51 protein-coding genes, 9 tRNA genes and 1 other RNA gene (1 of these 61 running past the window's edge) are annotated in these 57,671 nt (G+C 42.1%); 12 read left to right on the forward strand and 49 right to left on the reverse strand.

All coding sequences use genetic code 11. The features are described from left to right. Window positions 1-20: 20 nt before the first annotated feature. The 14 genes from F0226_RS17440 to pncC all read right to left on the reverse strand — a co-directional run bounded on the left by F0226_RS17440 (window position 21) and on the right by pncC (window position 7,929). Window positions 21-97 (reverse strand) — tRNA-Arg (locus F0226_RS17440). A gap of 77 nt (window positions 98-174) precedes the next feature. After that, window positions 175-251: transfer RNA gene (locus tag F0226_RS17445), tRNA-Arg, on the reverse strand. Window positions 252-348: 97 nt separating this feature from the next. After that, window positions 349-425, reverse strand: a tRNA-Arg gene (locus tag F0226_RS17450). 79 nt (window positions 426-504) lie between these two features. Then, a tRNA-Arg gene (locus F0226_RS17455) sits at window positions 505-581 on the reverse strand. 22 nt (window positions 582-603) lie between these two features. Further along, window positions 604-680, reverse strand: a tRNA-Arg gene (locus F0226_RS17460). Between the two features lie 96 nt (window positions 681-776). Beyond that, a tRNA-Arg gene (locus F0226_RS17465) sits at window positions 777-853 on the reverse strand. A gap of 89 nt (window positions 854-942) precedes the next feature. Beyond that, window positions 943-1,035 (reverse strand) — tRNA-Ser (locus tag F0226_RS17470). 39 nt (window positions 1,036-1,074) lie between these two features. After that, a tRNA-Arg gene (locus tag F0226_RS17475) sits at window positions 1,075-1,151 on the reverse strand. Between the two features lie 46 nt (window positions 1,152-1,197). Then, window positions 1,198-1,290 (reverse strand) — tRNA-Ser (locus tag F0226_RS17480). Window positions 1,291-1,597: 307 nt separating this feature from the next. Then, complete coding sequence (gene csrA, locus F0226_RS17485) at window positions 1,598-1,795, reverse strand: carbon storage regulator CsrA (RefSeq protein WP_009847619.1); 198 nt, start codon at window positions 1,793-1,795, stop codon at window positions 1,598-1,600. A gap of 93 nt (window positions 1,796-1,888) precedes the next feature. Next, window positions 1,889-3,070 (reverse strand): aspartate kinase, encoded by a 1,182-nt coding sequence (locus tag F0226_RS17490; protein ID WP_171736839.1) that lies wholly within the window; start codon window positions 3,068-3,070, stop codon window positions 1,889-1,891. A gap of 222 nt (window positions 3,071-3,292) precedes the next feature. After that, the gene (gene alaS / locus F0226_RS17495; protein ID WP_171736840.1) at window positions 3,293-5,875 is read right to left on the reverse strand and encodes an alanine--tRNA ligase; all 2,583 of its coding nucleotides are present in this window, start codon (window positions 5,873-5,875) and stop codon (window positions 3,293-3,295) included. A 345-nt stretch (window positions 5,876-6,220) separates the two neighbouring features. Then, a complete protein-coding gene (recA, locus tag F0226_RS17500; protein WP_171736841.1) occupies window positions 6,221-7,258 on the reverse strand; it encodes a recombinase RecA in 1,038 nt (345 codons plus the stop codon). 179 nt (window positions 7,259-7,437) lie between these two features. Beyond that, entirely contained in the window at window positions 7,438-7,929 is a 492-nt protein-coding gene (pncC, locus tag F0226_RS17505; RefSeq protein ID WP_171736842.1) for a nicotinamide-nucleotide amidase, read from the reverse strand. 134 nt (window positions 7,930-8,063) lie between these two features. Between pncC and mutS the strand changes: the two genes are divergently transcribed. Then, a complete protein-coding gene (gene mutS / locus F0226_RS17510; protein ID WP_171736843.1) occupies window positions 8,064-10,625 on the forward strand; it encodes a DNA mismatch repair protein MutS in 2,562 nt (853 codons plus the stop codon). A 94-nt stretch (window positions 10,626-10,719) separates the two neighbouring features. Here the strand turns inward: mutS and rpoS are convergent, their stop codons facing one another. The 13 genes from rpoS to rlmD all read right to left on the reverse strand — a co-directional run bounded on the left by rpoS (window position 10,720) and on the right by rlmD (window position 24,784). Next, window positions 10,720-11,703 (reverse strand): RNA polymerase sigma factor RpoS, encoded by a 984-nt coding sequence (gene rpoS / locus F0226_RS17515; protein WP_137373356.1) that lies wholly within the window; start codon window positions 11,701-11,703, stop codon window positions 10,720-10,722. A gap of 95 nt (window positions 11,704-11,798) precedes the next feature. Further along, window positions 11,799-12,737 carry a peptidoglycan DD-metalloendopeptidase family protein gene (locus tag F0226_RS17520; protein WP_171736844.1) on the reverse strand — a complete coding sequence of 313 codons (939 nt, stop codon included), beginning with the start codon at window positions 12,735-12,737 and terminating at the stop codon, window positions 11,799-11,801. 34 nt (window positions 12,738-12,771) lie between these two features. Then, complete coding sequence (locus F0226_RS17525) at window positions 12,772-13,398, reverse strand: protein-L-isoaspartate(D-aspartate) O-methyltransferase (RefSeq protein WP_171736845.1); 627 nt, start codon at window positions 13,396-13,398, stop codon at window positions 12,772-12,774. After that, a complete protein-coding gene (surE, locus tag F0226_RS17530) occupies window positions 13,399-14,142 on the reverse strand; it encodes a 5'/3'-nucleotidase SurE (protein ID WP_171736846.1) in 744 nt (247 codons plus the stop codon). A 40-nt stretch (window positions 14,143-14,182) separates the two neighbouring features. Continuing rightward, a complete protein-coding gene (gene truD, locus F0226_RS17535; protein ID WP_171736847.1) occupies window positions 14,183-15,229 on the reverse strand; it encodes a tRNA pseudouridine(13) synthase TruD in 1,047 nt (348 codons plus the stop codon). Between the two features lie 22 nt (window positions 15,230-15,251). After that, the gene (gene ispF, locus F0226_RS17540; protein WP_171736883.1) at window positions 15,252-15,731 is read right to left on the reverse strand and encodes a 2-C-methyl-D-erythritol 2,4-cyclodiphosphate synthase; all 480 of its coding nucleotides are present in this window, start codon (window positions 15,729-15,731) and stop codon (window positions 15,252-15,254) included. After that, window positions 15,731-16,435, reverse strand: coding sequence for a 2-C-methyl-D-erythritol 4-phosphate cytidylyltransferase (gene ispD / locus F0226_RS17545; RefSeq protein WP_171736848.1), 705 nt, complete (start codon window positions 16,433-16,435; stop codon window positions 15,731-15,733). Before ispD ends, ispF begins: the two co-directional genes overlap by 1 nt. Continuing rightward, a complete protein-coding gene (ftsB, locus tag F0226_RS17550; RefSeq protein ID WP_171736849.1) occupies window positions 16,435-16,716 on the reverse strand; it encodes a cell division protein FtsB in 282 nt (93 codons plus the stop codon). Before ftsB ends, ispD begins: the two co-directional genes overlap by 1 nt. Window positions 16,717-16,907: 191 nt before the next feature. Continuing rightward, window positions 16,908-18,206 carry a phosphopyruvate hydratase gene (gene eno, locus F0226_RS17555; RefSeq protein ID WP_171736850.1) on the reverse strand — a complete coding sequence of 433 codons (1,299 nt, stop codon included), beginning with the start codon at window positions 18,204-18,206 and terminating at the stop codon, window positions 16,908-16,910. Between the two features lie 86 nt (window positions 18,207-18,292). Beyond that, window positions 18,293-19,930, reverse strand: coding sequence for a CTP synthase (locus F0226_RS17560; RefSeq protein ID WP_137373348.1), 1,638 nt, complete (start codon window positions 19,928-19,930; stop codon window positions 18,293-18,295). A 147-nt stretch (window positions 19,931-20,077) separates the two neighbouring features. Further along, entirely contained in the window at window positions 20,078-20,878 is an 801-nt protein-coding gene (gene mazG / locus F0226_RS17565) for a nucleoside triphosphate pyrophosphohydrolase (RefSeq protein WP_171736851.1), read from the reverse strand. Between the two features lie 244 nt (window positions 20,879-21,122). Next, window positions 21,123-23,345 (reverse strand): GTP diphosphokinase, encoded by a 2,223-nt coding sequence (gene relA / locus F0226_RS17570; protein WP_171736884.1) that lies wholly within the window; start codon window positions 23,343-23,345, stop codon window positions 21,123-21,125. Window positions 23,346-23,464: 119 nt separating this feature from the next. Continuing rightward, a complete protein-coding gene (gene rlmD, locus F0226_RS17575; RefSeq protein WP_171736852.1) occupies window positions 23,465-24,784 on the reverse strand; it encodes a 23S rRNA (uracil(1939)-C(5))-methyltransferase RlmD in 1,320 nt (439 codons plus the stop codon). A 165-nt stretch (window positions 24,785-24,949) separates the two neighbouring features. Here rlmD and barA point away from each other — a divergent pair, with 165 nt between their 5' ends. Next, window positions 24,950-27,769, forward strand: coding sequence for a two-component sensor histidine kinase BarA (gene barA, locus F0226_RS17580; RefSeq protein WP_171736853.1), 2,820 nt, complete (start codon window positions 24,950-24,952; stop codon window positions 27,767-27,769). A 131-nt stretch (window positions 27,770-27,900) separates the two neighbouring features. Here barA and acpS read toward each other — a convergent pair whose 3' ends face one another. The 11 genes from acpS to rpoE form a co-directional block, all read right to left on the reverse strand. Next, entirely contained in the window at window positions 27,901-28,281 is a 381-nt protein-coding gene (gene acpS, locus F0226_RS17585) for a holo-ACP synthase (RefSeq protein WP_171736854.1), read from the reverse strand. 61 nt (window positions 28,282-28,342) lie between these two features. Then, window positions 28,343-29,080: a pyridoxine 5'-phosphate synthase gene (gene pdxJ / locus F0226_RS17590; RefSeq protein ID WP_171736855.1), complete on the reverse strand. Its 738-nt coding sequence runs from the start codon at window positions 29,078-29,080 to the stop codon at window positions 28,343-28,345. After that, entirely contained in the window at window positions 29,077-29,805 is a 729-nt protein-coding gene (gene recO, locus F0226_RS17595; RefSeq protein WP_171736856.1) for a DNA repair protein RecO, read from the reverse strand. The genes pdxJ and recO overlap by 4 nt, the downstream gene beginning before the upstream one ends. Window positions 29,806-29,904: 99 nt before the next feature. After that, a complete protein-coding gene (gene era, locus F0226_RS17600; protein ID WP_137373341.1) occupies window positions 29,905-30,876 on the reverse strand; it encodes a GTPase Era in 972 nt (323 codons plus the stop codon). Further along, window positions 30,869-31,546 carry a ribonuclease III gene (gene rnc / locus F0226_RS17605; RefSeq protein WP_171736857.1) on the reverse strand — a complete coding sequence of 226 codons (678 nt, stop codon included), beginning with the start codon at window positions 31,544-31,546 and terminating at the stop codon, window positions 30,869-30,871. Before rnc ends, era begins: the two co-directional genes overlap by 8 nt. Before the next feature lie 26 nt (window positions 31,547-31,572). Further along, complete coding sequence (gene lepB, locus F0226_RS17610; protein ID WP_171736858.1) at window positions 31,573-32,469, reverse strand: signal peptidase I; 897 nt, start codon at window positions 32,467-32,469, stop codon at window positions 31,573-31,575. A gap of 96 nt (window positions 32,470-32,565) precedes the next feature. After that, a complete protein-coding gene (gene lepA, locus F0226_RS17615; protein ID WP_171736859.1) occupies window positions 32,566-34,359 on the reverse strand; it encodes a translation elongation factor 4 in 1,794 nt (597 codons plus the stop codon). A 138-nt stretch (window positions 34,360-34,497) separates the two neighbouring features. Continuing rightward, window positions 34,498-34,968 (reverse strand): SoxR reducing system RseC family protein, encoded by a 471-nt coding sequence (locus F0226_RS17620; RefSeq protein ID WP_171736860.1) that lies wholly within the window; start codon window positions 34,966-34,968, stop codon window positions 34,498-34,500. Further along, window positions 34,965-35,927 (reverse strand): sigma-E factor regulatory protein RseB, encoded by a 963-nt coding sequence (rseB, locus tag F0226_RS17625; protein WP_171736861.1) that lies wholly within the window; start codon window positions 35,925-35,927, stop codon window positions 34,965-34,967. Before rseB ends, F0226_RS17620 begins: the two co-directional genes overlap by 4 nt. Then, the gene (locus F0226_RS17630) at window positions 35,924-36,553 is read right to left on the reverse strand and encodes a sigma-E factor negative regulatory protein (RefSeq protein ID WP_171736862.1); all 630 of its coding nucleotides are present in this window, start codon (window positions 36,551-36,553) and stop codon (window positions 35,924-35,926) included. The genes rseB and F0226_RS17630 overlap by 4 nt, the downstream gene beginning before the upstream one ends. Before the next feature lie 26 nt (window positions 36,554-36,579). After that, the gene (gene rpoE / locus F0226_RS17635; protein ID WP_137373334.1) at window positions 36,580-37,158 is read right to left on the reverse strand and encodes an RNA polymerase sigma factor RpoE; all 579 of its coding nucleotides are present in this window, start codon (window positions 37,156-37,158) and stop codon (window positions 36,580-36,582) included. 407 nt (window positions 37,159-37,565) lie between these two features. On the opposite strand from rpoE, the gene nadB reads away from it, so the two are divergent. Beyond that, window positions 37,566-39,182, forward strand: coding sequence for an L-aspartate oxidase (gene nadB, locus F0226_RS17640; RefSeq protein ID WP_171736863.1), 1,617 nt, complete (start codon window positions 37,566-37,568; stop codon window positions 39,180-39,182). A 479-nt stretch (window positions 39,183-39,661) separates the two neighbouring features. Here the strand turns inward: nadB and F0226_RS17645 are convergent, their stop codons facing one another. Further along, window positions 39,662-39,922, reverse strand: coding sequence for a succinate dehydrogenase assembly factor 2 (locus tag F0226_RS17645; protein ID WP_171736864.1), 261 nt, complete (start codon window positions 39,920-39,922; stop codon window positions 39,662-39,664). Between the two features lie 210 nt (window positions 39,923-40,132). On the opposite strand from F0226_RS17645, the gene ygfZ reads away from it, so the two are divergent. The 3 genes from ygfZ (at window position 40,133) to F0226_RS17660 (ending at window position 42,353) form a co-directional block, all read left to right on the forward strand. Next, complete coding sequence (gene ygfZ, locus F0226_RS17650; RefSeq protein ID WP_171736865.1) at window positions 40,133-41,110, forward strand: tRNA-modifying protein YgfZ; 978 nt, start codon at window positions 40,133-40,135, stop codon at window positions 41,108-41,110. Next, window positions 41,111-41,587 (forward strand): YbaK/EbsC family protein, encoded by a 477-nt coding sequence (locus tag F0226_RS17655; protein WP_171736866.1) that lies wholly within the window; start codon window positions 41,111-41,113, stop codon window positions 41,585-41,587. It abuts the gene before it with no gap. Between the two features lie 559 nt (window positions 41,588-42,146). After that, window positions 42,147-42,353: a DUF1107 domain-containing protein gene (locus tag F0226_RS17660; protein ID WP_171736867.1), complete on the forward strand. Its 207-nt coding sequence runs from the start codon at window positions 42,147-42,149 to the stop codon at window positions 42,351-42,353. A gap of 138 nt (window positions 42,354-42,491) precedes the next feature. On the opposite strand, the gene F0226_RS17665 is transcribed toward F0226_RS17660, so the two are convergent. Genes F0226_RS17665 through F0226_RS17675 form a run of 3 tightly spaced genes read right to left on the reverse strand, consistent with a single transcriptional unit; the run spans window position 42,492 to window position 45,505 of the window. Further along, complete coding sequence (locus F0226_RS17665; protein ID WP_171736868.1) at window positions 42,492-43,715, reverse strand: FAD-dependent 2-octaprenylphenol hydroxylase; 1,224 nt, start codon at window positions 43,713-43,715, stop codon at window positions 42,492-42,494. Window positions 43,716-43,724: 9 nt separating this feature from the next. Continuing rightward, window positions 43,725-44,903, reverse strand: coding sequence for a 2-octaprenyl-6-methoxyphenyl hydroxylase (gene ubiH, locus F0226_RS17670; protein WP_171736869.1), 1,179 nt, complete (start codon window positions 44,901-44,903; stop codon window positions 43,725-43,727). Window positions 44,904-44,929: 26 nt separating this feature from the next. Then, window positions 44,930-45,505, reverse strand: coding sequence for a YecA family protein (locus tag F0226_RS17675; RefSeq protein WP_171736870.1), 576 nt, complete (start codon window positions 45,503-45,505; stop codon window positions 44,930-44,932). Window positions 45,506-45,894: 389 nt separating this feature from the next. Here F0226_RS17675 and zapA point away from each other — a divergent pair, with 389 nt between their 5' ends. The 5 genes from zapA (at window position 45,895) to serA (ending at window position 49,234) form a co-directional block, all read left to right on the forward strand. Then, entirely contained in the window at window positions 45,895-46,203 is a 309-nt protein-coding gene (gene zapA, locus F0226_RS17680; RefSeq protein WP_171736871.1) for a cell division protein ZapA, read from the forward strand. Window positions 46,204-46,213: 10 nt separating this feature from the next. Continuing rightward, window positions 46,214-46,398: non-coding RNA, 6S RNA (gene ssrS, locus F0226_RS17685), on the forward strand. Between the two features lie 5 nt (window positions 46,399-46,403). Then, window positions 46,404-47,003, forward strand: a complete 600-nt coding sequence (locus F0226_RS17690; RefSeq protein WP_171736872.1) for a 5-formyltetrahydrofolate cyclo-ligase — start codon at window positions 46,404-46,406, stop codon at window positions 47,001-47,003. 81 nt (window positions 47,004-47,084) lie between these two features. Beyond that, on the forward strand, window positions 47,085-47,741 hold the full coding sequence (gene rpiA, locus F0226_RS17695; protein ID WP_171736873.1) for a ribose-5-phosphate isomerase RpiA: 657 nt from the start codon (window positions 47,085-47,087) through the stop codon (window positions 47,739-47,741). Window positions 47,742-48,004: 263 nt separating this feature from the next. Continuing rightward, entirely contained in the window at window positions 48,005-49,234 is a 1,230-nt protein-coding gene (serA, locus tag F0226_RS17700) for a phosphoglycerate dehydrogenase (protein WP_171736874.1), read from the forward strand. A 149-nt stretch (window positions 49,235-49,383) separates the two neighbouring features. Here serA and F0226_RS17705 read toward each other — a convergent pair whose 3' ends face one another. Beyond that, window positions 49,384-50,097 (reverse strand): oxidative stress defense protein, encoded by a 714-nt coding sequence (locus F0226_RS17705; RefSeq protein WP_171736875.1) that lies wholly within the window; start codon window positions 50,095-50,097, stop codon window positions 49,384-49,386. Window positions 50,098-50,207: 110 nt separating this feature from the next. Continuing rightward, window positions 50,208-51,104 carry a LysR family transcriptional regulator ArgP gene (locus F0226_RS17710; RefSeq protein ID WP_171736885.1) on the reverse strand — a complete coding sequence of 299 codons (897 nt, stop codon included), beginning with the start codon at window positions 51,102-51,104 and terminating at the stop codon, window positions 50,208-50,210. A 140-nt stretch (window positions 51,105-51,244) separates the two neighbouring features. On the opposite strand from F0226_RS17710, the gene F0226_RS17715 reads away from it, so the two are divergent. Continuing rightward, window positions 51,245-51,889 (forward strand): LysE/ArgO family amino acid transporter, encoded by a 645-nt coding sequence (locus F0226_RS17715; protein WP_171736876.1) that lies wholly within the window; start codon window positions 51,245-51,247, stop codon window positions 51,887-51,889. A gap of 90 nt (window positions 51,890-51,979) precedes the next feature. Here the strand turns inward: F0226_RS17715 and mscS are convergent, their stop codons facing one another. The 5 genes from mscS to F0226_RS17740 all read right to left on the reverse strand — a co-directional run. Next, entirely contained in the window at window positions 51,980-52,846 is an 867-nt protein-coding gene (gene mscS / locus F0226_RS17720) for a small-conductance mechanosensitive channel MscS (protein ID WP_171736877.1), read from the reverse strand. 373 nt (window positions 52,847-53,219) lie between these two features. Beyond that, the gene (gene fbaA, locus F0226_RS17725) at window positions 53,220-54,296 is read right to left on the reverse strand and encodes a class II fructose-bisphosphate aldolase (protein WP_086048726.1); all 1,077 of its coding nucleotides are present in this window, start codon (window positions 54,294-54,296) and stop codon (window positions 53,220-53,222) included. A 154-nt stretch (window positions 54,297-54,450) separates the two neighbouring features. After that, window positions 54,451-55,614: a phosphoglycerate kinase gene (locus tag F0226_RS17730; RefSeq protein WP_004735491.1), complete on the reverse strand. Its 1,164-nt coding sequence runs from the start codon at window positions 55,612-55,614 to the stop codon at window positions 54,451-54,453. A 165-nt stretch (window positions 55,615-55,779) separates the two neighbouring features. After that, entirely contained in the window at window positions 55,780-56,829 is a 1,050-nt protein-coding gene (epd, locus tag F0226_RS17735) for an erythrose-4-phosphate dehydrogenase (RefSeq protein WP_171736878.1), read from the reverse strand. A 156-nt stretch (window positions 56,830-56,985) separates the two neighbouring features. Beyond that, on the reverse strand, window positions 56,986-57,671 hold the end of the coding sequence (locus F0226_RS17740; RefSeq protein WP_171736879.1) for a PTS transporter subunit EIIC. It continues 838 nt past the right edge of the window; 686 of the gene's 1,524 nt are visible here — the last part of the coding sequence; its start codon lies beyond the right edge, outside the window — the gene reads right to left on this strand; its stop codon occupies window positions 56,986-56,988.

Genomic DNA, 57,671 nt, shown 5'->3' on the forward strand with positions numbered 1-57,671 from the left:
AAGAAATAAACCCTAAATAGTGGCGCGCTCTGGAGGATTCGAACCTCCGACCGCCTGGTTCGTAGCCAGGTACTCTATCCAGCTGAGCTAAGAGCGCACGGTTTCGATATTAATAAATCGTTAACGAATTATCAATATCAGGATTTTAATTCATATAAGAATAAACCCTAAAAGTGGCGCGCTCTGGAGGATTCGAACCTCCGACCGCCTGGTTCGTAGCCAGGTACTCTATCCAGCTGAGCTAAGAGCGCACGGGTTTAGTATCATTTCATTGTAAACAGCAATTCGTTGTAAACAACAATTCAATACAAGGATTTTCATTCTTATAAGAAATAAACCCTTAAATGGTGGCGCGTCCTGGAGGATTCGAACCTCCGACCGCCTGGTTCGTAGCCAGGTACTCTATCCAGCTGAGCTAAGGACGCACGGTTTCGATATTAATAACAGTTAAACAAATCATCAATATCAGGATTTAAATTCATACAAGAAATAAACCCTAAATAGTGGCGCGCTCTGGAGGATTCGAACCTCCGACCGCCTGGTTCGTAGCCAGGTACTCTATCCAGCTGAGCTAAGAGCGCACGGTTTATAAACCCTAAATAGTGGCGCGCTCTGGAGGATTCGAACCTCCGACCGCCTGGTTCGTAGCCAGGTACTCTATCCAGCTGAGCTAAGAGCGCACGGTTTTAGTATCACTTCGTTGTTAACAGCTATTCGGTGCAAACAACAATTCAATACAAGGATTTTCATTCTTATAAAAAGAAACCCTTAAATAGTGGCGCGTCCTGGAGGATTCGAACCTCCGACCGCCTGGTTCGTAGCCAGGTACTCTATCCAGCTGAGCTAAGGACGCACGGTGTTCATTCACTGAGAATGAAGTTGTGAAACATATCACATTCTTCTTGCTATGAAGAAAAAAAAAGGCCATCGGCCTGTAATGAATGGCGGTGAGGGAGGGATTCGAACCCTCGATGCGGCTACAAACCACATACTCCCTTAGCAGGGGAGCGCCTTCGGCCACTCGGCCACCTCACCTAATTCATTATTCTCAAGTTACTTAAAGTAAAAAGAGAATGGCGCGCTCTGGAGGATTCGAACCTCCGACCGCCTGGTTCGTAGCCAGGTACTCTATCCAGCTGAGCTAAGAGCGCACATTGTTACTTCTGTGTTTGTGTGCAAATTCAAACGTGCAAGAAATGGCGGTGAGGGAGGGATTCGAACCCTCGATGCGGCTACAAACCACATACTCCCTTAGCAGGGGAGCGCCTTCGGCCTCTCGGCCACCTCACCGTCTTGCGGAGGCACATATTACGTTTTACCGAAAATATGTCAAACATTTTATTTCAAAAAACTGCCTAAAATCGACTGAGTGTTGCAAAATCAATCAAAGCGATTGTAAATTAAACTTTAATCACTATAAAAACGGTTTTTTCTTTAAAATGAATGAGAAGAACACGCTATCAAAATTTAAAAAATTCTGACAATTACCTCTCTCAGTTCTCCCGGTACTGTTATATCAGAGTTAAGCTATTCTTAACAATCGAAATCATCAAAAAAGGCTAGCAAAATGCTAGCCTCATCTTTCACGCAGAAAGTATTAGTAGTTGCCAGGTGCAACGTTACCATTACCTTTTTCAGCTTGAATGCGCATATAGATCTCTTCACGGTGAACAGATACTTCTTTAGGTGCATTTACACCAATACGTACTTGGTTGCCTTTAACACCCAGTACAGTAACTGTCACTTCATCACCAATCATTAGTGTTTCGCCAACACGGCGAGTCAAAATTAGCATTCTTTGCTCCTTGAGTAATTCTCTAAGTTTATCTAGCTACGCGGGCATTATCCAACAAAAGTTATATTTTCGTAAACTATCTATTTAGTTTATTTAACCAAAATGCACTTCTTTTTGAATATGACTGCTCTCTCCGCATGCTGTAATGTATGCATCATGTAGTATGTTAGCCGCTGTATCAACTTGAGCTGGCGATAAAACCAACATTAAAGATTGTTGCGTGAGAGAGTAATGACGTATATCAATATCATTCTTAGACAACAACTCCTGAGAGCTGACCACAATTCCTTGCGCTCGATTACCTACTACAGTCAACAAGCTAACCTGTTCACTATTACGGATTTTCTCATCAAAAACTAGCTTTAATTTTAGACCTGCGTCTTGTTTAATGAGAACAGCTACTCTTTCTGTTTCCTCGATCACATTCCAAACTTCAATACCAAGTAATTGGCACTGTCTTAGCAACGCATCAAGCTCTTTAGGTAAGCACTCTAGCTCCAGCATGCCATTTTGAATCGCTATTCCACAAATATCATGATGGCACTCGCTTCCTGTGACTAAGGTTCCCGTACCAATTTCAAAACTTGAAAGCACACGTAAAGTCACATTGTTCTTCCACGCATATTGAACACAAGGTAAATGTAGAACTTTAGCTCCCTGCTTTGCCATTTCTTCCATTGTAGAGAAATCTATTGTTTCAAGGCGCTGTGAGCTTTTAACGATTCTAGGATCGCAAGTATAAATACCATCGACATCTGTATATATTTGGCACTCTTGCGCTTTCAATGCTCCAGCAAGCGCAACGGCTGTGGTATCTGAACCACCACGACCTAACGTTGTGATGTCACCATTATCATTTACCCCCTGGAAGCCAGCGACAACCACAATATGACCTAGGTTAAGTAGGTCATTTATAGGACCAGTATCAATACTCTTAATTATCGCATCATTATGGTTTGAATCTGTGCTTATTCTCGCTTGATTACCAGTCAATGATGTAGCCTGATGTCCAAGCTTATGCAGACTCATTGCGAGTAAAGCCATAGATACTTGTTCACCCGCAGTAAGCAATACATCAAGTTCTCTAGCATTTGGAATGCTATCTACTTGTGTTGCGAGATCCATTAATCGGTTTGTTTCACCGGACATAGCAGAAACGACAACCACTATTTGGTTCCCTTCATTTTTCGCTTCAATGATTTTCTCTGCTACTTTGTGAATTCGTTCAATTGAACCCACCGACGTTCCACCAAATTTCTGCACGATAATAGGCATTTTCACCTGTCCTCACCTTCCCAAGACTTATGTCTATATGACAATCAAACAAACAGCACACAGCGAATGTGCAGTAATACAAAAAAATTAACCAAGAGATCTAACACGTGTATTAGATTTCTTGGTTAATTTAGGGTTATTTATAATTGATACCGAAATTCAATCTTCAAAAGAAAAGATGCCCAATCAGTTGATTGGGCATCTTATTTCAATTACTTAAGCTTAAAGACGCTCTTCTAGCCAAATACGTACAGATTTAAGCGCTTCAGGTAGTGCTTCAACGTCAGTACCACCCGCTTGAGCCATGTCTGGACGACCGCCGCCTTTACCGCCAACTTGCTCAGCAACCATCTTAACTAGGTCACCTGCTTTAACTTTACCGATAAGGTCTTTAGTTACGCCAGCAATTAGGCCAACTTTTCCATCAGCGATGTTAGCGATAAGAATGATGCCGCTACCCACTTGGTTTTTAGCATTATCAACCATAGTACGTAGGTTCTTGTTGTCTGCACCTTCAATTGCAGCAACCAAAACTTTAGTACCTGAGATGTCTTCCACTTTACCCATGATGTTTGCGCCTTCAGCTGCAGCCATCTTTTCTTTAAGTAATTGGATTTCTTTCTCTAGCGATTTCGCTTTCTTAGCCGATTCAGCCAATTTCTCTTCGTAAGCGTTATTCTGAGCATCAACTGCATCTAGAGCCGCTTCACCCGTTACTGCTTCAATACGACGAATACCAGCAGCAATACCACCTTCAGAAGTGATCTTGAATAGACCGATATCACCTGTGTTGCTCGCGTGGATACCACCACAAAGCTCAGTAGAGAAATCGCCCATCGACAGAACGCGAACTTCATCATCGTACTTCTCGCCAAACAGTGCCATCGCACCTTTTTCTTTCGCTGACTCGATGTCCATGATGTTCGTTTCAATCACATGATTCTTACGAACTTGTGCGTTAACTAGACGCTCTACTTCTTTAATCTGTGCTGGTGTTACCGCTTCAAGGTTAGAGAAGTCAAAACGCAGGTTATCTGGCTTAACTAAAGAACCTTTCTGAGCAACGTGCTCACCTAGCACTTCGCGCAATGCAGAGTGAAGTAAGTGAGTTGCAGAGTGGTTTAGTGAGATAGCAGCACGACGCTCAGCATCAACGCGCGCTTCTACTTTATCGCCTTGAGCAAACACACCTTCAACGAGCTCGCCGTGGTGTGCAAATGCATTACCTAGCTTCTGAGTGTCTTGTACTTTGAACAGACCCGACGCAGTGCTTAGCGTACCAGCGTCACCACATTGACCGCCTGACTCAGCGTAGAATGGTGTCTCTTCAAGGATGATGATTGCTTTGTCGCCAGCCGATAGTGAAGATACTTCTTCGCCGTCAACGAATAACGCAGAAATTTCACCAGCACCTTCAGTACCTGTGTAACCACAGAACTCAGTGTTAGTGTCTACTTTGATCGTCGCGTTGTAATCAGTACCGAACTGACCCGCTTCACGTGCACGCTTACGCTGTGCTTCCATCGCCTTCTCAAAACCTTCTTCATCGATAGTAAAGTCGCGTTCGCGAGCTACATCGTTAGTAAGGTCAGCTGGGAAGCCGTATGTATCGTAAAGTTTGAAGACTGTTTCACCGTCAAGTTCTTTGCCTTCAAGTGCGTCTAATGCGTCGTTAAGGATAACCATGCCACGCTCTAGCGTGCGACCAAAGTTCTCTTCTTCGATGCGAAGTACTTTTTCAACAAGCTCTTGTTGTTTCTTAAGCTCTTCAGCCGCAGAACCCATCACTTCAGCCAGTACACCCACAAGTTTGTGGAAGAACACGCCTTGTGCACCAATCTTGTTACCGTGACGAACTGCACGACGAATAATACGACGTAGAACGTAGCCACGACCTTCGTTTGAAGGCATTACGCCATCAGCGATGAGGAATGAACAAGAACGGATGTGGTCAGCAATAACGCGTAGCGATTGGTTAGATAGGTCGTCATGACCAACAACTTCAGCTGTCGCTTTAATTAGCTTTTGGAATACATCAATTTCGTAGTTAGAGTGAACGCCCTGCATGATTGCAGAGATACGCTCAATACCCATACCTGTATCTACAGCAGGCTTAGGTAGCGGTTCCATTGTGCCGTCAGCGTGACGGTTGAACTGCATGAATACGTTGTTCCAAATCTCGATAAAACGGTCACCATCTTCTTCAGGTGTACCAGGACGGCCGCCCCAAATGTGTTCACCGTGATCGTAGAAGATTTCAGTACATGGACCACAAGGACCTGTGTCACCCATTGTCCAGAAGTTGTCAGATTCAAACTTCTTGCCGCCTTCTTTGTCGCCGATGCGAACAATCTTGTCAGCTGGGATGCCTACTTTTTTGTTCCAGATTTCGAATGCTTCGTCATCTGTCTCGTAAACCGTTACTAACAGGCGATCTTTTGGCAGACCTAGTGTTTCAGTCAGGAATTCCCAAGCAAACCCAATCGCTTCTTCTTTGAAGTAATCACCAAAGCTGAAGTTACCTAGCATTTCGAAGAATGTGTGGTGACGAGCCGTGAAACCTACGTTTTCAAGGTCATTGTGTTTACCACCCGCACGTACACAACGCTGAGCCGTAGTTGCTCGAGTGTAGGCACGTTTTTCGGCGCCTAAGAAGCAATCTTTGAATTGGTTCATACCTGCATTAGTAAATAGCAGGGTTGGATCGTTATGTGGAACTAACGATGAACTGTCTACGATTTGGTGTTCTTTGCTCTCAAAGAACTTAAGGAACGCGTTGCGAACCTCATCAGTGCTCATATACATGCAGCTCTTCCTGAAATAGTCGAGTTAGAATTTTTCCGTATTGTAGATCATGGTTAAGTGTTCGACTAGTTTTCTTGTAGAAAAGGCGTATTTGAAAAGGGTTTTGAGATGAAATGTGGATTTCAAAGAAAATCACACTGGGATTTTACCAATGAGCCATCGATACAATAAGTATTTCTACTAGTACACATTGGATCCAATAGAGACCAAATTAACTTAAAGAATACAAAGCTATAAACTTTAGTTGTTAAGCAAGCACTAGTTATTAAGCAAACTCTAAATAGACAAAGCCTCGCATAGGCGAGGCTTAAAAATACTTAAATTAACTCAATAGCTATTATTAATTTATAACTCTTCTGCTTCTGGCTCTTCTGAACCTTTTTCTTCTAAAACTGCAGGTGTCAGTAATAGTTCACGCAATTTAGTATCAATTTCTAAAGCAATCGTTGGGTTTTCACGAAGGTACTTACAAGAGTTAGATTTACCTTGACCAATCTTATCGCCATTGTAGCTGTACCAAGCACCGGCTTTATCTACTAACTTGTTCTTAACACCTAAATCAATCAGCTCACCTTCACGGTTAAAGCCTTGACCATAGAGTATTTGAGTTTCAGCTTGCTTAAATGGCGCTGCAATTTTGTTTTTAACAACTTTGATACGAGTTTCGTTACCAACGATCTCGTCACCTTCTTTGATAGAGCCTGTGCGGCGAATATCAAGACGAACAGATGCGTAGAATTTAAGTGCGTTACCACCAGTTGTGGTTTCAGGGTTGCCAAACATTACACCAATTTTCATACGAATTTGGTTAATGAAAATAGCCATACAGTTAGATTGCTTCAGGTTACCTGTTAACTTACGCATCGCTTGAGACAGCATACGAGCTTGAAGACCCATGTGGCTATCACCCATTTCGCCTTCAATTTCAGCTTTTGGAGTCAATGCAGCAACTGAGTCAATAACCAAAACGTCAATTGCGCCAGAACGAGCAAGTGCATCACAGATTTCTAGAGCTTGTTCACCGGTATCAGGTTGAGATACAAGTAAAGCATCAATATCTACACCAAGTTTTTGAGCGTAGATTGGGTCTAGAGCGTGCTCAGCATCAACGAAAGCACATGTCTTACCGACTTTCTGTGCCGCGGCGATAAGCTCAAGAGTCAACGTTGTTTTACCTGATGATTCAGGTCCGTAAACTTCAACAATACGGCCCATTGGTAAGCCACCAGCACCTAGAGCAACATCAAGAGATAGTGAACCAGTAGAGATTGTTTCTACATCCATTGTGCGGTTATCACCTAGACGCATGATCGAACCTTTACCAAATTGCTTTTCAATTTGACCAAGAGCTGCGGCTAACGCTTTTTGTTTATTCTCGTCCATTACTATCTCCACGTGATCCGCTTGTTCGTCAAGCGATCTAGAATCTGTTTCAACCCGGTATAAGGGCGGCTAATTGGTAGTTATTATACTGTTGATTCATACAGTGTCTATACCTGTATGAAAAATTTTTGTTTAATTCGTTATCAACTTAGTACAAAGCTAAGCACAGCAATGAGTTACTAACGAGTTTCTGACAGGTAATCATAAATAACTTGCAGTGCATATTGAGTAGCCTGTTCACGCACTTGTGATCTGTCTCCAGCAAAATGGCACGTTTCAACTTTCTTCCACTCAATAGAATCTGCCCATGCAAAACAGACTGTTCCCACTGGCTTTTCTTCACTTCCACCACCAGGGCCAGCAATACCACTCACTGAAACTCCTAATGTCGCATTAGAGTTATGTAGAGCACCTTCAACCATCTCTTCAACAACCGCTTCACTTACCGCTCCATTCGCTTCTAATGTCGACAGCTCCACCCCAATCATTTCTTGTTTCGCTTCATTACTATAAGTAATAAAAGCTCGATCGAACCAGGCAGAACTCCCCGCTATATCAGTGATAGCAGCAGCAATCGCTCCACCGGTACAAGACTCAGCTGTAACAAGTACATGCTTTTGTTCGAATAATTGATGACCTAACTGTGCACTAAGCGTTTGAGTTACTGACATGCTTGCCTTCCTACTTTCTTGTATACAACTCGATTGTTTCAGCTCGATTTAGAACTTTTCGCCAGAGCGTCTTTTCGCATCAATAGCTTTCACGTATCCTAAGCCGCAATAGAAACAAACGAAAGAAGTTAACTGTGAAAGCCGATCAAAAACACACTCCCATGATGCAACAATATTTAAAGTTGAAAGCAGAAAACCCAGAGATTTTGCTCTTCTATCGCATGGGAGATTTCTACGAGCTTTTCTACGATGATGCAAAGAAAGCCTCTCAGCTGTTAGATATCTCATTAACTAAGCGAGGCTCTTCAAATGGTGAACCTATCCCTATGGCTGGTGTTCCATACCATGCTGTAGAAGGCTACCTAGCAAAACTAGTGCAACTCGGTGAATCGGTAGCAATATGTGAACAAATCGGCAATCCTGCCACATCAAAAGGTCCTGTTGAACGCGCTGTTGTTCGTATAGTCACACCCGGAACGGTCACTGATGAAGCGCTACTTTCAGAACGAGTAGATAACTTGATTGCCGCTATTTACCACCACAAAGGTAAATTTGGCTACGCTACTCTGGATATTACCTCTGGTCGATTCCAACTTTCAGAGCCTGAAACCTCAGAAGCAATGGCAGCAGAACTGCAAAGAACATCTCCACGTGAATTGCTATTCCCTGAAGATTTCGAACCTGTCGAGCTTATGGCAAGTCGAAATGGTAATCGCCGCCGCCCTATATGGGAATTTGAGTTAGATACCGCGAAGCAACAACTGAATCAACAATTTGGGACTCGTGATCTTGTTGGTTTTGGAGTAGAGAAGGCTCACCTTGGTCTTTGCGCCGCAGGTTGTCTCATTCAATACGTTAAAGATACACAACGTACTGCGCTTCCGCATATTCGATCTCTAACGTTTGATCGCCAAGATCACTCTGTCATTTTAGATGCCGCAACTCGTCGTAACCTTGAGATTACACAGAATTTATCGGGCGGCTTTGACAACACCCTTGCTGAAGTGCTTGATCATACAGCAACTCCCATGGGCAGCCGCATGCTCAAGCGCTGGTTACATCAACCAATGCGTAATCTTGAAGCGTTAAATCAGCGTCTTGATGCCATCACTGAATTGAAAGATCTTTCTTTATTTCTCGACTTGCAACCAACACTCAAACAAATCGGTGATATTGAGCGTATTCTTGCTCGCCTTGCCTTACGCTCTGCCCGACCACGAGATATGGCTCGACTGCGTCAGGCTATGGAATATTTACCTGAACTTGCCGATACACTACAGCCACTGCAGCATTCGTACTTAACTCAGTTAACAGAATATGCGGCTCCATTGCATGAAGTATCTGAACTTCTAGAAAGAGCAATCAAGCAAAACCCGCCAGTAGTTATTCGTGACGGCGGTGTGATCGCAGAAGGCTATAACGCAGAATTAGATGAATGGCGCAGCCTAGCGGCTGGTGCTACCGAGTTCTTAGATAAATTAGAGCTGGAAGAACGCGAACGCCACGGCATTGATACTCTAAAAGTAGGTTTCAACAATGTTCATGGTTTCTTCATTCAAGTGAGTCGTGGACAAAGTCACCTAGTGCCGCCTCATTACGTTCGCCGTCAAACCTTAAAAAATGCAGAACGATACATCATTCCAGAGCTCAAAGAGCACGAAGATAAAGTTCTGAGTTCAAAATCTAAAGCATTAGCCATTGAGAAACAGTTATGGGAAGAATTATTTGACCTTCTTCTTCCACATTTAGAGCGCTTACAAAATATTGCTTCTGCGATTTCACAGCTTGATGTTCTTCAAAACATGGCAGAGCGTGCAGACACTTTAGATTACTGCCGCCCAGTATTGAAAAAAGCACCTAGTGTCCAAATACAAGCAGGTCGTCACCCAGTGGTAGAACAAGTTATGGATGAACCATTCATAGCTAACCCTATAGAACTGAATGATCAACGTAAAATGTTGATCATTACAGGTCCAAACATGGGTGGTAAGTCTACCTATATGCGTCAAACCGCTCTTATTGCATTAATGGCACATATTGGCTGTTACGTACCTGCAGAGTCAGCAACGATTGGCTCGATTGATCGTATATTCACGCGAATCGGCGCTTCTGATGATCTTGCTTCAGGTCGCTCAACTTTTATGGTGGAAATGACAGAAACCGCGAATATTCTTCATAATGCGACACCAAACAGCTTAGTCTTAATGGATGAAATTGGTCGTGGTACTAGTACCTATGATGGCTTATCTTTGGCGTGGGCAAGTGCAGAGTGGTTAGCCAATCAAATTGATGCAATGACTCTGTTTGCTACACACTATTTCGAGTTAACCGAGCTACCAAATCAACACCAAAAATTAGCCAATGTTCACTTAGATGCCGTAGAACACGGCGACAGTATTGCCTTTATGCATGCAGTGCAAGAAGGTGCAGCAAGTAAATCTTATGGTCTTGCCGTTGCAGGGCTTGCTGGTGTACCTAAAGCGGTAATAAAGAATGCTCGTAATAAGCTAACTCAACTTGAAGCGTTAGGCACTGACAACCTAACAAGTAAGTCAACAAACGTTGATATTGCTAATCAACTGAGCTTAATACCCGAACCAAGCGAAGTAGAGCAAGCTTTAGCAAACGTTGATCCTGATGATCTTACGCCTCGCCAAGCATTAGAGGAACTATATCGCTTGAAGAAACTTCTTTAGCGTAATTCTTAATCATCTTTATATTATAAAAAAAGCACTAACTTGAGTTAGTGCTTTTAATTTATTTATCTATTAATAACAATCTATTAGCTGATCAATCGTTCTCAACATTGAATAGATTTTCCATGCTAAGACCTTGTTTGATCAAAATCTCTCTTAAACGACGAAGTCCTTCAACTTGTATCTGGCGAACACGTTCACGTGTCAAACTGATCTCACGTCCCACTTCTTCTAAAGTCGATGGCTCGTAGCCAAGTAAACCAAAACGTCTTGCTAGTACTTCTTTTTGTTTTGGGTTCAATTCATCTAACCAGTGAATCAGTGAATTTTTAATGTCGTTATCTTGTGTTGAAACTTCAGGATCTGAATTATTAATATCAGGGATAATATCAAGTAAAGCTTTCTCACCATCCCCACCAATCGGTGTATCGACTGAACTTACTCGTTCATTTAAACGAAGCATCTTACTCACATCATCAACAGGCTTATCCAGTTTAGAAGCAATATCTTCGGCTGTTGGTTCATGATCAAGCTTTTGAGCTAACTCTCGAGCTGTTCGTAAATAAATATTAAGCTCTTTGACGACATGGATTGGTAAACGAATTGTACGAGTCTGATTCATTAGGGCTCGTTCAATAGTTTGACGGATCCACCAGGTGGCATAAGTAGAAAAACGGAAACCTCGTTCGGGATCAAACTTCTCGACGGCACGAATTAAGCCTAGATTGCCTTCTTCAATAAGATCTAGTAGTGCGAGACCGCGGTTGCTATACCGGCGAGAAATCTTAACAACAAGTCGTAGATTACTTTCAATCATACGTTTACGTGCTGCTTCATCTCCGCGTAGAGCTCGTCGTGCATAGAGCACTTCTTCTTCCGCAGTTAAAAGTGGTGAGAAACCGATTTCGCCTAAGTAAAGTTGTGTGGCGTCTAAATTTTTAGCGCTGACTTCAACTTCTTTTTCTTTAGCTTCAGTTTTTTTACTTTTGGGTTGGTTGGCTTGTTCATTGCACTCCGATTCCATGGCTGCTTGATCAAGTGTGAATTCTTCTTTAACTACTGCACTGCTTATACTCATAACGCCTCCCCCTGGCGATATAGCATGACATTACAACTTAATATGCCGCTAAATGACTATTAAAGAATACGATACGTCATTGCAACGTATGGTATTTAAGGTAAATATCGTTTCGGATTAACCGATTTACCTTGATAGCGAATTTCAAAATGTAGCCTAACGCTGCTAGAACCTGAACTTCCCATGGTGGCGATTTTCTGCCCAGATTTAACATTTTGTCCTTCAGACACGAGTAGCTTATCGTTATGCGCGTATGCACTTAAATAATTATCGTTATGTTTAACTATCACTAAGTTTCCATAACCTCGGAGTGCATTCCCCGAATAAACAACAGTGCCTCCTGCTGTTGAAATAATGGCTTGACCACGCTGTCCTGCGATATCAATACCTTTATTCCCTTGCTCTCCTACAGAGAAGTTTTTAATCACTCTCCCTTTAGTTGGCCAAAGCCATTTTGATACTTTTTCGTTTTTTGGCTTGTTGGTAGTTGTAACATTTTGTTTACCTTTAGAACCAACATACTCCTTTGGTTTAGATTGTTCAACCTTCTTTGGTGAATCTTTTTTAACCACACTTACAGGTGGTTTTACAGGTTCTTTAACCGCTTGCTTACTTGGTGATGATGGTTTAGTAACCGGTTTTTCTGTTGATTTAGCAGACGTTTTGACTGTGACTGATGGAGTGCTAGCACTAGGTACAACAACGGGAGCAACAACAACCGGAGCTGCTTTTCCATGACTAGGAGCGACGTAAGCTGGACGCCATAATTTAAGCTTTTGACCTGGGTGGATGACGTAAGGGGATTTAAGATTATTGAAACTAATTAGATCGTTTACATTTTTATTTGTGACGTACGCAATAAAGTATAAAGTATCTCCCTTCTCTACTTCATAGTAGCTACCTCGATAGCTGCCTCTTGAAATAGAAGAGTAATCTTTATTAAGTCCAGATACGGGAGCTGGTGACTGAGCCGCACACCCAACAAGTATGCAGCTTAATCCAATCATCAATCCTTTTAGAAAACCTAAACCCATTAACTATTCATCCAACCTTTAATCAATCTTAGTGTTATGCAAGTTCACCAGCAACCAATGGAACAAAGCGAACCATTTCAATTACCGTTGATAAATATTCATCACCTTGTCGCACAATCTTTAGAAGCTGTTGCTCTTCATCACCAACAGGAATGAGCAAACGTCCACCATCGGTTAACTGCTCTAATAAAGCTTGAGGAATGGATTCCGCTGCTGCCGTAACAATAATCGCATCAAAAGGTCCCTTATGGGGCCAGCCTTTCCAGCCATCAGCATGCTTTGTTGATACGTTATAGAAATCAAGTTGCTTTAGTCTACGCTTTGCATCCCACTGTAAAGATTTAATTCGCTCTACGGAATACACATGGTCGACAAGTTGAGCCAGTACGGCGGTTTGGTAACCTGATCCTGTACCAATTTCTAACACTCGGCTATTTTGCTGCAATTCCAGCAGTTCAGTCATTCTTGCCACTATATATGGCTGAGAGATAGTTTGCCCCTGACCAATAGGAAGAGCATTATTATCGTAAGCTTGATGATACATAGCTTGGGATAAAAAACTTTCTCTAGGGAGACGATAAATGGCATCCAATACTCTTTGGTCTCGAATACCATTATCCATCAGAAAAGTAATTAAGCGTTCAGCTTGGGGATTGCTCACTTACTTATCTCCTAACCAATCAGCCATCACTCTCAGTGATTCGTGCGCTGTTAAATCAACCTGCAAGGGGGTGATAGATACGAAGCCATTATCAATAGCGTAAAAATCCGTGCCTTCACCAGCGTCTTGTTGCTGACCTGGGGGACCAAGCCAATAGATATCATGACCTCTTGGGTCTTTTTGCTTAATCATATCTTCAGAGTGGTGACGAGCACCTAAACGAGTCACTAGAGTTCCCATGAGGCTTTCCACAGGAAGATCTGGAACATTCACATTTAACAAACGATTAGTAGGGATCGGATTTTGTATGTGTTGCTCTACAATTTGTCTAGCAATAGTGGAAGCGGTTGTAAAATGGTGTTTACCTACAAGAGAAAAAGCAACCGACTGAACCCCTAAAAAATGCCCTTCCATTGCGGCAGCGACAGTACCTGAATAAAGCACATCGTCCCCAAGGTTCGCGCCATGGTTAATCCCTGTGAGGACTAAATCAGGCATATCATCTTTCAACAATTCATTTAACGCAAAATGGACACAGTCTGTTGGCGTCCCTTGCACTGAATATGTGTTTTCAGCAATGGCTTGAACTCGTAGTGGTTGCTCAAGCGTTAATGAATTCGAAGCGCCTGACCGATTTCGGTCAGGCGCTACAATGACTATTTCAGCAAGATCACGTAACTCTTTAGCAAGCTCATGGATACCTTGAGCATGAACACCATCATCATTACTGAGTAAGATCTTCATTTAGTTTCCTTTCTCAATTTCAGCGATAACCCCACTTCTTTTAATCGAAGTGACGCTCTACATGAATTTCTTCTACTAATTCGCGAACAATCGCGGTAGCAAAGCAACCGGCATCTAATGAGAACTTCAGCACTACATTGTCTTCATTCACTTCCCAAGTAAGACCCGCTGGCTTGAGCGATGCTTCACGGCGGTCATGGCGCATACGATTACCACAAATTAACGCCATAAGATCTGGTTCAGAATCTAGATGTGCCTGCTCTATCTCCAATGCTTTACCTTCTGTTGGTAACGCATTATCACCCGCTAAAGCAACCGTTAACTCAGAAATTCCTTGTTCAAGGTCCTGGTTAATTGCAGCTTGGTTTTCTGAAGTCACCTTTAGATGATCCTTACCAGAAAAAACGATATCGCCAACTACAGCCTTATCAAACACGTCTTGCTGAATTCGATCAGATAGAATTAGATTATAAATCCATGAGCGTGCTGAGGATAAATATAAGCTTCGCTTGTTCTGATTTCGAGTACGTACATTTTCACGCCCCCAACGACGAGCTTCAGATAAGTTATTACCTTCATTACCAAAGCGCTGGGCACCAAAGTAGTTAGGGACACCAATCTTAGCAACCGTTTCCAAGCGGCGAAGTACATCATCAATGTCCGTTACTTCAGACAAGGTCAATTCAAATTTGTTACCCACTAAGTCGCCAGGACGTAATTTCTTGTTGTGTCTAGCCGTCGCTAATATTTCAATACTTGGGTATTGAGCTAAAAATGCAGAAAAATCAGGAGTCTCACCTGTAGGTAAATGAACACTTAACCATTGCTCTGTAACGGCATGTCGGTCTTTTAATCCAGCCCAGCTAATATCTTTCGATTTAACACCACAAGCCTTTGCAAGCTCATTTGCTACGAAGCTCGTGTTTTCACCAGTCTTGCGAATTCGAACCATTAAATGCTCACCGTTACCAGTAAACTCAAAACCTAAATCTTCGATTACAACAAAGTGTTCGGCTTTTGCTTTTAATTTTGCTTTCGCAGTTGGCTTGCCATTTAAGTAAGCCAATGAAGATAGAATATCTGACATGCTGTTCTTTTCGTTGATGTGCTTACGCACTTTTAGTAATTAAGACAACCGCTTCACATGCGATGCCTTCTTTTCGACCAGTAAAACCTAAGCGCTCTGTTGTTGTCGCTTTAACATTTACATTTGCAATACTGGTTTCTAAATCTTCTGCAATAGCTTGGCACATAGATTCAATATGTGGCGCCATTTTAGGGGCTTGAGCCATGATAGTCACATCGGCATTACCGATCACATATCCTTGCTCTTTTACTCGACGATATACGTCTTTCAATAATTCTCGGCTATCCGCGCCCTTCCACTCATCATCAGTATCAGGAAAATGACGGCCAATATCACCAGCAGCAATAGCACCTAGTAATGCATCACATAAAGCGTGGAGAGCTACGTCACCGTCCGAATGAGCAATTAATCCTTGTTCATAAGGAACACTGATACCACCAATGATAACTGGACCTTCTCCACCAAATTTATGCACGTCAAAGCCATGACCAATACGAATCATCATTGTTCCTTATTTTTACTTAGATAAAACTCAGCCAGAGCAAGATCTTCTGGTTGAGTAATTTTAAAATTATCACTGCGCCCAACGACTAAGGCTGGTGATAACCCTTTCCATTCTAAAGCAGAAGCTTCATCGGTAATTTCTACTTCTTGCTCAAGCGCTTCACTTAAAGCTGTATATAAATCATCTGAGCGAAACATTTGAGGGGTCAAAGCATGCCATAAGTCAGCACGTTCTACAGTATGTTTGATCATACCGTTCAGACCACGCTTCATTGTATCTCGAACAGGTGCGGCAAGAATAGCTCCAACAGGATGAGAACGAGCGGAATCAATCAACTTATCAATATCAGCCGGAGATAAACAAGGTCTTGCGGCATCATGAACCATCACCCAGCAACTTTTTTGCTGATCACGAAGAAAATCCAAGGCGGAAAGCACCGAGTCGGCACGCTCTTTTCCACCAGACACCCTCATCACTCGAGAGTTTTGACTGATTGATAAATCAGAAAAGTAAGGATCTCCTTCATCTACCGCAACTACTACACACTCAACCTGAGGGTGAGCAAGTAGCTTAGTAACGGTATGCTCTAAAATCGTTTTACCATGAATCATTAAGTATTGTTTAGGACGGTCTGCTTTCATTCGACTTCCCACACCAGCGGCTGGTACGATAGCTATAACTTTATCAACCGTAATAGGCATCAGTTTGCTCCCTCGCCGATAACACGGTAAAAGGTTTCCCCATCTTTAACCATTCCGAGTTCATGCCTTGCTCGTTCTTCTATCGCATCCAAGCCTTGGCTTAAATCATCAATCTCAGCAAACATTTCTGCATTACGATTATGAAGTTTTTCATTCACTTGCCGCTGTATTTGAATTTCATTATTAACACCGTAATAGTCAGAAATACCATTTTTTCCTAGCCATAATGTGTATTGAAGCCAGCCCAATAACACTATGAGTACTATAGCAAAAATTCGCATAACACCTTTCGCTGATTGAAAAAGAAGGGAACAATTAATAAGGCACATATATACCATAATGAGCAAAATGGTGCGAGAAGTGTGATGTAAGAGAAGCCTAGAGCTTCTGCCATTCACTTTTCTATAGACAAAAAAATGCCCCGCATTAGCAGGGCATTCAAAGCTTTAAGCTAATAATTCAAAGGTATGAATTATTGACCTTTAACTTCTTTAAGACCGTTGTAAGGAGCTTTAGAACCTAGAGCTTCTTCGATACGGATTAGTTGGTTGTACTTAGCAACACGGTCAGAACGGCTCATAGAACCAGTTTTGATTTGACCTGCAGCTGTACCTACCGCTAGGTCAGCGATAGTTGCATCTTCAGTTTCGCCAGAACGGTGAGAGATTACTGCAGTGTAGCCAGCGTCTTTAGCCATCTTGATAGCAGCTAGAGTCTCTGTTAGTGAACCGATTTGGTTGAACTTGATAAGGATAGAGTTAGCTACGCCTTTCTCGATACCTTCAGCAAGAATCTTAGTGTTTGTAACGAAAAGATCATCACCAACGATTTGAAGCTTGTCGCCTAGAAGTTCAGTTTGGTGCTTGAAGCCATCCCAATCTGACTCGTCAAGACCGTCTTCGATAGAAACGATTGGGAAGTTGTTCGCTAGTTCAGCTAGGTAGTGGTTGAACTCTTCAGAAGTGAAAGTTTTACCTTCGCCCTTCATGTTGTAGATACCAGCTTCTTTGTCGAAGAACTCAGATGCAGCACAGTCCATAGCAAGAGTAACGTCTTTACCTAGTTCGTAACCAGCAGCTGCAACAGCTTCTGCGATAACTTCTAGAGCTTCAGCGTTAGATTTAAGGTTAGGAGCGAAACCACCTTCATCACCAACTGCAGTGCTGTAGCCTTTAGACTTAAGAACTTTAGCTAGGTTGTGGAATACTTCAGCACCAACACGTAGAGCTTCTTTAAGAGTTTTAGCACCAACTGGTTGGATCATGAACTCTTGGATGTCAACGTTGTTATCAGCGTGCTCGCCACCGTTGATGATGTTCATCATTGGTAGAGGCATAGAGAATACGCCAGCAGTGCCGTTTAGCTCAGCAATGTGCTCGTAAAGAGGCATGCCTTTAGCAGCAGCAGCAGCTTTAGCGTTTGCTAGAGATACAGCTAGGATAGCGTTCGCGCCGAACTTAGACTTGTTATCAGTACCGTCTAGGTCAAGCATGATTTGGTCAACGTCAGCTTGTGCTTTAGCGTCAGAACCAACTAGAGCTTCAGCGATTGGGCCGTTTACAGCTTCAATTGCTTTAAGAACACCTTTACCTAGGAAACGTGATTTGTCGCCGTCACGTAGCTCAAGAGCTTCGCGAGAACCAGTAGATGCGCCAGATGGAGCGGCAGCCATACCTACGAAACCGCCTTCTAGGTGTACTTCAGCTTCTACTGTTGGGTTACCACGTGAATCGATGATTTCACGACCTAGAACTTTAACGATCTTAGACATTGAATGTTTCCTTCTCGTTGAATATATATAAATGTCAAAATTAAATAGCAGCAGTACAACTTATACTGCTGCTTGTATTCTTTTACTTATTTAAGTTCGCCGCGCTGGAACTCACCAGCGGCTTTAACGAAACCTGCAAACAGTGGATGACCGTCGCGAGGTGTTGAAGTGAACTCTGGGTGGAACTGAGCTGCAACAAACCACGGGTGGTTCGGGTTCTCAATAACTTCAACCAGTTTCTTGTCCGCAGATAGACCTGATACTTTTAGGCCTGCTTTTTCGATTTGCGGACGAAGGTTGTTGTTCACTTCGTAACGGTGACGGTGACGTTCATGGATCGTCGCGCTACCGTATAATTCGTATGCTTTAGTCCCTTTAGCTAAGTGACAAAGCTGTGAACCCAGGCGCATTGTGCCACCTAGATCCGAAGATTCTGTACGCTCTTCCACTTTACCTTCGCCATCGATCCATTCTGTAATCAGACCAACAACTGGGTATTTAGTTTCAGAACTAAATTCAGAAGAGTGTGCCCCTTCCATTTTCGCAACGTTACGAGCGTACTCGATAAGCGCTACTTGCATGCCTAGACAGATGCCCAAGTAAGGTACTTTGTTCTCACGAGCGTATTGTGCAGCAAGAATCTTACCTTCAACACCACGGTCACCAAAACCACCAGGAACGAGGATTGCATCTAGACCTTCTAAAACTTCTACGCCACGAGATTCAACATCTTGTGAATCTACGTATTTAATATTAACGCTTAGGCGATTTTTCAAGCCCGCGTGTTTTAACGCTTCATTTACTGATTTGTATGCGTCAGGTAGTTCAATGTACTTACCTACCATACCAATCGTCACTTCACCCGTTGGGTTAGCTTCTTCGTAAATTACTTGTTCCCATTCAGACAAGTCAGCTTCAGGAGCAGTAATGCCGAAACGCTTACATACAAGTTCATCTGTACCTTGAGCTTTAATAAGCTGAGGGATCTTGTAGATAGAGTCAACATCACGCATAGAAATAACTGCATTTTCTTGCACATTACAGAACAAGGCAATTTTCTTACGTTCGTTCGTAGGAATGTTGCGGTCTGAACGACATACTAGAATATCAGGCTGAATACCAATAGACAGCAGCTCTTTAACCGAGTGCTGTGTTGGTTTAGTTTTAACTTCACCAGCAGCCGCAAGATAAGGAACAAGAGTCAGGTGCATAAACATAGCACGCTCACGACCAAGCTCAACCGCTAGCTGACGAATCGCTTCCATAAATGGCAGAGACTCGATATCACCAACAGTACCACCAACTTCAACCAACGCAATATCATGGCCTTCAGCGCCAGAAATAACACGCTCTTTGATAGAGTTAGTAATGTGTGGAATAACCTGAATAGTTGCACCTAGGTAATCACCACGGCGTTCTCTTGCTAGAACGTCTGAGTAAACACGACCTGCAGTGAAGTTGTTACGCTTGGTCATCTTGGTGCGAATGAATCGCTCGTAGTGACCAAGGTCAAGGTCAGTTTCAGCGCCATCTTCCGTGACGAACACTTCACCGTGTTGAGTTGGGCTCATAGTGCCTGGGTCAACGTTGATGTAAGGGTCAAGCTTCATCATAGTCACTTTAAGACCACGAGCTTCTAAAATAGCCGCAAGAGATGCTGCAGCAATGCCTTTACCTAGAGAGGATACAACCCCGCCAGTAACAAAAATGTAATTTGTCGTCATGTTTAACCTGAAATTGGTTGAATGAGGGAAATGGACTACTTCTGGACGGGATGAAAATATACCAGAAGCCCCTTATCGCCACAACGTGAAATCTATCACACTGCTATTTTTTATTTTTTGCTTCAAATCAATTCATCGCTAAAGGCTTTATCTCATTTTCTCTTCAATCTTGACTTCATCCCACATAGAATCAAGCTCTTGAAGTGAAAAGTCCGTTAATTCCTTGCCTTTATTTATTACTTTTTTTTCTACACCTTGAAATCTTCTTTCAAATTTCAAATTGGCTTTGTTAAGGGCTGATTCTGGATTTTTCCCTAAGTGACGCACTAAATTAACCGTCGCAAAGAGTAAATCCCCCAGTTCTTCTTCCACTAAATCTTCATTTGGAGTCACTTGCATTGCCTCTTCAAGCACTTCATCGACTTCCTCAAGAACCTTCCCAGCCACAGGACCTATTGTGTCCCAATCAAAACCATATTTCGCAACTTGCTTTTGTATTTTATGTGCCTTAGATAGTGCAGGTAAAGATTTTGGTATTGAGTCTAGAATACTTTCCTGAGTTTTTCCTATTAGAGCTTTTTCTTTAGCTTTCTCTGCTTCCCAGTTTGCATTTATTTCTTCATCATTCTCAAATTTGGCATCGGAGAAAACATGAGGGTGACGACGTGTTAGCTTTTCATTCACTCCATCAACCACATCCGAAAACTCAAACAAACCTTGTTCTTTCGCTAGTTGGCTATAAAAGATCACCTGAAACAATAAATCACCCAGCTCTTCTTGAAGATTAGGCCAGTCTTTATTATGAATGGCATCCACCACCTCATAGGTTTCTTCGATAGTATGCGGAACAATGGTTTCAAAATTTTGTTTTAAATCCCAAGGGCAACCATTTTCAGGATCGCGCAACTTAGCCATAATCTGTTCAAGTTGCTCTATTGGGTGATTCATCGCTTTCTTCCTATTCACTGTCTTTGATTTTAAATTTAGAACTGCTTCTAAAACTAAAAAAGGTGAGCAGCCAAAACCACTCACCTTTGTTGATACTGTATAATCTCTATTTACGTATCTTTCACTAAGCAGTTGTTACTTTAACAAGGCAACAAGCTTTCGCGATTCCTGAGCATAGCTTGCCTATGTGATGGAATAAGAAAGCGCAGTTAACGCAGTAAAAGTGACTAATGCAACGTGAAAGTTAGCCTAGGCGTTTCACACTCATTACATCTTTAATTTGTTCGACTCGACTCGTCACTCGGCTCAGAATTTCAATATTCGTGACTTCTAAATCAAAATCCATCACCGATAGCTGACGTTTATAGTCAATACGGCTCTTCATCGTTGTTACGCTGACTTTTTCATTCGCGAACAAAGAAGTGATGTCTTTAAGTAAACCATTACGTTCTAGGGCTTCTACACGCAAAGTCAAAATATACGAACCAACAAAACCACTGCCCCAAACGGTATCAATGATTCGCTCTGGCGCATGCAAGCTCAGTTCACTTAGCTGCTCACAATCACTGCGGTGTACTGAGATACCACGACCTTGAGTAATATAACCTTTGATATCATCACCAGGGATCGGCTGACAACAACGTGCTAAATGATTCATCAGATTGTCTACACCTTCCACCACAACCGCATCTTTACGAGGTCGGCTTTGCTGCGCGGGTTTTGCTTCTGACTCTCTGAGCTTCTCTAGCGCTTTCTGGTCTTCTTCTTCAGCGGTCGGCTTATTAACTAATGCGTTAATATGATTCACAACTTGGTTTACACGAAGATCGCCACTACCCACGCCAGCATAAAGCTCATCAGGGGTATTTACGTTAAAACGCTTTAGAGCATATTGCTCGGCATCTTTTAGTGTTGCACCAACTTTCGCTAATTCCACATCGAGAATATCACGACCCGCTTCTAAGTTTTTCTCACGGCTTTGAGCACGGAACCACGCGTTAATTTTTGCGCGAGCTCTGCTTGAATGAACAAATCCAGTTGTAGGATTTAACCAATCACGAGAAGGGTTTGGCTCTTTCTGAGTAATGATTTCAACTTGATCGCCCATTGTGAGTTTATGGGTAAATGGCACGATTCGCCCCGCCACTTTGGCACCAATACAACGGTGGCCAACCATTGAGTGAATATGGTAAGCAAAATCTAATGGCGTTGCGCCCATTGGTAAGTCGACAACATCACCTCTCGGTGTAAACGCATAGACTCTGTCATCAAAGACTTGGCTTCGGACTTCATCCAACATCTCGCCCGAATCGGACATCTCTTCTTGCCAGTCAATCAGCTTACGTAGCCAAGTGATCTTCTCATCGTATCCACTGCGTGCTGCCGTTGCGCCTTCTTTGTATTTCCAGTGCGCAGCTACACCCAATTCAGAATCTTCATGCATTTGCTTGGTTCGAATCTGAATTTCAATGGTTTTGCCTTCCGGACCTAAAACCACGGTATGGATAGACTGATAGCCATTAGGTTTAGGGTTGGCAACATAGTCATCAAACTCACTTGGTAAGTGTTTATATTTAGTATGAACGACTCCAAGTGCGGCATAACAATCTTGTAATTGATCGGCAATAATACGGACAGCTCGCACATCAAAAAGCTCATCAAAATCTAAACTTTTCTTCTGCATTTTCCGCCAGATACTGTAGATGTGTTTAGGACGACCACTCACTTCAGCATTGATACTTGAGCGCCCCATCTCCGCAGTTAGATCATCGACAAAGTCTGTGATGTATTGCTCACGAACAATTCGACGTTCCGAAAGTTGTTTCGCTATCTGTTTGTAAGTATCTGACTGCTGGTATCGAAAAGCATAATCTTCAATTTCCCATTTCAGCTGACCAATACCTAAACGGTTAGCCAGTGGTGCGTAGATATTGGCACACTCTTTTGCTGCTGCTCGACGTACTTCATCTGGTGCTTTTTTTACTTCAATGAGGTTGCAGATACGCTCTGCAAGCTTGATAACCACGCAGCGAAAATCATCGACCATAGCCAGTAGCATACGACGAACATTATCAACCTGCCCAGATGCCGCGCTGCCTTCTAATGTGACATTCAATTGACCGAGAGCGGCCATTTCTTCAACGCCATCAATCAATTTAACGGTTTCTCGACCGTAGCTTTCTTCAAACAGATCGCGTGCAAATACCCCGCTGGATACAACAGGGAATAGCTGCGCAGCGACTAAAGTCGCACGATCCATCGACAGCGTGACCAAGATTTCAATCATCTCGCGTCCACGCCATAACAAGAGCGATGCTTGCTCGTGGTCTTTTAATAACTCTTCACAATGCCGATAAACCTTCGTAAGTTTATTCGATGTTTTGGCATCTTGATTCAGTGATTTAATCCAGTTTTCTAGCTCAAACTGTTCGCTTGGGTTTAAATGTGCGCTTCGTACCGCAACCATCATTTCTTCCTAGTTATTATGTTTTATACCCAAATTGGTATGACTAACCGATTCCAAGTTAGTTCTATCCATACCAATAACAATGCAAACTGACTTTGCATCTTAAAAAATTATCAGTACTACTTCTTAACAAACAAAGCCATAGATTCAAGGTGACTGGTATGTGGGAACATGTCCAACATGCCCAGTTTTTTTAAGTAGTAGCCTTGTTTAATCAAGCTTTCACTATCTCTTGCTAGAGTAGCAGGATTGCATGAAACATAAACCACACTCTGAGCCCCTAAGCCTGAAAGTTGATCAACGATCCCACTCGCCCCGGCTCTTGCTGGGTCTAGCAGTACTTTATCGAAACGTTCTTTAGCCCACTCTTGCGAGGACAACTCTTCTTCAAGGTTAGCTTGGTAAAACGCTACATTGCTGAGCTTGTTTACTTTAGCGTTTGATGTCGCTTGCTGAACCATCTCATCAACGCCTTCTACCCCTACAACGAACTCTGCCTTCTGGGCTATCGGTAAACTAAAATTCCCAAGACCACAGAATAAATCCAGAACACGTTCGTGGTTTTGAGGGTCTAACCACTCAATCGCTTGAGAAACCATTTTCTGGTTCACAGTTTGGTTGACTTGAATAAAGTGATTAGGCTCAAAGGGCAGTATCGCACCCACTTCATCATAGCTAGGCACCTCACCGACTAAGCGTTCCAATGTATCGGATTCTGGCATCGAATAGAGCGTTGATTTCGACTCTTTAGCGAGTGCAATTAGAGCTTGTCGGTCTTTATCTACAAGAGGCTTTAAATGGCGTAAAACGATCACAGGACCAGACTTAGAAAGCACTAACTCTACGTGCCCTAATGAAGCTTGGTGGGAGAACGTCGATAAGAGTGACTTAAGTTTTGGCAGTAAGGCATTCAAAGCTGGATCTAGTACTGCACAGTCTGTGATATTTTCAATCTGTTTACTCTGTTTTTGACGAAAACCAAATTGAAGTTTTTGAGATTTTTTATCAACAAACAAGCTGATTCGAGCACGGCGACGATAACCCTTATCACTTCCGGTGACAGGCGCTACTACATCTGTTTGCTTCGTTTTATAGATATTCATCAAATGACTTAGAGATTGAGATTTATGCTCTAGCTGAGAGGCATAATCTAAATGCTGTAAGTGACAGCCACCGCACTGATTAAAGTGCTGACAAAACGGTTCTAATCGCTGCTCACTTGGTTTCAATATTTTGATCAATTTAGCGCGCGCAAACTTGCTCTTACTCTCTGTAAGTTGGACTACGACCTGCTCGCCAGGTAATGCGCCATCAATAAAAACAGGTTTTTTATTTTGGTGAGCAATACCTGCTCCATTGTGATCCATTCGTTCAACCAACATCTGTTGATGCTTGGTCTCAAATTGAGTTTTCTTTTTTGGTTGAAAAAAACGTGCCATTGCTTGTGCCTAAATATCTATCAAATTATTATTTTCTATCCAAAACTCACTATTCTGCCTTGGAATCATTGTCGAACGTAGCGGCTTTGATTAAGCTAACCGTTCACTTAACCGCCGTAGTGCGCGTTATTTTCCCATATCCAGACCTCGATGTAATTAAAGAACATGACCAGATATGGCTTGAGAGCCCGTGTAATTACCCTAACTCTAGCTCCAACCCTAATTATTGGGTTGTTATTGAGCGCTTTTTTCTCATTTAATCGCTATCAAGACCTAGAAGGTCAAGTGATCAATACCGGAACAAGCATTATAGAGCCTCTTGCCATTGCAAGTGAGTCAGGCATGAAATTAGAGAGCAGAGAATCAGTTCGCCAACTGATTAGCTATGCTCACCGAAAAAATTCGAAGCTTGTTCGAAGTATTGCTGTATTCGATGAAAGACACGAACTGTTTGTGACTTCGAACTTTCATCCCGATTTTGAAAGCCTCACTTACCCTAAAGATGAACCTATTCCTCATTTAGGTTCTTCTATTTTAATCGATAATACATTGATTCTGAGAACGCCGATTGTCGCTGAAGGACAATTCCTCAACTCAGCGAATGGACAGTCTCAATCCAATCAAGCGATTGGTTATATTGCCATTGAACTCGATTTATCTTCACTTCGCTTACAGCAATACCAAGAAGTCTTTTCCGCCTTTCTAGTACTAATTTTAGGGCTCGGGCTTTCCGCGGTCTTCGCTTTCCGGCTAATGCACGATGTAACTCAACCCATTACTCATATGAAAAACATGGTTGATAGAATTCGTCGCGGTCACTTAGATGTGCGTATTGAAGGAAAAATGCATGGCGAACTCGATTCTCTAAAAAATGGTATCAATGCAATGGCAGTTTCACTGTCGGAGTATCATGTAGAGATGCAACACAGCATTGACCAAGCGACTTCTGATTTACGAGAAACATTAGAACAATTAGAAATTCAAAACGTTGAATTAGACATTGCGAAAAAACGAGCTCAAGAAGCTGCCCGCGTTAAATCTGAATTCTTAGCCAACATGTCTCACGAATTAAGAACGCCATTAAATGGTGTAATTGGTTTTACACGCCAAATGTTGAAAACACAGCTATCGAACAGCCAAACCGATTACTTACAAACCATTGAACGTTCAGCGAACAACTTATTAAATATCATCAACGATATTCTCGACTTCTCGAAACTTGAAGCCGGTAAATTGGCATTAGAAAATATTCCATTTGAATTCCAAAGCAGCTTGGAAGAAGTAGTCAACCTACAAGCCACCAGCGCCCATGAAAAAGGGTTAGAGCTTACTCTGAAGATCGACCCAAAAGTGCCTGCAGGTCTCGTTGGCGACCCACTTCGCATCCAACAAGTGTTGACTAACCTCGTAGGTAACTCAATCAAGTTTACTGAGCGTGGCAATATCGATATCAGTGTAGAAATGAGATCTCAAACAGCAGACAGCATCGAGCTTCAATTTATGGTTCGAGATACTGGTATTGGGATTTCAGAGCGTCAACAAGCGCAATTATTCCAAGCCTTTAGTCAAGCTGATGCCAGCATTTCTCGTCGATACGGTGGAACAGGTTTAGGTCTGGTCATCACTCAAAAACTGGTGAGCCAAATGGATGGTGAGATCAGCTTAACCAGTCGTTTACACCAAGGTTCTACCTTCTGGTTTACATTGAGACTGTCTGCTACTGACATGCCAATGACGGATGTCGTGGATACCCAAACTCTTCAAGACAAACAGCTCTTGCTTATTGAGCCAAATATGCAGGCAGCCTCAATCACTCAGCAAGTTCTTACTCAAGAAGGGCTGATTGTCACTTATCGTTCGGCGATGCCAGAAGAAACCACCCCATACGATTATGTACTGCTGAACTTATCGCCTAATCAAGAATACGAACTTGATACGGTGAAGTCATGGGCTGAGCGTGCTCGTGAAATATCCCAAAACGTCATTATTGGCACCCCAAGTACTGAACTTGCATTAGGTGACCAACTGATGAACCAGCTTGATGTTCACTGCATGACAAAACCTTTGTCTCGTAAAAAGCTGCTGCAAACTTTAGTGTCCAATCAAACGCCAATTCTGAACGCCCCAATTGTAGAAGTTACCGCGGAAGAAAAGTTACCACTTACCGTGCTTGCTGTAGATGACAACCCAGCAAACCTAAAATTAATCACCGCTTTGTTGCAAGAGAGAGTAGAAACTGTCGTCAGTTGCACGAACGGGCAGCAGGCTATTGATAAGGCAACACTGACTAAATTTGACATTATCTTCATGGATATCCAGATGCCGCACATGGATGGTGTTACCGCTTGTCAGCGTATTAAAGAGCTAGACAACAATACAGAGACGCCGGTTATTGCCGTGACAGCTCATGCTATGAGTGGTGAAAGGGACAGGTTGCTTGACGCTGGTATGGATGACTATTTAACGAAGCCAATTGAAGAGCATGTATTACAGCAAGTTTTACTGCATTGGAATCCGTACGCTGGCGAGATTCAAATAGAAAAAATAGATCCAGAGCACCCAGCCATGACTGCTGAAGTTGATAATGAGAGTCATGTAGAACCGATATCCAAAGAACACAAAGACATTATCATTGACTGGCAAGCTGCAATGAAGCAAGCGGCGAATAAAGAAGACCTAGCGAAAGATATGCTGCAAATGTTAGTCGACTTTATTCCTGAGGTTTATGAAACTACCGAGAAAGCGATTGAAGATAATAATTACCCCGTTGAAGACTTGCTTTATTTCATACATAAAATGCATGGCAGCAGTTCATATAGCGGCGTCCCTAGATTAAAGTCTATTTGTGCAACGTTAGAAAAAGCCCTTCGTTCCGGAAGTTCTATTGAAGATGTAGAGCCAGAGCTCTTTGAGCTACAAGATGAATTAGATAAAGTTCAGGCAACCGCAGTGCATTACTTACCACCGCAAAGTCATGACTCATAAGCGCTATTCACAAACTTCATTTAACAAATGAATTTAAAAAGTCAGAGCGTAAAAACAAAAAACCAAGCTATCACTTAAAATGATAGCTCGGTTTTTATTAATCATAGAATTAGTTCTGAATGCTTAACCAGTTACGATTCAAACAGCACAGTTGCTACCGCATAATGTCTTTCATCTGAAATAGTAATATGGATTGAATTCACTTTAGACGCTTGAGCAATCTGCAATGCTTTATTGTGTAAGGTAAGCATCGGCTTTCCATGTTCGTCATTAGAGATGACAAAATCATGAAAAGTCACCCCCATGGCAATTCCTGTACCGAGTGCTTTTGAAGCGGCTTCTTTCGCAGCAAACCGTTTCGCCAAATATCGTCCTTGCTGCTTAAGTTTTTGAAACGCAACTAACTCAGATTCAGCAAGAATACGTTTTGCAAATGCTTCACCACTTCGAGCAAGAGCCTTTTCCACACGATCAATTTCTGCGATATCGGTACCTAGCCCAACGACTGCCATACTCACCTTTTACCTAATCTAATTACTATTTCGCTGATTCAATAGAACCAACTTATTCAAACTATGCGTTGTTGCGAGCGGTTTCCATGATAGCTTTCATGTCTGCCACAGCTTTATCTAAACCATCAAAAACAGCACGTCCCATAATCGAGTGCCCAATGTTCAATTCGTAGATCTCAGGTAAAGCTGCGATTGGAGCAACGTTATGATAAGTCAGACCATGACCTGCATTAACGGTGATCCCAAGATCATTCGCATAGCTTGCGCCAGCTGCGATCTTCTTCAACTCATCTTGCTGATCTTCTTCCGTCTTAGCTTCTGCATATTGACCGGTATGAAGTTCAATAAATGGGGCATTACACGCTTTCGCTGCATCAATTTGCTCGCGATCTGCATCAATGAATAACGATACTTTAATGCCAGCTGCTGCCAACTTTTCCGTTGCGGCTTTCACTTTTTCAAGCTGCCCGACAACATCAAGGCCACCTTCTGTTGTCAGCTCTTCACGTTTTTCTGGAACAAGACAAACAAATTCAGGTTTTGTCTCTAACGCAATACCTACCATTTCATCGGTTACTGCCATCTCTAAATTCATACGAGTTTGAATGGTTTCAGCAAGGATACGAACATCACGATCAACAATATGGCGGCGATCTTCACGTAAGTGAATCGTTATACCATCAGCACCTGCTCGCTCTGCAATTTCAGCAGCATGTACAGGATCTGGGTACTTAGTTCCACGCGCGTTACGCAATGTTGCAATGTGGTCGATATTAATGCCTAAAAGGATTGAGCTCATTTACCAATACTCCGTGCTCTGGGGAGACCTGTCCTTGGTAGAAACAGCTCTCTACTTTTCAATGGTTTGCCGCCAAGATACGGCTTTAAGGCTATGCGTGTAAAGCGTTTTGCCGCTTTAAGCTGCTCTTTAGTGACAAACCTTCGTTCACTTATCGCTATCAATTCATCTCCAGTAAAAGAGAGGTTATCTCTTCGTACTGAAGCAATGAAGCCTTTTTGCTCACGGTAGCGGTAAGTCATATTGGGATCAACAGGCTCACCAGTACCGGCACAATGTAAGAAATCGACGCCATACCCCATAGATGAGAGTAAGGCTAACTCAAAACGACGTAGAGCTGGCTCAGGATTATTATTATGGGCAAGCTCCGTTAAAGCATGCAGGTAATCATGAAATAGAGCTGGCATGGCAACTTCTGCCATCAACACCCTTCCAACAAGTTCATTCACATACATTGCGGAATAAAGGTTAATACCCGCAAGTGGCAAGCCTAAGCTGATAGGTTCCGCTTGGCGAAGCGTTTTCATTGAGCTATTGCCCGACCACTTCAATAATAAAGGCGTGAAAGGTTGTAGCGCTCCTTTCAAATTGGATCGCTTACTACGTGCACCTTTAGACATTAACGTTACACGCCCGAATTCTTCACTGAATACATCCAGTATTAAGCTCGTCTCACTGTATGGTCTGCGGTGTAATACAAAGCATCGCTGTAACCCTTCACTCAATGATTAACCCTTCTTACAGATACAAAAAGAGAGAGTCTGCACTCTCTCTTATATTTACTCATTAGCTTACCCTTTAGTTCAAAAGAGTTTCGCTATTAGTTATAGATCGTCGATATAACCAAGTGAACGAAGAGCACGTTCATCATCAGCCCAACCAGATTTAACCTTAACCCAAGTTTCTAAATAAACTTTACGGCCAAACAGTTCTTCCATATCGATACGAGCTTCACGACCGATGGTCTTAATTTTCTCGCCCGCTTTACCAATCACCATCTTCTTCTGACCTGTACGCTCAACAAGAATTAGGGCATTGATGTGGAATCCATCATTATCTGGATTGTAATCAAAACGCTCAATTTCAACCGTTACTGAATATGGCAGCTCTTCACCAGTAAAACGCATCAGCTTTTCACGAATGATTTCAGACGCCATGAAACGTTGTGAACGATCCGTTACGTATTCTTCAGGAAAGTGGTGAGTCGCTTTAGGTAAAACTTCTCGAACATGCTTACGCAATACGTCGATATTTTTACCTTGTTTCGCTGAAATTGGCACAACATCCAAGAAGTCCATCTTCTGAGAGACATCCATCATATGCTGCATAACATCCGTGCGATCTTGAACGTTATCGACTTTATTAATACAAAGTACAACTGGGAAGTCTGTCTTTCTCAGCTTGTTCAACACCATTTCATCGTCGTCAGTCCAGTGCGTTCCATCCACTAGGAAAAAAACTAAGTTCACATCACTTAACGAACTGTTTGCAGCACGGTTCATTAGACGGTTAATCGCGCGTTTTTCTTCAATATGTAGACCAGGAGTATCGACATAAATCGCTTGGTAGTCGCCTTCTGTCTCTACACCCATAATACGGTGACGAGTGGTTTGAGGCTTACGCGAAGTGATAGAGATCTTCTGACCTAAAATATGGTTAAGAAGTGTTGATTTGCCTACATTTGGGCGACCAACAATGGCAATGAAGCCACAGTGTTGGTTTTCAGGTAGGCTCTCTACTTTGTTTTCTGATGCAAAAAATGCATCAATATCGAATTCTTGTTTGTTATCAGACATTGCTTAGTCGCTCTAATGCTGTTTCAGCAGCCGCTTGTTCTGCCTTGCGGCGGCTAGTGCCTTTACCGATAACAGGTTTATCCGCACCTGCCACTTCACACTCAACCGTAAACTCTTGGTTGTGTGCTTCACCTTTAATATTAGTCACTGTGTAGACAGGTAGTGGATTTCTTCGACCTTGTAAAAACTCTTGTAGGCGAGTTTTAGGATCTTTTTGAGAAATACCAGGCTGAATAGACTCTAGGCGAGATTGGTACCAGCTTAAAATAATGCGACGAACGACTTCAGTATCGCTATCTAAATAGACAGCACCGATGATCGCTTCTACCGCATCAGCCAGAATAGAATCACGACGGAAACCGCCACTCTTCAACTCACCTGGACCTAATTTTAAGTAATCTCCTAGCTCGAATTCACGACCTAGTTCAGCCAATGTATGTCCGCGTACTAAAGTTGCACGCATACGGCTCATGTCACCTTCATTTACCTTAGGGAAACGATGGTACAGATCATCAGCAATGACAAAACTTAAAATTGAATCGCCCAGAAACTCAAGACGTTCATTATGTTTACCAGCGGCGCTGCGATGTGTCAGCGCCAAATGGATAAGATCGGCATCATTAAACTGATAACCAATCTTTCTCTCTAGTTTATCTATTGGAGAATTCATGCTCTCTCGATGTGTTATGTGATCGATTAATGAATCCCACCGATGCGATTGAAACGCACGCCGGTAGGAATCCAAGAAGGTAAAACACTGTTTGTATCACGTTCGAACTCAAAACTGATCCAAATCGCAACGGCTTTACCCACTAGGTTTGCTTCAGGAACGAATCCCCAGTAGCGGCTGTCTGCACTATTGTCACGGTTATCACCCATCACAAAGTACTGCCCTTCTGGAACGATCCACTCATTAACACCACTACGAGGTTGATACGCATTTACACGGTCACGACGTAATGGGTTAACCAAGATTTGATGCTCGACACCATCTAGCTGCTCATTGAGCTGGATAAGTGGCACACCATCTTGAATAAATTGACTTTCTTCAACGTTGCTAAGCTTTACAGGAGCACAGCTTGATTGACCTTTAGTTTGAATACACAACTCTTTGTTACTGTTGTAACGAATGGTATCGCCAGGCATACCAATCACACGTTTGATGTAATCAATATTTGGCTGTGGTGGGTATTTAAATACAATAGAGTCCCCACGTTCCGGCTTACCCGTTTCAACTAACTGAGTTCGCCATACCGGATCTTTAAGACCGTAAGCGTATTTCTCAACTAAAATGAAATCACCAACTAATAACGTCGGCATCATTGAACCCGAAGGTATTTGAAATGGTTCATAGATAAATGAACGCAGTACCAATACAAACGCAATAACAGGAAAAATGGATACACTATTTTCAACCCACCAAGGTTGAACCGTAATTTTTGCACTCGTTTCCGAGTCAAGACCGTTAGTTTGCGATTCAACCGTAGACAGCTTTAGTTGGCGTTTCTTCGCCCACACAAATCTCTCTAATGCCCACACCACACCAGTCACCAAAGTTAGGATCACTAAAAGAAGCGAAAATGTATTAGCCATTTATATCCCTTAAATTTCATTTCTTTAAAAATAACGAAAGTGAAAGAGTAACAAGTACTCTTTCACTTTTGGGTATTCATTTATAGCTGGTTAAATTTAATCTTTACCAACATGAAGAATCGCTAAGAACGCTTCTTGAGGCAGTTCAACGTTACCGATCTGCTTCATACGTTTCTTACCTTCTTTTTGTTTCTTAAGAAGTTTCTTCTTACGACTGATATCACCACCGTAACATTTTGCGATTACGTTCTTACGCAGTTGTTTCACGGTTGAACGAGCAATAATGTGGTTACCAATCGCAGCTTGAATCGCGATATCGAACATTTGACGAGGAATGAATTCTTTCATTTTCTCAACCAATAAACGACCTCGAGACTGAGATATGTCTTTGTGGGTGATGATCGCCAGAGCGTCAACCGTTTCACCGTTAAGCAATACGTCTACACGTACCATGCTAGACGGCTCGTAACGCTGGAAGTTGTAATCCAGTGATGCGTAACCACGAGATGTTGATTTCAGACGGTCAAAGAAATCGAGAACTACTTCTGCCATTGGTAGATCGTATGTCACCGCAACTTGGTTACCGTGATAAACCATATCCACTTGAACACCACGTTTTTCAACACATAAGGTGATCACGTTACCAAGGTAATCTGCAGGAACTAAAATATTACAACGAGCGATTGGCTCACGAATCTCTTCTAGGTCGTTTACTGCAGGTAATTTAGCAGGGCTATCTACATAAACAATTGCACCATCTGTTTTTACAACTTCGTATACTACTGTAGGCGCTGTTGTGATCAGGTCTAGATCGTATTCACGTTCTAGACGTTCTTGGATTATCTCCATGTGTAGCATACCTAAGAAGCCACAACGGAAACCAAAACCAAGAGCTGCAGAACTCTCCGGCTCGTAGAACAATGAAGCATCGTTCAAGCTTAACTTACCTAAAGCATCACGAAAGTTTTCATAGTCATCAGATGATACAGGGAACAAACCAGCGTAAACTTGTGGTTTCACTTTTTGGAAGCCAGGTAAACGCTCTTCACTGCCGCCTTTAGCCAAAGTCAGCGTATCACCAACAGGTGCGCCTAGGATGTCTTTGATACCACAAACAACCCAGCCAACTTCACCCGTGTTCAATTCAGTTGTATCAATTTGTTTCGGAGTGAAAATACCTAGACGATCTACACCCCAAACTTGGCCTGTAGACATCACTTTGATTTTTTCATTCTTCTTTAGCTTGCCGTTTTTAATACGTACAAGAGAAACTACACCTAGGTAGTTATCAAACCAAGAATCAATAATTAGGGCTTGAAGTGGCGCGTCAGGATCACCTTCCGGTGGTGGAATAGCCGTTACGATGTTTTCAAGAACATCATCAACACCTAGACCCGTTTTAGCTGAACAGCGCGTTGCTTCCATGGCATCGATGCCAACGATTTCTTCAATTTCTTCAGAAACTCGTTCAGGCTCAGCCGCTGGTAAGTCAATCTTATTCAAGATTGGCACAACTTCTAAGTCCATCTCGATAGCTGTGTAACAGTTTGCTAAGGTCTGAGCTTCTACGCCCTGACCCGCATCAACTACCAGTAGCGCACCTTCACATGCCGCTAAAGAACGTGAAACTTCGTATGAGAAGTCAACGTGTCCTGGAGTATCGATGAAGTTCAACTGGTACGTTTCACCATCTTTGGCTTTGTAATCTAAAGTCACACTTTGCGCTTTGATTGTAATACCGCGCTCACGTTCTATATCCATAGAATCGAGGACTTGAACGTCCATTTCGCGTTCACTTAAACCACCACATACTTGGATTAAGCGGTCAGAAAGGGTCGACTTACCGTGGTCGATATGGGCGATAATCGAAAAATTACGAATGTGCTTCATAGGCTTGGTGTGACTAAACTCTTTGAATAGGGATAATAAGAAGTGCCGCAGTAGTACTCATTTACACAAGTCACTAGTGACGGCATTTCAATCAAGTTGGCAGATTCTACCCAATTTAACTGCAAGACGCATCATAAATTAGATAAGGGGCTCACCGAGGACTCTAACAAGGACCACTTGTTGCTGTGATTTATCTTCTATTGGCTTGGCGAAATGCTTAGCTATCTGTATACCAATAATAGTAAAGATAGCAGCCATTAGTATGACGATACCTTCGCCCCCCTGAAGCAGAGGTTGCAATACTAACTGCCCAATGGCTGCGCCTAACATCATCATAAATAAAGGAACGAGATAAACTAGGGCTGCCGATTGCAGTAAGCTTTTTTCAGGAAAGCCTATTTCAACAACTTGCCCTGCTTTTACTAAGCTCTTAGTGGTTAACTGCCAAAATAGAGATTTATTGCCGACTGCTTTAGTGACAATACCAGTACCACAACTCTTTTGAGACGAGCAGCCACTACAACTGGTTTGCTGTTCGCAGCTAAGATGAACCAAAAATTGAGAACCTTTAGTTTCTACAGAGCTAACCGTTGCAAGCGCAGTCATCATTCGTTAGATACCTTAGCTTTAAATTTTACTGATTGAGCAATACGTTGAGCCGTTGCAGGTGGGATATCCCCAACTACCGATATTTCTTTATTGCCACTTATAAAACTGTGTAACGTGCGTCGACCTTGACGAACCAATTGACCTTTTAATGAATGTTCATCTTTATCTGAAACATAAACAGAAAAACTGAACAAGCCATCACTGAATAATTGGCTTTCAACCATTTTATTCGTTGTTGCCATTTGATATCGACTTAGCTCTTTAGCGTTAAAGCCGTCAGGGATCCAACTCACAGTCCAATCACTTTCACTCACTAAACCTTCAGGCAATGATAATACTGTCGGTAGTTTAGCAGTTTTAAGGGCAGTCATCGCTTCTGCGATTTGATCATTTACTATGTATGAGATGGTTCTGTATTGCTCTAACACTTCACCATCGCGATCAAGAAGATCGGCTCTTAATGGTAAGTGGTTTTTTTCATCGACCCACAAAACATAGGAATAACGTAGTCCATCTTTAGGGACAATTCGTAAAACTTGAGTAGTACTTCCAGCTTCTCGAGCCCGCCCGACTTTTACATAGTCATAATATTTATTGAGATTATCAACATTATTATTAAGCATAGGTATGACAGGCGCGACCATATTACCCGAAGCAATAGTAAAAGGCTCAACACCGGGCTCTATGTAACTCACTTCGCTGCCTCGACGAATCACTTCTCTTACTGGTCCACTTAAATACACCAAATGCGCGAGTTGTTGCTCATCGCTAACAGCATGACGATACAAGAGCGGCTCAATACTGTTCTTTTTAATTAGGATATACGAGAGTTCGTAATTTAAATGCTGGCTGGCTTCGTTCATTTGATGCAACAGAGCCTTTGCAGAGGGTTCTTCTGCAAAGGCTGGAGGAGTCATCAAACTGAACAGTGTCAGAGCACTGATCAGGATTTTTTTCATTCAACTACCGATTCTAAGTACTCACCTGTCGACTGCGACGAATCACCATTCAATCTTAACTGTAATTCGTAATCTTGCAGTAAAGCATGGATACGTTGACGTTGTTCTTGAAGGTTTGCTTCAGATACTGGCTTTGGCACTGATTCGCGAGTCAAGCTTACTGGCTCAGCTGACCCAGAAAATGGGATAGTCTGCAGCACAGGCAACTGTTCATTTTGAGGTAACGATGGATCTGTACCGCCATATTGCTGTACGCCAATAATTACTGCAAAAGAAACACACGCAGCAACCGCTACTTGACCAAATTGCTGTAACCAAGCAGGAAGTTGTCGCTTAGCGACCTTCGGCTTTGGCTGTTCTTCAATTGGAGTCACCTTTGGCTCAGAATGTACTTCTGTGGCTTTAGGTATTGGAGTATGAGCAGGCTCTAGTTCTAGGGCTGCAGCTACATTATTTGCAATATTCCAATCGACATTCTCTGGCGCATCACCTCGCATTACATCACCAATCAAATGGTAATCTTGCCAAGCTGTCATGCTTTCTTGATCAGATTCTAACTCTGCAATTAGAGCTTCATCGATCATTTCACCATCCATGAGTGCCGAAAGCTTTTCTTTATCTGCCATTATTTTCACCATAATAATTACAAGTTTTAACGCTGTAAAAGAGGTTTAATCTTCTTTTCCACCGCTTCACGAGCACGGAAAATACGCGAACGTACTGTTCCTACAGGGCAATCCATTACTTCTGCAATTTCTTCATAGCTCAAGCCATCAAGCTCTCGCAATGTCATCGCAGTCTTTAAATCTTCAGGTAGCGCTTCTATCGCCCCAAAAACAACTTGCTTCAATTCTTTTGACAGCGCTAAGTTCTCAGGGTTCGATATTTCTTTTAAAGCACTGCCAGTTTCATAATATTCTGCATCTTCAGCATCAACATCACTTGCTGGTGGCCTGCGGCTCTGCGCAACAATATGATTTTTAGCGGTATTCACGGCAATTCGGTATAACCAAGTATAAAACGCACTTTCACCACGAAAGTTAGGAATAGCGCGGTAAGCTTTAATAAAGGCTTCTTGTGCTACATCTGGTACATCACCGGAATTATTCACGTATCGAGAGATAAGGTTGCACACTTTATTTTGGTATTTAACTACCAATAAATTGAAAGCTTGTTTATCTCCACTCTGAACTCGCTCAATCAACACTTGATCGGTTAGCTGCTCGTTCATTCGAGCGGGTACTCCTATTGTTATAACCCCCACCTTCTCAGATATGGGCACTAATTATGCGAAATGTAGTATTGACACCACCGGCTACAAGAGCACTATTGTGACTCAACGAAATTTGGAAAGTTCCAATTTTCTACAAATTATTTGCCATTATTGTTTCACAATGTGATGTAATAAAAAATTGGTCTATCCCTTAAAATTGGGGATGCTTAACTAAAAGCAATGGTTTTGACCAAAATAATTATTTTTAGGTTGCTGTCTTTGTTGCGCATTTGCACAACGTTTAGGGCATATTGGACGTAATTGTGACTATACAATAATTGCGGCTTCAGTATTTATGTCACGTAAAGGACAGAATCAAAACGAGAGTGGACAACTCTACTATAGCCCGGGATTTTAAAAGTTTTATGAACGCGAACCGTGAACATCAGTGTGATGTATTAGTGGTAGGCAGTGGTGCTGCAGGCTTGTCGTTAGCCTTACGCGTTGCTGAACATGCAAAAGTAATTGTATTAAGTAAAGGACCACGTAGCGAGGGATCGACCTACTACGCACAAGGTGGCATTGCCGCTGTTTTCGATGAATCCGACAGTATTGAGTCGCACGTTGAAGATACGCAAATTGCAGGTGCAGGGCTATGTGAAGAAGACACCGTTCAATTTATTGCTGAGAATGCTAAAGAATGTGTTCAGTGGTTAATTGATGGTGGTGTCCCATTTGATAAAGACGAAACCAGCACTGACGGTGATCCAAAATATCACCTAACGCGCGAAGGTGGCCATAGCCATCGCCGTATTCTACATGCCGCAGATGCAACAGGCATGGCGATGCAAACCTCCTTGCAAGATAACGTCAATAACCACCCAAACATCGAAATCTTCGAGCGTCATAACGCATTAGATTTAATTACAGAAGACAAAGTCGGTGGTGATAAAAACAAAGTTATTGGGGCATATATTTGGAACCGTAATCAAGAGCATGTTGAAACGGTACGCGCGAAATTCGTAGTACTTGCTACTGGTGGCGCCTCTAAAGTTTATCAATATACGTCAAACCCAGATGTCTCTTCTGGTGATGGTATTGCCATTGCTTGGCGTGCAGGCTGCCGCGTTGCAAACTTAGAATTTAACCAATTCCACCCAACCTGCTTATTCCACCCTGAAGCAAGAAACTTCTTACTTACAGAAGCGTTGCGCGGTGAAGGCGCTTATTTACGTCGCCCAGATGGTTCACGATTCATGAAAGATTTTGATGAACGTGGTGAGCTTGCTCCTCGCGATGTCGTCGCTCGTGCCATTGACTTCGAAATGAAACGCCTTGGTGCTGATTGCATGTATGTAGATATCAGCCATAAGCTTGAAGAATTCATTACCGCGCACTTCCCAATGATTCACACCCGCTTAATGGATTTGGGCATTGATATGACCAAAGAGCCAATTCCAATCGTACCAGCAGCCCATTACACTTGTGGCGGCGTTATGGTCGATCAGCAAGGACAAACTGATTTAACTAACCTCTACGCGATTGGTGAAGTCAGTTACACAGGCTTGCATGGGGCTAACCGTATGGCTTCAAATTCTCTACTTGAATGTGTGGTTTACGCTTGGTCTGCTGCTAAGCATATTGTTGAAAACATTGACCAATCTCAGCTATGTGCAGAACTGCCAGCATGGGATGAAAGCCAAGTGACCAACAGTGATGAAGAGGTCATCATCCAGCATAACTGGCATGAGCTGCGTTTATTCATGTGGGATTACATGGGGATTGTTCGTACAGATAAGCGATTAGAACGAGCATTACGTCGCATTCAAATGTTGCAGCAAGAAACCCATGAATATTACAGTAATTTCAAGGTTTCCAATAACTTACTTGAGCTTAGAAATTTACTACAAGTTGCAGAGCTAATGGTGAAATGTGCAATGCAACGTAAAGAAAGCCGAGGCTTGCATTACACGCTTGATTATCCAGAGTTGGCAAAAGATAGCGGCCCAACAATCCTTAAGCCAACTAAGCAAAGTAACTGATTTACATGCAGACTAAGTCACTCTAAAGCTGATTAGACCCTAGTTCATCAGAACTAAAAACTTATCGATAAGTGACATAAGTTCTGCCACCAAATATTAAGGGAGCCTCGGCTCTCTTTTTTTATCTCAATCTTGCGAGTATTTTCCGATAGCTTTTTTCATCGCAACTGTCTCTCCACAATAAAACATGTTTTTTATCACTCAACTTAAACGTAATGAAAAAGTTCGCCCAAATCAGATCCGAACGAATAATGTCATACGGTTTTGTGTCGATGATTAGCTTGCCACTGTCTAACCATTCAACTGAACCCAATAATGCAGAGTGGAAATAGTCTGAACGTGTCGAGTGAACATGAAGGAGATAAAGACAGTAAAGGGATATTGAAATTGGGATGGGAGAAAAGACCACTAAGCACAAAAGGCACCATATAACAGTGCCTTTTGCTAGTGATGCATTGGTTGAACGCTGAAGCCGGAGCTTAACGCACCTTGCTGAGGTTGTGTGCAACAATCTTATCTACCATTGAAGCGTGCCCTAGATTCTCACTACGACCATGACCCATAATCCAAGTGAACAAATCAGGATCGTCAGACTCAAGTAGCGACACAAAATCACGCTGCTCTTGATCTTGCAGTGAGTCAAAACACTCTTCAAAAAATGGCATAATGACAACGTCTAGCTCGAGCATCCCACGACGGCAGCCCCATTTAATTCGTGCTTTCTGCTCTGCAGTGTACATTGGTTATCCTCACCTAATATATATTTGGTGGGAGTGTAACAAGACTAACCTTTAGCAACTACTATGTGAGTCACAGTCCCCACCTAAGCTCGCAAAAAACTTAAATAGTCAAAAGTCACACCATAAAGAATTAATCTATTAAAAACCTATGCTGACAAAGAAATCGAACAGGATTACCATAGAGGTAAATGAATTGTTTAGGAAAAGAAAATGGATTGGCAAAATGAATTTCAGCCACTAGCTTACGCACCCGATGAAACACTTCCCGATCTTATGATGACACACGTCTCTGATTGGAGTGCGATTACCATGGTAGGTGATGATAAAAAATCATACTTACAAGGACAGGTAACTTGCGACGTCGTGACTCTTCCTAGCGATAAGTCGACACTTGGTGCCCATTGCGATGCGAAAGGCAAAGTGTGGAGCATTTTCCGTTTATTTCATCACAATGGTGGCTATGCATTACTTCAACCTAAGTCTGCTATTGAAATCGAGCTACCAGAAATTAAGAAATACGCGGTCTTCTCAAAAGTTGACATCAATGAAACCGACGAACAAGTTATCGGTGTAATGGGTGCATCTGCGAACGCATTTATTGACACTCTTTCAAACGAAACAGGTGACGTACGTGTAATTGCGGGCGGTACAGCAGTAAAGGTATCGGAAAACCGCTGGGCTTTACTCGTGAGTGAAGCACAGGCAGAAGAGCTAGCAACATCAGCTAAAGCACAAAAAGTAAGCCAAGAACTATGGCAATACCTTGAAATTCTTGATGCTCAACCTCGCCTATCTAGTGCCAACCAGAATGAACACATTCCTCAAGCATTAAACCTACAAGCAATCGGTGGTATCAGCTTTACTAAAGGTTGTTATACCGGGCAAGAAACCGTTGCTCGAGCAAAATACCGCGGAATAAACAAGCGCGAAATGTGTATTGTTTCAGGGAGCACCACAGAACAACTCAACCTCAATGAACCAATTACATTAGAAAGAAGTGTGGGTGATAATTGGCGTAATGCAGGTCAATTACTTAACGTATACCAATTCTCAAACAACCAAGCGATTGGGCTAGTGGTTTTGCCGAATAATCTTGATGACGACGTTAAATTGCGTTTAGTCGATCAACCAGATACCGAATGGACAATCTTACCGCTTCCTTACAGCCTAAATGATGATGATGAATAAGTGTTACACCAAACACAAGTAACTCAATATCTAGATGAACAGCAAGTGGATTATCACTTGCTCGTTCAAAGTAAACCCACAACTTCCATCGAGGATACAGCCCTAGAAAGAGGGATAAACCCAGCCCAAATGGTGAAGTGCATCCTTCTTCGAGACATGGGTGGTCAATTAGCACTTGCCTGCGTACCTGGCGACCGTTCAGTTGATCCTAAAAAAGTACGTGCTGCTTTGAATTGTAGACGCATGACCTGTGTGTCTCTCGATGAAGTCGAATCTCTAACTGGCTTTAAAGTCGGAACCGTTGGACCACTTAAATTAAAATCTTCATTTCCAGTCCTCTTTGATCCCTCCTTATTGCTACAAGAGATCGTCACGATCAGTTCTGGTCATAGTATGGCTGGCATTGCGATTAACTGTGAAGCACTCATTAAATTATGTTCACCCATGATCTTTCCGCTTTGTCGGGATCATGACTAGTCATGAGCTCACATAATTAAACCTAAAGTATTAATATGTTGCATATAAACGTGAAACTCATCACAAGTAAATAACATTGACATAAAATAAATAGTCATCTTTGATACATAAGTAGTCATTTTTAATTTAATGCGGTAATCTAAATTTACTGGTTAGCCTTTAAGAAAAGGTACTGACTAGTGCAAGTGAATCCACTGAGTAATATCAGTATCCACTTTTGTGTAATGCATCTGTGACTATTCGCCCGTTTTTTAAGACGGGCTTTTTTTATGCCAAAAATTTACCTTTCTCTTACACAAACAAAAAATTTACAACTATTCTTAAAAACGTAACATTCATAATGCTTAATACGGCGAGTAGAAATCAGGATGGTTCACTGGCGCGTATTCTTTTGAGAAGAACCTCACGTTAAAGTAGATATTTGCGGTAATAACTGCCCACAGCAGCACAAATATCTAATTATGTTCAGTTCAACTGCATTTTACTCCATCGTAATCACAATTCTCCCTGCGGAGTTTTCTTATAATATGCAGTGCTAGGTAAATATAAGGATAATAGAATGAGACTGTTTAAGCGCTATACACCAGGTATGATTGCTAAACATGTGAGTCGACTTTTTAAAGGACGAATCTACATTTACGGCGTTGGCAAATTTGAATTCGATAATGGAAAGCTAGTTTTGCCAGAAAGAGCAGAAAAGCGCCACTTTAAAACAGTGAAAGAAATTAACAGTGAGATAATGAAATTACGCTGTGCTTACGCATAAAATTCATACATCAAACTAAAGCATTAATTTCATTTCTAGTATTCTAAAAACTGAATAACTCACTAATGCTGTGAGTTGAAGTACAAATAATTGAAAAAGGGTTGGCTCATCGCCAACCCTTTGCTATTTAAACGCATCTTAATTAGGTGTAACAGGTCGCTTTGCGAGATCTGGTAAGTGCCCTGATAAACCTAAAGCTCGCTTCATGATCTCATCTTTAGCACCAGGTAACTGACCAGCGAGTTTTATTCCAATACCACGTATCAGCTTCTTCGCTGGGTTATCCCCTTCGAACAAATCTTTAAAACCTTGCATAGAAGCAATCATTTTTGCGGCTTCCGCTTTGCGCCATCGCTCATAGCCACGTAAGTTACGCTTCAAACCAAGGTCTTCCCCAGCTCTCCATAAACTTAAAAGTTCCTGAGCTAGGCTTGCAGCGTCCAATAAGCCTAGGTTTACACCTTGCCCCGCTAATGGGTGAATGGTGTGCGCAGCATCGCCAACTAGCGCGACTCGTTCCACTACAAAGTCTCGTGCGTAACGCATGCGTAGTGGAAAGGCAAAGCGATCGCCAACGACTTCGCATAGACCTAATTTTGAATCAAATTCGGAGGTCAACGCTTTATTAAATTCATGCTCAGACATAGCAACCAATTTATCGGCTCTATTCGGTTCAGTAGACCAAACAATAGAACTCATATGGCTATCTTGCATTGGCAAAAACGCTAAAGGTCCTTGCGGAGTAAAGATTTGACGAGCGACTGACTGGTGAGATTCAGCGGTTTTGATATTCGCGACAATCGCGCTATGACCGTAGTCCCAATGAGTTAGAGGAATGTCTTGCTGTTTTCGTACCCAAGAATTTGCCCCATCGGCTCCAACCACCAACTTAGCTGTCAATGCTTGTCCATTGTCTAACGTTAACCATGCCTCACTTTCACCGATAGCCAGTGATTGGCACGTTGAAGGCATGAACAGCTGCACGTTATCCTGCTTTTTAACTTGATCAAGAAGTGCTAGCTGAATAACTCTATTTTCAACAATATGACCTAAGTTAGGCTGCGCCAAGCGGGTAGAATCAAACTCAATTCGAGCAAAACTGTCTTGCTCCCACACTTCCATTGCTTGATAAGGGGCTGCTCGTCTTTGCTCTATTCCTTGCCACGCACCAAGGTTACGTAATATCACTTCACTTGAACGGCTAAGCGCAGAAACGCGCACATCTGGTAAATCATTCAGCCCTTCGACTGGCTCTTTACCTTCAATCACTGCAATTCTTAAGTCACTGTCTTTTAACGCTGCTGCCAACGCTAAGCCGACCATGCCACCGCCTACAATGGCAATATCAACACTTTGCATCATTTTTCTACCTTATCTTTCTATCAGGCCAAGCGTATGACGCAAAAGTGGACCTTTTAGTGGAGGGATATTATCAATTGCTGCGAGTCCTAAATTTCGACCAATTCTTGCTGCCGGCCAATCATTAGAAAATAAATGGACTAAATTCGAGGTTAGCGTAATGGTTGACTCTCTATCATGCTCACGACGCTTTCTAAAGCGAACCAAACCAGCATAAGCCCCAACGTCATCAAGTTGCGTACATAACTCTTCAGCTAAAGAAGCAACATCGCGAATGCCCAAATTAAAGCCCTGCCCTGCAATAGGGTGAAGGGTTTGCGCGGCATTACCCACAATGGCAAAACGATGAGAAATATTATGAGGTCGATGACGTAAAATTAATGGATAAGAGGCTCGTTGACCCGTTTTTTGTAATTGACCAAGTCGCCAACCAAATTCGTTTTGAAGTTGATCAATAAACGCTTGTTCGCTTAGAGACATCACGCGTTCAGCTTCATTTGGTGGCAAGCACCATACCAAAGAAAGACGATTATCACTCATAGGCAATAACGCAACCGGACCATTAGCGGTGAAACGCTCGAAAGCTCGCCCTTGGTGTTCTTCTGCTGCAATGATATTCGCTATCACAGCGACTTGTTCAAAATCATGCTCAGCAAGCTGAATTTGTAACTGCTGACAACACGCAGAAATAGCCCCATCAGCGGCAACAAGAAGCTTTGACGTTAGCTTGTCACCACTTTTTAGCTCAATATCTACCGACTGATTATGACGCTCAATCGCTGTCACTGAATCAGGGCAAAATAAAGTGATATTTGAATCAGCTTCTAATTTCTGTTGGTAAATACGACCAACATCCGCCAGCTCAACGACATAACCCAATGCATCGACAGAATAATCTTCACTGCGAATATCTGTCATTCCTGCATGATTTTTATCAGATACATGAATATCTTTGATAGGTGTCGCTACCGGAGCGATTGATTGCCATAGATTCAAAGAATCTAATATTTGAACCGTTCCATAAGACAGAGCTATTGAACGAGAATCAAAACCTGGGTGTGAAAGGTGATCAACCTGGTAAGGTTCTACCACTGCAATAGACAATGCGCCTTTACTTAAGCGAGTAAGGGCAAGTGCTAAAGTAGCACCTGCCATTGCACCACCAGCAATAACAACATCAAACTGAGCCATCATGACCTCGGAGGATAATGAAGAAATTAGTGAATAGTTGGTGTCGATTCTTCAGTCGGACGAGCACCAAACTCTGCATGAATAGTCAAAGCACAAGCTTTTACGTGCTCGATAACATGTTCTAACAACTGAGCTTGCTCTTCTAGATCATCTTCTTCATCAATGCCTAGTTTTGCCATTTCTTCTAGATCAGCTAATGCTTCTTTTGTTTCTGTTGATGCTTTATTTAACTTAGCGCCCACAAGACCTAACCCTGATATAAAGTGGTTAATCCAATCTGATACACCGTCAGCTAAATCAAAAACGCTTGCGCTTGCGTCTTCATCAGGCAGTAAAAGAGATAACTCCATTCCAGAGCCGGTGACTTCACCAGTCGTCACTTTTAATGCAGCTTCCGCTAATGTAAGAACACGATCTGGCCACCCTATTCCTTCATTAGTGTAATCAAAGATAAGTGGCTGCCAGCTTTTGTCTTCAAGGCTTAAACCGCCACTTAGCATACCGGTCAATAAACCGTGCATTTCTGCTGGGTTTACCGCTAGGCTTGCTGATTGAAGTTCAGTGGCAACGGTTAGATAATCAGGTAAAGTTTTCTCACTCATCAGATAGCTCGCTTATTAGTCTTTGATACGATCTCAATATTCATACCGATCGTTCTTAATTATGACAATCGTACCATTTCACCATTATTGACGTAAGCGTCGAAATCGACCAAATAACAAGATAGTGGATAGCAATTGTTCAATTTGTTGATTTACTGTGTGCTCAAGCTCTCATTTGCAAACACGAGGTCTGAAAAGCTTGAATCTTAATAGCGCTTTACCTATAGTTCCTCTCCCAGAGGGTAATACTTTGTCTTTCAAGTTGAGAGCTAAATCTTTCAATTAGATCGCGAAAGCACCTCAATTATTGCACTTCCTTATGTGTCACTAATTTAAGGAATGGCAAAGAGCAACAACCTTAGACAGCGCGTTAATAGAGTTCATCCATCATGAGTAATCAAGCGGTAGACGTTGAAATTTTAGGAAAACTGACTCGAGTTAATTGCCCTGCAGGTCAAGAAGAGTCATTAATTGAAGCGGCTGCAGATCTCGATAATCGTTTGAAAGAGATGGCTGAACGTACTAAGGTAACCAATGAGGTAAAACTCCTCACGATTGCTGCTCTGAATATTTGCTATGAATTACAAACTAAGCAAAATGATAACAGCCAAAAACAAAACGCACTGACCGAGCGAATGGAACTGCTCACGACATCTCTTGAAGATGCATTAAGTAAGGTCAAGCAAGGACAGCAATAGCGTACACAAATTTACCCTGGAGTGTTTGTCAGAGGATTCACGTCCCCGAGCCGATAAGCAATCCCTAAGGGTTAGTACTTGAGTGCTATTGAGCATGCTCGGCTTGTACCGAGAAGCCTACGGTAATCATTGCTGATCCGCCTTGAACTCGCTGGTTCAAGGGCCATCTATTCTCAACGGCACTTTGGGGTATTCCTTCTATGAATTCACTATCTCGTAGCGAATTTCGCAAGCAAATCCGTCACACTCGTAATGCACTACCTAGTGATGTTCAGCATCAAGCCAGTCTCGATTTAATTACCCAAGTATCCAAACAACCAGAACTCATTAAAGCTCAACATATTGCGCTCTATATTTCTGCTGATGGTGAGCTTGATACTCAACCTTTAATTGAGTGGCTTTGGTCTCAAGGTAAGCAAACTTATTTACCAGTGCTTCACCCTTTCTCACCAGGGCACCTACTCTTTCTTCATTACAATTCGACAACACCACTGACTTACAATAAATACGGTATTATCGAACCAAAGCTCAATCAAACATTAGTAAAACCGGTAGCTCAGCTTGATCTCATCTTCACCCCACTCGTCGCTTTTGATTCAAAGGGGCAAAGACTCGGGATGGGAGGTGGATATTATGATCGCACTCTGTCCAAATGGTTTGAAACTGGAAATGGAGCAATACCGGTAGGTCTTGCTCATGATTGCCAGCAAGTAGAACGTCTTCCGACAGAAAGTTGGGATATTCCACTGCCGAAAATCGTGACACCAAGTAAGACTTGGCAATGGGAAATTCATCATTAAAGCGCTATAATCCGCCCGCAAACGTTAACTCTAACGCACGTTCTATTAATTCAAATGCACTATCGTATTCAGGAGATTGGCATGACTCAAGATGAAATGAAGAAAGCAGCAGGTTGGGCAGCACTTAAGTATGTTGAAGAAGGCAGCATTGTAGGTGTAGGTACTGGCTCTACAGTGAATCACTTCATCGACGCTCTTGGCACAATGAAAGAAAAAATCAAAGGTGCAGTTTCAAGTTCGGTTGCTTCAACTGAAAAATTAGAAGCTCTGGAAATCAAAGTTTTTGAATGTAATGACGTATTCAAGCTTGATGTATACGTTGATGGTGCTGATGAAATTAACGCAGAACGCGACATGATTAAAGGCGGCGGCGCTGCACTGACTCGTGAAAAAATTGTTGCTGCTATTTCAGATAAATTTGTTTGTATTGTTGATGGTACAAAAGCGGTAGACGTTCTAGGTAAATTCCCACTTCCTGTCGAAGTGATTCCAATGGCTCGTTCTTACGTAGCTCGTGAATTAGTGAAGCTTGGTGGTGACCCGGTTTACCGTGAAGGCGTCATTACAGACAATGGCAACGTTATCTTAGATGTTTACGGCATGGCGATTAAAGAACCTAAGAAACTTGAAGACACAATCAATGGTCTTGCTGGTGTTGTTACCGTTGGTTTATTTGCACATCGCGGTGCAGATGTTGTTATTACTGGTACCCCTGAAGGTGCAAAAATTGAAGAATAACAACATAAAGTGAAAGCCACTTTCTGTTACTTCATTACAAGCGGTGCCTAAGGGCGCCGTTTTTTTTACTTTTCATCCTTAAAATTATGGCTTATTCCGTAATTTTCTTACCCAAAACAATTTTTTTTTGTTACTTTATTGGTCAGAAGACGCACAGGGAAATCGTTTGTCTCCTAACAAAATGGTCAGTTTATTCCCCTTTAGCCATTTTGTAGCACGTGCGCCGCATTTGCCCACCTTTCCCATTTTAAAGGACGAGAATAATGGCTAAAGTTTCACTGGAAAAAGAAAAAATAAAAATTCTACTTCTTGAAGGTCTTCATCCATCTTCAGTTGAAGTATTACAAGCTGCGGGTTACTCAAACATTGAGTACCACAAAGGCTCTTTAGCAGAAGACGAGTTACTAGAAGCAGTAAAAGATGCTCACTTCATTGGTATTCGTTCTCGTACTAATCTTTCCCAAGAAGTCATTGATGCAGCTGAAAAGCTCGTTGCGATCGGCTGTTTCTGTATTGGTACTAACCAAGTTAACCTAAACGCAGCAGCGGAACGCGGTATTCCAGTATTTAACGCACCATTCTCGAACACTCGAAGCGTAGCAGAATTGGTACTTGGTCAAGTGCTGTTGCTCCTACGTGGAATTCCTGAAAAAAATGCCCTGGCTCACCGTGGTATTTGGAAGAAAAGTGCAGACAGCTCAAATGAAGCTCGTGGTAAGCGTTTAGGTATTATTGGTTACGGTCACATTGGTACTCAGCTAGGTATTATTGCTGAAAACCTTGGTATGCGCGTCTATTTCTACGACATTGAAAACAAGCTATCTCTTGGTAACGCGACTCAAGTGCACACAATGACTGAGCTATTGAATAAGTGTGATGTTATTTCTCTTCATGTTCCAGAAACGAATGAAACGAAAAACATGATGGGTAAAGAAGAATTTGATCGCATGAAACCAGGTTCAATCTTTATTAACGCCGCTCGTGGTACTGTTGTTGATATCCCAGCTTTATGTCATGCCCTAGAATCTGGTCATTTATCTGGCGCTGCTATTGATGTATTCCCGACTGAACCAAAAACTAATGCAGACCCATTTGAATCTCCACTCATGAAATTTGATAACGTGATTCTAACGCCTCACGTTGGTGGTTCAACTCAAGAAGCACAAGAAAATATTGGTGTTGAAGTTGCTGGTAAACTAGCGAAGTACTCTGATAATGGTTCAACTCTATCGAGTGTTAACTTCCCAGAGGTATCACTACCACTGCATACAGGTACTTCACGCTTACTGCACATCCATGAAAACCGCCCAGGTATCTTGACTCAAATTAATACCATCTTTGCTGAAGAAGGAATTAACATTGCAGGTCAGTACCTACAAACATCAGCAAACATGGGCTATGTAGTAATTGATGTTGAAGCTGACCGCTCTGAAGAAGCATTATTAAAGCTTAAAGAGATCGCAGGTACTATTCGTGCTCGTCTGCTTCACTAATCAGCCTGATTAATATCAAGCATAAAAAAGGCTCTCATTGCGAGAGCCTTTTTGCTTTTTCTTGAGCTAATAGCTAGCAAATAACTGATAACTGACTATAACCGTTTAAGCTTTTGGCCTATCGTAGTTAAAAGATCATCATGATCTAATTAGTCTTCCAACTGATAAACCACATCTACTCGATCACGAATAGTGATGGTTGAATCTTGGTAAGTACTAGATTCAGTTCTTGCATCCATTGCCATAGAGCGCATTAGAACAGGTTGAACCGATTGTGCGTTGTAATCAATCTTCCACACATCTCCCAATTCTTTTTCAAAACCAGACGCTAAAGATTTTGCTTTATAAGAAGCGTCTTTAATGGCTTCTAGACGTGCTTTCTCTTGATACTTAGCTTGGTCGCGAACTTGTAATTGAATATTATCAATTTGGTTGATGCCTTCACCTAATGCAATATCTAGGTACTTATTTAGGTTCGTTAAGTCAGTTACCTGCACAGTGACATTTCGAGATGCTCGATATCCAACCAGTTCTGGCTTACCTGTTTTAGGGTAATGATACTGAGGCGCTAGGTAAATATTAGAGCTGTTTATACTCGCATCTTCAACACCAGCACTTTGTAATTTAGTAAGAAAAGAGCTAACCACTTTATCAACTGTCGCTTTAGCTTGTTCTGCCGTCATGGTTGATTCCACCACTTTCACAGAAAATGTCGCCATATCAGGCTTTGCTACCACCTCACCATAGCCAGTAGTTGAAATATGCGGGAAGTTCGGAGAATCAGCAAAAGATGAGAAGCTCACTGCACTCAGAGCCGCGGTTAATGCACACGCTTTAACAATCACACTTGGAACAAACTTCATTTAAACAACCTTTATTGGTTAATAATACCCTTACATAATAGGCGATTTTCATCTGCAACCAATCCTATAAGTGAAGTTCTTACATAACTTTGACTGTGTAAATAATCCCACTACTGGGGAAGGTTGTTTCGAGCATATTGTAATATTTCCTCTGACACTTCTTTTAATATTCCACTCTCAAGCTGCCAGTGGTGCCAATAGATGGGGTAGGACAACAGAAAGCCGGGAGTAATATCGATAAGTAAGCCCGAATTTAGCTCTTCGATAATCTGTAACCTAGGTATTAAACAATAAGCGACACCTGATAACGCTAACCGAACAAAAGCTTCAGAATTTCCCACTGTATGATTAATGATACTGTCGCGAGGCATATCGAAATGATCATGAAGAAACTTTTTATGCAGATCATCATATTGATCATAAGAGACAGCAGGTGCATCTTTTAAACTTACATCGTTCACCCCTTCACAAAAATATCGCTCATAAAAGTCAGGGCTAGACACGCAGACGTACTCCATAACACCAAGATAATCAGCGCCGCAACCCGGAATGGATTGAGACTCTAAACTGATAGCTCCTGCAACTTCACCACTTTTCAGTTTTTCAATCGTCCGAGATTCGCCATGGATCGCAAGGTTAAGTTCGACAGATCGTGCCTTCATGACATTCGATAAAGCCGGTAATAGCCAAGTCGCTAAACTATCCGCATTGGTCGCAATCGAGATAGAAAAAGGGCGTATTGATTCTTCGTTCATAACTTCAGGCAATACATCATGCTCAAGCAACCTAACCCTCTGATAAAAAGCTAATAGCTTCTGACCAACCTGAGTCGGTTTAGGTGGTGTTTCTCGAATTAATACTGGCTGAGCGAGCCACTTCTCAAGTTGTTTGATCCTTTGAGACACCGCTGACTGAGAGATATAAAGATGCTCAGCCGCACGATCAAAGCTCCTTTTATTGACTACCGCATCTAATGCTTCAATCCATTTATAATCCAAACCACGCATCAATTTTCCCTCTCGCTCTATCGATGAACTCAACATTAGCAACTCTAATTAAACATTAAAATCATTAATTATACTTATTAATTAGTTCGCGTTACTTTGCTTCCATTACGAAATACAACGATGGAATAAGTGAGATTGATATGAATTTTTGGATTCTTCTACAAGGATTTGGTTTAGGGGCAAGTATGATTATTCCAATTGGTGCTCAGAACGCCTATGTCCTAAACCAAGGCATTAAACGAAACCACCATTTAACGACTGCAACCATATGTAGCTTGTTAGACACCCTATTCATTTCACTAGGTATTTTTGGTGGAGGAGCGATTCTTTCACAAAATGAATTTCTTCTGACGTCAGTCACTTTAGGAGGAATCGCCTTTTTAACTATTTACGGTGTTCTTTCTCTACAGAGTGCCTTCAGATCCAAAGAAAATGAAGAATCTAAAGGGCAAATTACTGCGCGAGGAAAACGCACCGTTATTTTAGGAGCATTAGCAGTAACGGTTCTTAACCCCCACTTATATTTGGACACAGTAGTGATTCTAGGATCTATTGGTGGTCAATTTGAAGGGAATGACCGCATAGCTTTTGCTATTGGGACAATCCTCGCTTCATTTACTTGGTTTTACTCTTTATCTATTGGCGCAGCCAAGCTAGGACCTGTGCTATCACGTCCGAATGTTAAGAAAGGGATCGATGTCGCTGTCGCGGTTATGATGTTTTCTATTGCCTTAGTATTGGCGAATGGTCTGATTGAACAGTATGGGACTTTGGTTTTCGGATAAGGTGAATAGTCTAAATCAAAAAAAAGGCAGACAACCTAAGTTATCCGCCTTTCCTTATGAAAGCTTATAGCTACAAAAACTAACTAGACATTAAGCTTCTACTTTATTCATGTGTACATCCATTTGTGGGAATGGGATTTCAATACCTTCTTTATCCAAGCCTTCTTTGATTGCTTGCATCAGGTCGAAATACACATTCCAGTACTCAGCAGTTTCAACCCATGGGCGAACCACAAAGTTTACTGAAGAGTCAGCCAATGTATGAACACCAACTTGGACACCAGGAGTTTTAAGTACACGCTCATCAGATTCACAAATTTGAGTCAAAAGCGCTTTGGTCTTTTGTAAATCAGCGTTGTAAGAAACACCAATCATTAAATCAATACGACGAGTAGCATGGCGAGAATAGTTCGTAATCGGGCTACCGATCACGCTGCCATTTGGTACTACAACCATTTTGTTATCAGGCGTAGTTAGAACAGTTTGGAAGATTTGAATTGAATCAACTGAACCTGCAACACCGCCGATTTCCACATAGTCGCCAGACTTGAATGGACGGAACGCGACAATAAGTACGCCAGCAGCAAAGTTAGATAGTGAACCTTGCAGTGCAAGACCAACGGCTAAACCAGCCGCACCAATAACAGCAACCACTGAAGCAGTTTGAACGCCAAGACGACCAAGTGCAGCAATTAAAACAATAACAAATAATAAGTAACGAACAAGACCGTGAATAAACTCAACGACTGCTCGGTCCATCTTCTTCTTCTGAAGAACTTTAGACACGCTATTCGCTACTGCTTTAACAATTAAGTTACCAATAAATAGAATAACAAGTGCTGAGATTATGTTTACACCGTATTGAATAAACAGATCTGAATTATTTGTTAACCACTGTTCTGCATGAGACAAACCATCCACAATTGGAGTCTCAAGTGCTGTAGAACCATCAGCCATAATGTGCATCCTCTATAATATGCTATGAGCTAAACTGCCTTAAGTTAAGTTTATTCTGTAATGATTCACTAGAATATTTTCTAATAAATCATCATGTTAAAACAAACTTAAACCAAGTCCTTTTTATAAACTGAACCATGTTCAATTTTTCGGCACGATATCCTATCTTTGTCAGATTTCAAAGTCATATTTATGTAAGAACTTGGATAACAATCACTTACACAAAAAGAATCATATCGATGAATAAAAGACTACGCAATTTATTCACTTGAGGCTAGGGTTTTCACATAAATAGCACAACTTTTTATCATACATAAAAAAACCCGCTCAATGAGCGGGCTTTTAAAACTTAAAGAGTACTTAATTCAAAGAATTATAGTACGTCTACAGCGTTAAGGTCAGCGAATGCTTTCTCAAGACGAGTAACCATTGAAGACTGACCAGCACGTAGCCATACGCGTGGATCGTAGAACTTCTTGTTTGGCGCAGCTTCGCCAGTTGGGTTACCAATTTGACCTTGTAGGAAGTCACGGTTCTCAGCTTCGTAAGTACGAACGCCATCCCATGAAGCCCACTGAGTATCAGTATCGATGTTCATTTTGATAACGCCGTAACCGATAGACTCTTGGATTTCAGCTTCTGAAGAACCTGAACCACCGTGGAATACGAAGTTAAGAGCGTCAGCTGCAATGCCAAACTTCTCAGCACAGTATGCTTGAGAGTCACGCAGGATAGTTGGAGTAAGTACAACGTTACCAGCTTGGTAAACACCGTGTACGTTACCGAAAGAAGCTGCGATAGTGAAACGTGGGCTAACTGCGTTTAGTTTCTCGTATGCGTATGCAACATCTTCAGGAGAAGTGTAAAGCTCAGATGCGTCCATATCAGAGTTATCAACGCCGTCTTCTTCACCACCAGTACAACCAAGTTCGATCTCGATTGTCATGTTTAGTTTAGCCATGCGAGCTAAGTAAGCTGCACATGTTTCGATGTTCTCTTCTAGAGACTCTTCAGAAAGGTCTAGCATGTGAGAAGAGAATAGTGGCTTACCAGTTTGTGCGAAGAACTCTTCACCAGCGTCTAGTAGACCGTCGATCCATGGAAGAAGTTTCTTAGCAGCGTGGTCAGTATGAAGAATAACTGGAACACCGTAAGATTCTGCTACTGCGTGAACGTATTTTGCACCAGCTACAGCGCCAAGAATTTGTGCACCTTGACCTTCAAGTTTAACGCCTTTACCAGCGAAGAATGCAGCACCGCCGTTAGAAAACTGAACAACAACTGGAGCTTTAGCTTTAGCAGCAGCTTCAAGAACAGCGTTGATAGTATCAGTGTTGATTACGTTTACTGCAGGTAAAGCAAATTTGTTTGCTTTTGCTACTTCAAATACTTTCTGTACGTCATCGCCAGAAATCACACCAGGTTTTACAAAATCGAAGATCTTAGACATGGAAATAGTCCTATTATTCTATTCGTTTTAAGATAAAAAACTTAAGTTTAAAAATTTGCAATCGTTTGCTCACAACTTCCGCTATTCTAGCAAAAAACTGTGATGTGCAGCAAACGTTAAAAGGCGAGATTCACATCTCGCCTTTCTAAATCAATTATGCTTTTGCACGCTCTTCAAGCATTGCAACTGCAGGAAGTACTTTGCCTTCAACAAACTCAAGGAAAGCGCCACCACCAGTAGAAATGTAAGAAACGTCAGCTTTGATACCGAACTTGTCGATAGCCGCTAGCGTATCACCACCACCAGCTACTGAGAAACCTTCAGAGTCAGCGATTGCTTTAGAAATTCCAGCAGTACCCGCTTCGAAGTTTTTGAATTCGAATACGCCTACAGGGCCGTTCCAAAGGATCGTTTTTGCATTGCCGATGATTTCAGCAAGAGCAGCAGTAGAATCTGGACCAAGGTCGAAGATCATGTCGTCGTCTTGAACTTCAGAAACGTGCTTGATTTCAGCTTCTGCGTTTTCGTCGAATGCTTTAGCACATGCAACGTCAGTCGCTACTGGGATAGCACACTCTTTCATTAGCTTCTTAGCCGTTTCAACTAGGTCAGCTTCGTATAGAGACTTACCTACGTTGTGACCTTCAGCAGCGATGAACGTGTTCGCGATACCACCACCAACAACAAGTTGGTCAGCAATTTTAGAAAGAGATTCTAGAACTGTTAGTTTAGTAGAAACTTTAGAGCCACCAACGATAGCCACTAATGGACGAGCTGGGTTGTCCATTGCTTTACCAAGAGCTTCAAGCTCAGCTGCAAGAAGAGGACCAGCACATGCAACAGGAGCATAAGTACCAACGCCGTGTGTAGAAGCTTGAGCACGGTGAGCCGTACCAAATGCGTCCATTACAAAGATGTCACATAGTGCAGCGTACTGCTTAGAAAGTGCTTCTTCGTTTTTCTTCTCGCCTTTGTTAAAGCGAACGTTTTCAAGAACCGTTAGTTCACCTGCGTTTAGCTCAAGACCATTTACGTAATCTTTCGCTAGTTTAACGTCGCAGTCTAGCGCGTCATTTAAGTAGTTAACTACAGGAGCTAGAGAGAACTCTTCGTTGTATTCGCCTTCAGTAGGACGACCAAGGTGAGAAGTAACCATCACTTTTGCACCAGCTTCTAGGCAAAGCTTGATAGTTGGTAGAGACGCAAGGATACGAGCGTCTGAAGTTACTTTACCGTCTTTTACTGGTACGTTTAGGTCAGCACGGATGAATACGCGTTTACCTGCAAGTTCCAGGTCAGTCATCTTGATCACAGACATGATTTGTCCTCTCAAATTTAATAAATATAAAGTTTTGGAAACTCAGCAACCCTGCTAAGCCTATAAATTCTTCAACTGGTAATTCTTTAACTGCTAATAATATGTGGACACTGCTTATTTATTTCAAGCCAAAAAATAAATAATCCTCATATTTGCTTCAAGGTATTACTTCTCACCTTCAGAAGCTTTCATTGCAAGTACCGTATCCAGCATTCGGTTTGCAAAGCCCCATTCGTTATCACACCAAACCAGCATTTTCACTAAATGCCCGTTACTCACTCGTGTTTGAGAACCATCAACAATCGCGCTATGGGGATCATGATTGAAGTCGATAGAAACGAGCGGCGCTTCAGTATAATCAACTATATTGTGTAATGTACACTGAGATGCATTAACAATGGTTTGATTTACGTCATTAACTTTCACATTCGTATTAATTGTGACACTTAAATCCATAGCTGTGACATTTACCGTTGGCACTCGCACAGATATAGCTTCAAATTTGTTAGAAAATTTCGGGAAGATTCTTTCAATACCTTTATGGAGTTTGGTATCAACAGGAATGATGGATTGGCTTGCCGCTCGGGTACGGCGTAAGTCAGTATGATAAGCGTCAATGACTTGTTGATCATTCATGGAAGAGTGAATGGTAGTAATGGTGCCAGACTCAATACCAAACGCTTCATCAAGGACTTTTATGATAGGTACAATACAGTTGGTCGTACACGAGCCATTCGATACGATTCTGTCGTCAGCCGTAATAGTTTCGTGGTTAACACCATAAATTATCGTGTTATCTAAATCATTCGCGCCAGGATGAGAAAACAGTACTTTCTTTGCACCGGCTTCTATATGCGCTAGGCCATCAGCACGGCAGCCATAAACACCTGTACAATCGAGTACAATGTCGACCTCAAGGTCTCGCCAAGGTAACAGTTCGATGTCGGCTAAATGGAGAATTCGAATGGTATCAAACTCACCTTTATCTTCAGCACCAATACCGTGATGAACATAGATGTGCTCTTGATCATTAGATATTTTTTTACCAAAACGACCATGACTGGTGTCGTACTGCAATAGATGAGCCATAGCATCTGGCTGTGCAAGCTCATTAACAGCGACGACTTTGATCTGCTGGCTTTTGCCACTTTCATATAGCGCTCTGAGTACATTGCGCCCTATTCTTCCAAATCCGTTGATTGCGACCTTTAGCATAGTTCCATACATCTAACCAAAATTTCGTGCAACAGATAGTAACCGAATCGCACGCAAAGCGCATTAATTGAATACAAAAGGTACCATTAGCAATTAAGGTTCTGGAAAGAAAAAACTGCCTTCAATGACGAATGCAGTTTTTCCAATATGATTGCTTTAATTTAAGTTGGTAGACAGTGAACTTGGCGTGCCACTTGTGTTGTCACTCATAATATCAGCGACAAACTGAGCCTTTGAGCCAAGAATAATCTGCAAACCATTTGAGCCCACTTTGATGACCCCCATCGCTCCGAGTTCTTTAATTGCAAGCTCGTCGACTAATGTCTGGTCTTTAATTTGTAAACGTAACCTCGTAATGCAAGAGCCTATAGACGTAATATTTGCTGCCCCACCAATCAATGTTGTAATTTCACTTGCCAAGGTTTCATTATCTAAAGTAATCGCCTTACTTTGAGTGTCTTCTCGACCTACCGTTTTCAAGTTAAATTTACGAATAGCAAAACGGAACACTGTGTAATAAATCACTGCCATCGTTAGCCCCCACAAAATGACATTGATCCAATTGGTTTTGAATCCATCCATTGCAGGCAACACACCAAACGAAACAAAATCAATAATACCGGCTGAGAATGTTTTCCCTATATGCACATCTAACGCATAAGTCACGGCATAAGAAACGCCAGCCATCACGGCTGAAAATAAATAAAGCAATGGGGCAACAAAGATAAATGCAAACTCAACGGGTTCTGTAATACCAGTAACAAAAGAGGTCAAAGCAGCAGACCCTAAAATACCGGCTGCAATTTTTTTATTCTTACTGTTCGCTTCATGGTACATAGCCA

Origin of the sequence: Vibrio sp. 99-70-13A1 (genome assembly GCF_013114625.1) — a bacterium.
In the GTDB taxonomy this organism is placed as follows: domain Bacteria; phylum Pseudomonadota; class Gammaproteobacteria; order Enterobacterales; family Vibrionaceae; genus Vibrio.

Bases quoted from the DNA above. Each gene is read 5' to 3' on its own strand.
- csrA (WP_009847619.1), bottom strand. From the start codon at position 1,795: ATGCTAATTTTGACTCGCCGTGTTGGCGAAACACTAATGATTGGTGAT.
- F0226_RS17490 (WP_171736839.1), bottom strand. From the start codon at position 3,070: ATGCCTATTATCGTGCAGAAATTTGGTGGAACGTCGGTGGGTTCAATT.
- alaS (WP_171736840.1), bottom strand. From the start codon at position 5,875: ATGTATATGAGCACTGATGAGGTTCGCAACGCGTTCCTTAAGTTCTTT.
- recA (WP_171736841.1), bottom strand. From the start codon at position 7,258: ATGGACGAGAATAAACAAAAAGCGTTAGCCGCAGCTCTTGGTCAAATT.
- pncC (WP_171736842.1), bottom strand. From the start codon at position 7,929: ATGTCAGTAACTCAAACGCTTAGTGCACAGTTAGGTCATCAATTATTC.
- rpoS (WP_137373356.1), bottom strand. From the start codon at position 11,703: ATGAGTATAAGCAGTGCAGTAGTTAAAGAAGAATTCACACTTGATCAA.
- F0226_RS17520 (WP_171736844.1), bottom strand. From the start codon at position 12,737: ATGGGTTTAGGTTTTCTAAAAGGATTGATGATTGGATTAAGCTGCATA.
- surE (WP_171736846.1), bottom strand. From the start codon at position 14,142: ATGAAGATCTTACTCAGTAATGATGATGGTGTTCATGCTCAAGGTATC.
- truD (WP_171736847.1), bottom strand. From the start codon at position 15,229: ATGTCAGATATTCTATCTTCATTGGCTTACTTAAATGGCAAGCCAACT.
- ispF (WP_171736883.1), bottom strand. From the start codon at position 15,731: ATGATTCGTATTGGTCATGGCTTTGACGTGCATAAATTTGGTGGAGAA.
- ispD (WP_171736848.1), bottom strand. From the start codon at position 16,435: ATGCCTATTACGGTTGATAAAGTTATAGCTATCGTACCAGCCGCTGGT.
- ftsB (WP_171736849.1), bottom strand. From the start codon at position 16,716: ATGCGAATTTTTGCTATAGTACTCATAGTGTTATTGGGCTGGCTTCAA.
- eno (WP_171736850.1), bottom strand. From the start codon at position 18,206: ATGTCTAAGATCGTTAAAGTTCTAGGTCGTGAAATCATCGATTCACGT.
- F0226_RS17560 (WP_137373348.1), bottom strand. From the start codon at position 19,930: ATGACGACAAATTACATTTTTGTTACTGGCGGGGTTGTATCCTCTCTA.
- mazG (WP_171736851.1), bottom strand. From the start codon at position 20,878: ATGAATCACCCAATAGAGCAACTTGAACAGATTATGGCTAAGTTGCGC.
- relA (WP_171736884.1), bottom strand. From the start codon at position 23,345: ATGGTTGCGGTACGAAGCGCACATTTAAACCCAAGCGAACAGTTTGAG.
- rlmD (WP_171736852.1), bottom strand. From the start codon at position 24,784: ATGGCACGTTTTTTTCAACCAAAAAAGAAAACTCAATTTGAGACCAAG.
- barA (WP_171736853.1), top strand. From the start codon at position 24,950: ATGACCAGATATGGCTTGAGAGCCCGTGTAATTACCCTAACTCTAGCT.
- acpS (WP_171736854.1), bottom strand. From the start codon at position 28,281: ATGGCAGTCGTTGGGCTAGGTACCGATATCGCAGAAATTGATCGTGTG.
- pdxJ (WP_171736855.1), bottom strand. From the start codon at position 29,080: ATGAGCTCAATCCTTTTAGGCATTAATATCGACCACATTGCAACATTG.
- era (WP_137373341.1), bottom strand. From the start codon at position 30,876: ATGTCTGATAACAAACAAGAATTCGATATTGATGCATTTTTTGCATCA.
- rnc (WP_171736857.1), bottom strand. From the start codon at position 31,546: ATGAATTCTCCAATAGATAAACTAGAGAGAAAGATTGGTTATCAGTTT.
- lepB (WP_171736858.1), bottom strand. From the start codon at position 32,469: ATGGCTAATACATTTTCGCTTCTTTTAGTGATCCTAACTTTGGTGACT.
- lepA (WP_171736859.1), bottom strand. From the start codon at position 34,359: ATGAAGCACATTCGTAATTTTTCGATTATCGCCCATATCGACCACGGT.
- F0226_RS17620 (WP_171736860.1), bottom strand. From the start codon at position 34,968: ATGATGACTGCGCTTGCAACGGTTAGCTCTGTAGAAACTAAAGGTTCT.
- rseB (WP_171736861.1), bottom strand. From the start codon at position 35,927: ATGAAAAAAATCCTGATCAGTGCTCTGACACTGTTCAGTTTGATGACT.
- F0226_RS17630 (WP_171736862.1), bottom strand. From the start codon at position 36,553: ATGGCAGATAAAGAAAAGCTTTCGGCACTCATGGATGGTGAAATGATC.
- rpoE (WP_137373334.1), bottom strand. From the start codon at position 37,158: ATGAACGAGCAGCTAACCGATCAAGTGTTGATTGAGCGAGTTCAGAGT.
- nadB (WP_171736863.1), top strand. From the start codon at position 37,566: ATGAACGCGAACCGTGAACATCAGTGTGATGTATTAGTGGTAGGCAGT.
- F0226_RS17645 (WP_171736864.1), bottom strand. From the start codon at position 39,922: ATGTACACTGCAGAGCAGAAAGCACGAATTAAATGGGGCTGCCGTCGT.
- ygfZ (WP_171736865.1), top strand. From the start codon at position 40,133: ATGGATTGGCAAAATGAATTTCAGCCACTAGCTTACGCACCCGATGAA.
- F0226_RS17660 (WP_171736867.1), top strand. From the start codon at position 42,147: ATGAGACTGTTTAAGCGCTATACACCAGGTATGATTGCTAAACATGTG.
- F0226_RS17665 (WP_171736868.1), bottom strand. From the start codon at position 43,715: ATGATGCAAAGTGTTGATATTGCCATTGTAGGCGGTGGCATGGTCGGC.
- ubiH (WP_171736869.1), bottom strand. From the start codon at position 44,903: ATGGCTCAGTTTGATGTTGTTATTGCTGGTGGTGCAATGGCAGGTGCT.
- F0226_RS17675 (WP_171736870.1), bottom strand. From the start codon at position 45,505: ATGAGTGAGAAAACTTTACCTGATTATCTAACCGTTGCCACTGAACTT.
- zapA (WP_171736871.1), top strand. From the start codon at position 45,895: ATGAGTAATCAAGCGGTAGACGTTGAAATTTTAGGAAAACTGACTCGA.
- F0226_RS17690 (WP_171736872.1), top strand. From the start codon at position 46,404: ATGAATTCACTATCTCGTAGCGAATTTCGCAAGCAAATCCGTCACACT.
- rpiA (WP_171736873.1), top strand. From the start codon at position 47,085: ATGACTCAAGATGAAATGAAGAAAGCAGCAGGTTGGGCAGCACTTAAG.
- serA (WP_171736874.1), top strand. From the start codon at position 48,005: ATGGCTAAAGTTTCACTGGAAAAAGAAAAAATAAAAATTCTACTTCTT.
- F0226_RS17705 (WP_171736875.1), bottom strand. From the start codon at position 50,097: ATGAAGTTTGTTCCAAGTGTGATTGTTAAAGCGTGTGCATTAACCGCG.
- F0226_RS17710 (WP_171736885.1), bottom strand. From the start codon at position 51,104: ATGCGTGGTTTGGATTATAAATGGATTGAAGCATTAGATGCGGTAGTC.
- F0226_RS17715 (WP_171736876.1), top strand. From the start codon at position 51,245: ATGAATTTTTGGATTCTTCTACAAGGATTTGGTTTAGGGGCAAGTATG.
- mscS (WP_171736877.1), bottom strand. From the start codon at position 52,846: ATGGCTGATGGTTCTACAGCACTTGAGACTCCAATTGTGGATGGTTTG.
- fbaA (WP_086048726.1), bottom strand. From the start codon at position 54,296: ATGTCTAAGATCTTCGATTTTGTAAAACCTGGTGTGATTTCTGGCGAT.
- F0226_RS17730 (WP_004735491.1), bottom strand. From the start codon at position 55,614: ATGTCTGTGATCAAGATGACTGACCTGGAACTTGCAGGTAAACGCGTA.
- epd (WP_171736878.1), bottom strand. From the start codon at position 56,829: ATGCTAAAGGTCGCAATCAACGGATTTGGAAGAATAGGGCGCAATGTA.